Annotated in this window: 55 protein-coding genes (2 of these 55 only partly in view); 31 read left to right on the top strand and 24 right to left on the bottom strand. The window is 64.4% G+C overall.

Annotated features, from left to right (window positions below):
* The 5 genes in view from QQL28_RS19935 to QQL28_RS19915 are tightly spaced (at most 34 nt apart) and all read right to left on the bottom strand, a layout consistent with a single transcriptional unit that may run on beyond the window.
* Window positions 1-309, bottom strand: partial view of a hydrogenase 4 subunit F gene (locus tag QQL28_RS19935; RefSeq protein ID WP_284267973.1) — the start only. 1,131 nt of this gene lie to the left of the window's left edge; 309 of the gene's 1,440 nt are visible here — the first part of the coding sequence; it begins with the start codon at window positions 307-309; its stop codon lies beyond the left edge, outside the window.
* The gene (locus QQL28_RS19930) at window positions 306-968 is read right to left on the bottom strand and encodes a hydrogenase-4 component E (protein ID WP_284267972.1); all 663 of its coding nucleotides are present in this window, start codon (window positions 966-968) and stop codon (window positions 306-308) included. The genes QQL28_RS19935 and QQL28_RS19930 overlap by 4 nt, the downstream gene beginning before the upstream one ends.
* Before the next feature lie 2 nt (window positions 969-970).
* On the bottom strand, window positions 971-1,927 hold the full coding sequence (locus QQL28_RS19925; RefSeq protein WP_284267971.1) for a respiratory chain complex I subunit 1 family protein: 957 nt from the start codon (window positions 1,925-1,927) through the stop codon (window positions 971-973).
* Window positions 1,924-3,924 carry a hydrogenase 4 subunit B gene (gene hyfB, locus QQL28_RS19920; protein ID WP_284267970.1) on the bottom strand — a complete coding sequence of 667 codons (2,001 nt, stop codon included), beginning with the start codon at window positions 3,922-3,924 and terminating at the stop codon, window positions 1,924-1,926. Before hyfB ends, QQL28_RS19925 begins: the two co-directional genes overlap by 4 nt.
* A 34-nt stretch (window positions 3,925-3,958) precedes the next feature.
* Window positions 3,959-4,231, bottom strand: coding sequence for a helix-turn-helix domain-containing protein (locus tag QQL28_RS19915; protein ID WP_284268095.1), 273 nt, complete (start codon window positions 4,229-4,231; stop codon window positions 3,959-3,961).
* Between the two features lie 248 nt (window positions 4,232-4,479).
* Here QQL28_RS19915 and QQL28_RS19910 point away from each other — a divergent pair, with 248 nt between their 5' ends.
* Entirely contained in the window at window positions 4,480-6,585 is a 2,106-nt protein-coding gene (locus QQL28_RS19910; protein ID WP_284267969.1) for a putative bifunctional diguanylate cyclase/phosphodiesterase, read from the top strand.
* Window positions 6,586-6,635: 50 nt separating this feature from the next.
* Here the strand turns inward: QQL28_RS19910 and QQL28_RS19905 are convergent, their stop codons facing one another.
* The gene (locus tag QQL28_RS19905; RefSeq protein WP_284267968.1) at window positions 6,636-7,166 is read right to left on the bottom strand and encodes a MarR family winged helix-turn-helix transcriptional regulator; all 531 of its coding nucleotides are present in this window, start codon (window positions 7,164-7,166) and stop codon (window positions 6,636-6,638) included.
* A 174-nt stretch (window positions 7,167-7,340) separates the two neighbouring features.
* Between QQL28_RS19905 and QQL28_RS19900 the strand changes: the two genes are divergently transcribed.
* From QQL28_RS19900 to QQL28_RS19890, 3 genes are read left to right on the top strand one after another with little or no spacing between them, the layout of a single operon-like run.
* On the top strand, window positions 7,341-8,381 hold the full coding sequence (locus QQL28_RS19900) for a branched-chain amino acid ABC transporter permease (RefSeq protein ID WP_284267967.1): 1,041 nt from the start codon (window positions 7,341-7,343) through the stop codon (window positions 8,379-8,381).
* A gap of 5 nt (window positions 8,382-8,386) precedes the next feature.
* Window positions 8,387-10,156 carry a branched-chain amino acid ABC transporter ATP-binding protein/permease gene (locus QQL28_RS19895; protein ID WP_284267966.1) on the top strand — a complete coding sequence of 590 codons (1,770 nt, stop codon included), beginning with the start codon at window positions 8,387-8,389 and terminating at the stop codon, window positions 10,154-10,156.
* Complete coding sequence (locus tag QQL28_RS19890) at window positions 10,153-10,884, top strand: ABC transporter ATP-binding protein (protein ID WP_284267965.1); 732 nt, start codon at window positions 10,153-10,155, stop codon at window positions 10,882-10,884. Before QQL28_RS19895 ends, QQL28_RS19890 begins: the two co-directional genes overlap by 4 nt.
* Before the next feature lie 181 nt (window positions 10,885-11,065).
* Here QQL28_RS19890 and QQL28_RS19885 read toward each other — a convergent pair whose 3' ends face one another.
* Complete coding sequence (locus QQL28_RS19885; protein ID WP_284267964.1) at window positions 11,066-11,689, bottom strand: pyridoxamine 5'-phosphate oxidase family protein; 624 nt, start codon at window positions 11,687-11,689, stop codon at window positions 11,066-11,068.
* 120 nt (window positions 11,690-11,809) lie between these two features.
* Between QQL28_RS19885 and QQL28_RS19880 the strand changes: the two genes are divergently transcribed.
* On the top strand, window positions 11,810-12,694 hold the full coding sequence (locus QQL28_RS19880) for a LysR family transcriptional regulator (RefSeq protein WP_284267963.1): 885 nt from the start codon (window positions 11,810-11,812) through the stop codon (window positions 12,692-12,694).
* Between the two features lie 6 nt (window positions 12,695-12,700).
* Here the strand turns inward: QQL28_RS19880 and QQL28_RS19875 are convergent, their stop codons facing one another.
* Both QQL28_RS19875 and pobA read right to left on the bottom strand, forming a co-directional pair.
* Window positions 12,701-13,120, bottom strand: coding sequence for a PaaI family thioesterase (locus tag QQL28_RS19875; protein ID WP_284267962.1), 420 nt, complete (start codon window positions 13,118-13,120; stop codon window positions 12,701-12,703).
* A 233-nt stretch (window positions 13,121-13,353) separates the two neighbouring features.
* Complete coding sequence (pobA, locus tag QQL28_RS19870) at window positions 13,354-14,523, bottom strand: 4-hydroxybenzoate 3-monooxygenase (protein ID WP_284267961.1); 1,170 nt, start codon at window positions 14,521-14,523, stop codon at window positions 13,354-13,356.
* Between the two features lie 260 nt (window positions 14,524-14,783).
* Between pobA and QQL28_RS19865 the strand changes: the two genes are divergently transcribed.
* From QQL28_RS19865 to QQL28_RS19825, 9 genes are all read left to right on the top strand, one after another.
* Entirely contained in the window at window positions 14,784-15,800 is a 1,017-nt protein-coding gene (locus tag QQL28_RS19865) for a TRAP transporter substrate-binding protein (RefSeq protein ID WP_284267960.1), read from the top strand.
* A 249-nt stretch (window positions 15,801-16,049) separates the two neighbouring features.
* Entirely contained in the window at window positions 16,050-16,559 is a 510-nt protein-coding gene (locus QQL28_RS19860; RefSeq protein ID WP_284267959.1) for a TRAP transporter small permease, read from the top strand.
* A gap of 2 nt (window positions 16,560-16,561) precedes the next feature.
* A complete protein-coding gene (locus tag QQL28_RS19855) occupies window positions 16,562-17,881 on the top strand; it encodes a TRAP transporter large permease (protein WP_284267958.1) in 1,320 nt (439 codons plus the stop codon).
* Between the two features lie 10 nt (window positions 17,882-17,891).
* Window positions 17,892-18,353 carry a DUF3237 domain-containing protein gene (locus QQL28_RS19850; protein WP_284267957.1) on the top strand — a complete coding sequence of 154 codons (462 nt, stop codon included), beginning with the start codon at window positions 17,892-17,894 and terminating at the stop codon, window positions 18,351-18,353.
* 283 nt (window positions 18,354-18,636) lie between these two features.
* Window positions 18,637-19,446: a crotonase/enoyl-CoA hydratase family protein gene (locus QQL28_RS19845; RefSeq protein ID WP_284267956.1), complete on the top strand. Its 810-nt coding sequence runs from the start codon at window positions 18,637-18,639 to the stop codon at window positions 19,444-19,446.
* A 10-nt stretch (window positions 19,447-19,456) separates the two neighbouring features.
* The gene (locus QQL28_RS19840; protein ID WP_284267955.1) at window positions 19,457-21,340 is read left to right on the top strand and encodes a feruloyl-CoA synthase; all 1,884 of its coding nucleotides are present in this window, start codon (window positions 19,457-19,459) and stop codon (window positions 21,338-21,340) included.
* A gap of 25 nt (window positions 21,341-21,365) precedes the next feature.
* A complete protein-coding gene (locus QQL28_RS19835) occupies window positions 21,366-22,127 on the top strand; it encodes an SDR family NAD(P)-dependent oxidoreductase (protein ID WP_284267954.1) in 762 nt (253 codons plus the stop codon).
* A 25-nt stretch (window positions 22,128-22,152) separates the two neighbouring features.
* Complete coding sequence (locus QQL28_RS19830; protein ID WP_284267953.1) at window positions 22,153-22,572, top strand: acyl-CoA thioesterase; 420 nt, start codon at window positions 22,153-22,155, stop codon at window positions 22,570-22,572.
* A gap of 78 nt (window positions 22,573-22,650) precedes the next feature.
* On the top strand, window positions 22,651-23,802 hold the full coding sequence (locus QQL28_RS19825; protein ID WP_284267951.1) for an ABC transporter substrate-binding protein: 1,152 nt from the start codon (window positions 22,651-22,653) through the stop codon (window positions 23,800-23,802).
* Between the two features lie 363 nt (window positions 23,803-24,165).
* Here the strand turns inward: QQL28_RS19825 and QQL28_RS19820 are convergent, their stop codons facing one another.
* Together QQL28_RS19820 and QQL28_RS19815 are read right to left on the bottom strand one after the other, a co-directional pair.
* Window positions 24,166-24,894 (bottom strand): glutathione S-transferase family protein, encoded by a 729-nt coding sequence (locus tag QQL28_RS19820; protein ID WP_284267949.1) that lies wholly within the window; start codon window positions 24,892-24,894, stop codon window positions 24,166-24,168.
* 36 nt (window positions 24,895-24,930) lie between these two features.
* On the bottom strand, window positions 24,931-25,194 hold the full coding sequence (locus tag QQL28_RS19815) for a hypothetical protein (protein ID WP_284267948.1): 264 nt from the start codon (window positions 25,192-25,194) through the stop codon (window positions 24,931-24,933).
* A 113-nt stretch (window positions 25,195-25,307) separates the two neighbouring features.
* Between QQL28_RS19815 and QQL28_RS19810 the strand changes: the two genes are divergently transcribed.
* Together QQL28_RS19810 and QQL28_RS19805 are read left to right on the top strand one after the other, a co-directional pair.
* Window positions 25,308-26,006, top strand: coding sequence for a helix-turn-helix transcriptional regulator (locus QQL28_RS19810; protein WP_284267946.1), 699 nt, complete (start codon window positions 25,308-25,310; stop codon window positions 26,004-26,006).
* A 5-nt stretch (window positions 26,007-26,011) separates the two neighbouring features.
* A complete protein-coding gene (locus QQL28_RS19805; protein WP_284267945.1) occupies window positions 26,012-26,338 on the top strand; it encodes a YkgJ family cysteine cluster protein in 327 nt (108 codons plus the stop codon).
* Here QQL28_RS19805 and QQL28_RS19800 read toward each other — a convergent pair.
* Together QQL28_RS19800 and QQL28_RS19795 are read right to left on the bottom strand one after the other, a co-directional pair.
* The gene (locus QQL28_RS19800) at window positions 26,335-26,733 is read right to left on the bottom strand and encodes a hypothetical protein (RefSeq protein ID WP_284267943.1); all 399 of its coding nucleotides are present in this window, start codon (window positions 26,731-26,733) and stop codon (window positions 26,335-26,337) included. The genes QQL28_RS19805 and QQL28_RS19800 overlap by 4 nt on opposite strands.
* 128 nt (window positions 26,734-26,861) lie before the next feature.
* Window positions 26,862-27,209, bottom strand: coding sequence for a DUF3307 domain-containing protein (locus tag QQL28_RS19795; protein ID WP_284268094.1), 348 nt, complete (start codon window positions 27,207-27,209; stop codon window positions 26,862-26,864).
* A 398-nt stretch (window positions 27,210-27,607) separates the two neighbouring features.
* Here QQL28_RS19795 and QQL28_RS19790 point away from each other — a divergent pair, with 398 nt between their 5' ends.
* From QQL28_RS19790 to QQL28_RS19775, 4 genes are all read left to right on the top strand, one after another.
* Entirely contained in the window at window positions 27,608-29,113 is a 1,506-nt protein-coding gene (locus QQL28_RS19790; protein WP_284267941.1) for a TAXI family TRAP transporter solute-binding subunit, read from the top strand.
* A gap of 102 nt (window positions 29,114-29,215) precedes the next feature.
* Window positions 29,216-30,325: a cyclic nucleotide-gated ion channel gene (locus QQL28_RS19785; protein ID WP_284267939.1), complete on the top strand. Its 1,110-nt coding sequence runs from the start codon at window positions 29,216-29,218 to the stop codon at window positions 30,323-30,325.
* 12 nt (window positions 30,326-30,337) lie between these two features.
* Window positions 30,338-31,123: an enoyl-CoA hydratase/isomerase family protein gene (locus QQL28_RS19780; protein WP_284267937.1), complete on the top strand. Its 786-nt coding sequence runs from the start codon at window positions 30,338-30,340 to the stop codon at window positions 31,121-31,123.
* Window positions 31,124-31,528: 405 nt separating this feature from the next.
* Window positions 31,529-31,768 (top strand): hypothetical protein, encoded by a 240-nt coding sequence (locus QQL28_RS19775; protein WP_284267935.1) that lies wholly within the window; start codon window positions 31,529-31,531, stop codon window positions 31,766-31,768.
* Window positions 31,769-31,935: 167 nt separating this feature from the next.
* Here QQL28_RS19775 and QQL28_RS19770 read toward each other — a convergent pair whose 3' ends face one another.
* The 6 genes from QQL28_RS19770 to QQL28_RS19745 all read right to left on the bottom strand — a co-directional run bounded on the left by QQL28_RS19770 (window position 31,936) and on the right by QQL28_RS19745 (window position 39,108).
* A complete protein-coding gene (locus QQL28_RS19770) occupies window positions 31,936-32,637 on the bottom strand; it encodes a nitroreductase (protein ID WP_284267933.1) in 702 nt (233 codons plus the stop codon).
* A gap of 149 nt (window positions 32,638-32,786) precedes the next feature.
* Window positions 32,787-34,031, bottom strand: coding sequence for an acyl-CoA dehydrogenase (locus tag QQL28_RS19765; RefSeq protein ID WP_284267931.1), 1,245 nt, complete (start codon window positions 34,029-34,031; stop codon window positions 32,787-32,789).
* 149 nt (window positions 34,032-34,180) lie between these two features.
* Window positions 34,181-35,308, bottom strand: coding sequence for an acyl-CoA dehydrogenase family protein (locus QQL28_RS19760; protein WP_284267929.1), 1,128 nt, complete (start codon window positions 35,306-35,308; stop codon window positions 34,181-34,183).
* 162 nt (window positions 35,309-35,470) lie between these two features.
* Complete coding sequence (locus QQL28_RS19755) at window positions 35,471-37,342, bottom strand: AMP-binding protein (RefSeq protein WP_284267927.1); 1,872 nt, start codon at window positions 37,340-37,342, stop codon at window positions 35,471-35,473.
* 295 nt (window positions 37,343-37,637) lie between these two features.
* On the bottom strand, window positions 37,638-38,396 hold the full coding sequence (locus tag QQL28_RS19750) for an SDR family NAD(P)-dependent oxidoreductase (protein WP_284267925.1): 759 nt from the start codon (window positions 38,394-38,396) through the stop codon (window positions 37,638-37,640).
* A 52-nt stretch (window positions 38,397-38,448) separates the two neighbouring features.
* Window positions 38,449-39,108, bottom strand: a complete 660-nt coding sequence (locus QQL28_RS19745) for a TetR family transcriptional regulator (protein WP_284267923.1) — start codon at window positions 39,106-39,108, stop codon at window positions 38,449-38,451.
* A 152-nt stretch (window positions 39,109-39,260) separates the two neighbouring features.
* Here QQL28_RS19745 and QQL28_RS19740 point away from each other — a divergent pair, with 152 nt between their 5' ends.
* The 6 genes from QQL28_RS19740 to QQL28_RS19715 all read left to right on the top strand — a co-directional run bounded on the left by QQL28_RS19740 (window position 39,261) and on the right by QQL28_RS19715 (window position 46,718).
* On the top strand, window positions 39,261-40,433 hold the full coding sequence (locus QQL28_RS19740; protein WP_284267921.1) for an acetyl-CoA C-acetyltransferase: 1,173 nt from the start codon (window positions 39,261-39,263) through the stop codon (window positions 40,431-40,433).
* A 167-nt stretch (window positions 40,434-40,600) separates the two neighbouring features.
* The gene (locus tag QQL28_RS19735; protein WP_284267919.1) at window positions 40,601-42,145 is read left to right on the top strand and encodes an acyl-CoA synthetase; all 1,545 of its coding nucleotides are present in this window, start codon (window positions 40,601-40,603) and stop codon (window positions 42,143-42,145) included.
* Between the two features lie 186 nt (window positions 42,146-42,331).
* A complete protein-coding gene (locus QQL28_RS19730) occupies window positions 42,332-43,480 on the top strand; it encodes an alpha/beta hydrolase (protein ID WP_284267917.1) in 1,149 nt (382 codons plus the stop codon).
* Between the two features lie 67 nt (window positions 43,481-43,547).
* A complete protein-coding gene (gene mbfA, locus QQL28_RS19725; protein WP_284267915.1) occupies window positions 43,548-44,519 on the top strand; it encodes an iron exporter MbfA in 972 nt (323 codons plus the stop codon).
* Window positions 44,520-44,737: 218 nt separating this feature from the next.
* Window positions 44,738-46,210, top strand: a complete 1,473-nt coding sequence (locus QQL28_RS19720; RefSeq protein WP_284267913.1) for an amidase — start codon at window positions 44,738-44,740, stop codon at window positions 46,208-46,210.
* 154 nt (window positions 46,211-46,364) lie between these two features.
* On the top strand, window positions 46,365-46,718 hold the full coding sequence (locus tag QQL28_RS19715; protein ID WP_284267910.1) for a nuclear transport factor 2 family protein: 354 nt from the start codon (window positions 46,365-46,367) through the stop codon (window positions 46,716-46,718).
* A 154-nt stretch (window positions 46,719-46,872) separates the two neighbouring features.
* Here QQL28_RS19715 and QQL28_RS19710 read toward each other — a convergent pair whose 3' ends face one another.
* Both QQL28_RS19710 and QQL28_RS19705 read right to left on the bottom strand, forming a co-directional pair.
* Window positions 46,873-47,961: a Zn-dependent alcohol dehydrogenase gene (locus QQL28_RS19710; RefSeq protein ID WP_284267908.1), complete on the bottom strand. Its 1,089-nt coding sequence runs from the start codon at window positions 47,959-47,961 to the stop codon at window positions 46,873-46,875.
* 76 nt (window positions 47,962-48,037) lie between these two features.
* Window positions 48,038-49,822, bottom strand: coding sequence for an acyl-CoA dehydrogenase family protein (locus QQL28_RS19705; protein WP_284267906.1), 1,785 nt, complete (start codon window positions 49,820-49,822; stop codon window positions 48,038-48,040).
* A 244-nt stretch (window positions 49,823-50,066) separates the two neighbouring features.
* Between QQL28_RS19705 and QQL28_RS19700 the strand changes: the two genes are divergently transcribed.
* Both QQL28_RS19700 and QQL28_RS19695 read left to right on the top strand, forming a co-directional pair.
* Entirely contained in the window at window positions 50,067-50,768 is a 702-nt protein-coding gene (locus QQL28_RS19700; protein WP_284267905.1) for an SDR family NAD(P)-dependent oxidoreductase, read from the top strand.
* 123 nt (window positions 50,769-50,891) lie between these two features.
* Window positions 50,892-51,722: an enoyl-CoA hydratase gene (locus QQL28_RS19695; protein WP_284267904.1), complete on the top strand. Its 831-nt coding sequence runs from the start codon at window positions 50,892-50,894 to the stop codon at window positions 51,720-51,722.
* Between the two features lie 38 nt (window positions 51,723-51,760).
* On the opposite strand, the gene QQL28_RS19690 is transcribed toward QQL28_RS19695, so the two are convergent.
* Complete coding sequence (locus QQL28_RS19690; RefSeq protein WP_284267903.1) at window positions 51,761-52,651, bottom strand: LysR family transcriptional regulator; 891 nt, start codon at window positions 52,649-52,651, stop codon at window positions 51,761-51,763.
* Between the two features lie 121 nt (window positions 52,652-52,772).
* On the opposite strand from QQL28_RS19690, the gene QQL28_RS19685 reads away from it, so the two are divergent.
* On the top strand, window positions 52,773-53,615 hold the full coding sequence (locus QQL28_RS19685) for an oxidoreductase (RefSeq protein ID WP_284267902.1): 843 nt from the start codon (window positions 52,773-52,775) through the stop codon (window positions 53,613-53,615).
* Window positions 53,616-53,667: 52 nt separating this feature from the next.
* Here the strand turns inward: QQL28_RS19685 and QQL28_RS19680 are convergent, their stop codons facing one another.
* Entirely contained in the window at window positions 53,668-54,291 is a 624-nt protein-coding gene (locus QQL28_RS19680) for a GNAT family N-acetyltransferase (protein ID WP_284267901.1), read from the bottom strand.
* 68 nt (window positions 54,292-54,359) lie between these two features.
* Window positions 54,360-54,563 (bottom strand): DUF1127 domain-containing protein, encoded by a 204-nt coding sequence (locus tag QQL28_RS19675; RefSeq protein WP_284267900.1) that lies wholly within the window; start codon window positions 54,561-54,563, stop codon window positions 54,360-54,362.
* Window positions 54,564-54,674: 111 nt separating this feature from the next.
* Between QQL28_RS19675 and QQL28_RS19670 the strand changes: the two genes are divergently transcribed.
* Complete coding sequence (locus QQL28_RS19670; protein WP_284267899.1) at window positions 54,675-55,568, top strand: transcriptional regulator GcvA; 894 nt, start codon at window positions 54,675-54,677, stop codon at window positions 55,566-55,568.
* A gap of 140 nt (window positions 55,569-55,708) precedes the next feature.
* On the top strand, window positions 55,709-55,978 hold the 5' end (the start) of the coding sequence (locus QQL28_RS19665) for an MFS transporter (protein ID WP_284267898.1). It continues 1,062 nt past the right edge of the window; only the first 270 of its 1,332 coding nucleotides appear in the window; the start codon lies at window positions 55,709-55,711; the stop codon falls past the right edge of the window.

Below are 55,978 nucleotides of genomic sequence, written 5' to 3'. Positions count from 1 at the left end.
ATAGAAGCGCAGGAAGGCCGGCGTCAGCCGTCCGGTCTCGATTTCGTGATGGATGTAGCTCGCGCTGAACACGGATGTCGTGAAGCCGACGAAGGTCGTCAGCACGATGAAGACCTTGTTGAGGTCGTCGAGCAGCAGATATTGCCCTGACGTCGGCTCGATCACGAACAGCGACAGCGAGGTGAGGAAGGTCGCGAGCGCCGCAACGACGTTGAGCTTTGCCGTCAAGAGGTAGCCCGGCAGGATCGCGAGCAGCGCGGCCGAGATGGCCGGGATCAGCAGGATGGCACCGAGCGCGTCGATCGTCATCGCCGCTCTCCCCTGAAGCGGTCGAGCGCCTGGACGTCCACGCTGTCAAAACGCTCGCGGATGCGGAACAGGAAGATGCCGATGACGATGAAGGCGATCAGCACCGAGAAGGCGACACTGATCTCGACCACCAGGGGCATGCCTTTGGCGCCCGTCGCCGCCAGCACGAGGCCGTTCTCCAGCGACATGAAGCCGACCACCTGGCTGACGGCATTGCGCCGCGTCACCATGATCAGGAGCCCGAGCAGCACCACCGACAGCGCGAAGGCGAGGTCTTCGCGCGCGAGTGCGTCGGCACCCGGCGTCACCCGCAGCATAACCACCATCGACAGCGCGACGAGGCCGATGCCGGCCATCATGGTCAGCCCGATGCCGATCACGTTCTCGATCTCGCGGTGAATGCCGAGCCGCCTGATGATCCGGTGCAGCGCCACCGGAATGATGATCGCCTTGAAGATGAGCGCGATCAGCGCGGTGACATAGAGATGCGGCGCTTGCTGCACATAGGCCTGCCAGGCCACCGACAGCGCCAGCACGCCGGCGTGCAGCGCATAGACGTTGAGCAGGGCATAGAGCCGGTCCTGGTAGAGCATCATGAAGCTCGCCAGCACGAGCGAGCCGGCGAGCAGGTGGGCGATGTCGAATTGCAGGCTGCTCATGTTTAGAGGCTCCCCGACACGAAGCGCAGCAGGGTCGCGAGCAGCGCCAGCATCAGCGCCGCCCCCAGGAACTCAGGGATACGAAAGACGCGCATCTTGGCGATCGACGTCTCGAACAGCGCGAGCAGGAAGCCGAGCACAGTCAGCTTGCCGAGAAAGAGCAGCGCGCCAAACGCCAGCGTCGCCACACCAGCATCGGCCGTCGCCGTACCCCAAGGCAGGAACACGCAGGCGATCAGGGAGACGTAGAGCAAAAGCTTGAGCTGCGACGACAGATCGACCAGTGCGAGATGGCGACCGGAATATTCCAGCACCATGGCCTCGTGCACCATGGTGAGCTCGAGATGGGTGGCGGGATTGTCCACGGGGATGCGGCCGTTCTCCGCCAACGCCACGATGGTCAGCGCGACAAACGCCATGCCAAGCGAGACGCGCAGGCCCACAGCCGTCGAGCCCATGAACTCCGCGACGTTCGAGAGCTGGGTCGAGCCCGCGATCATCGCCACAGCAAACACCGTCATCAAGATGGCGGGCTCGGCCAGCGTTGCGATCATCACCTCGCGGCTGGAGCCGATGCCGCCGAAGGCGGTGCCGACGTCCATGCCGGCGAGCGCCTGGAAGAAACGGGCGCTGCCAAGCAGCGCGATGATGGCGATGAGATCGGCGCTCCATGAGAACAACAGGCCGTTGCCGAAGGTCGGCACCAGGCAGGCCGCCACCCAGGTGCCGGCAAACATCAGATAGGGAATGACGCGAAACAGCCAGGAGGCGTTGTCCGCGAGCACGACATCCTTGCGCATCAGGCGGACAAGGTCGCGATAGGGCTGGAGCAGCGGCGGCCCGCGCCGGCGGAGCAGCCGCGCCTTCACCTTGCGCACGAAGCCGGTGAGTAGCGGGGCGAGCAGCAGCACCAGCAGCATCTGGACGCCTTGCGAGAGGATGTCGCGCAGCGCATTCATAGTGCCACGACCAGGAGCAGCACGATCAGCGCCACGAAGACCAAGGTCAGGTAGCGGCGGATGGTGAGGAACTGGAGGACATTGATGTGCTCGGTGGCGAAGGAAATCGCCTTCGCAATCGGTGCGTAGAGCGCCTCCCAGATCAGGTCATGCAGTTCGACGGTGAGCCGCGCGGGCGCGCGCGAGGACGGCGGCGGCATCTCGCCGATCTCGCGTGCCGCAAAAATGACGCTGCCGAACACGCGGCGGATCGGCTGCGAGAAGCTCGAGGCCGAGTACTGGATCGCGGGATTGGGGTCGGGATAGCCGCAATCCCAGGCCGGCGCGCGGCGCAGGCGATCGGAGGCGAGGCGGTGAATGGCGGACGCCGCAGCGGTGCCGCAGAGCGCGACGAACAGGAAGACGAGGAGGCCGTTATAGGAGCTGCGGCTTTCCGCGATCGGCACGATCGTCAGCCATTGCAGCCCGGTCTGGTGCGGCATGACGTTTCCGACCATGGCCTTGCTCACCGGCGCCAGCGCATCGATGAACAGGCCGGGCAGGACGCCGGCGACGAGACAGAGCGCCGCCAGCGCGAACATCGCGGCCAGCGAGAAACGGTCCGTCTCGTGCGCGGCCGCGGCGACGTCGGAGCGGGGCCGTCCGAGGAAGCTGATGCCGTAGAGCTTGACGAAGCAGGCCGCGGCGAAGGCCGCCGCCAGCGCCAGCAAGCCGCCGACCGCGGGGATGGCGAGCTTCAGGCCCCACGACGGCAGTTGCGGCGACAGCAAAATTGCCTGGAAGGTCAGCCATTCCGAGACGAAGCCGTTGAAGGGCGGCAGCGCCGAGATCGCGACACAGCCAACCAGCATTGCGAAGGCCGTGCGGGGCATGCGATGGATCAGCCCGCCGAACTTCTCCATGTCGCGTGCGCCGGTTGCTTCCAGCACCGCGCCGGCCCCGAAGAACAGCAGACTCTTGAACAGCGCGTGATTGAAGACGTGCAGCATCGCCGCGGTGAAGGCCAGCGCCGCCACCCAGTCGAGCCCCTGCGCCTTGAAGGCGAGCGCGAGCCCGAGGCCGGTGAAGATGATGCCGATATTCTCGATGGTCGAGTAGGCCAGCACGCGCTTGATGTCGCGCTGCATCAGCGCATAAAGCACGCCCAACGTCGCGGTGGGGCCGCCGACCAGGAGCACCACCATGCTCCACCACCACTCCGGCTCCGGCAGCAGGTCGAACACAATACGCACAAAGCCGTAGACGGCGACCTTGGTCATCACGCCGCTCATGAGCGCCGAGACGTGGCTGGGTGCGGCGGGATGGGCGAGCGGCAGCCAGGCGTGCAGCGGCACGAGGCCTGCCTTGGAGCCGGCGCCGAGCAGGACGAGGATCACCACCATGCCGGCGAGCGCGGCCGAGGGATGCGAGGCGCGGATCGCGTCGAAATCGTAACCGGCACCATTGGCGAGCAGGCCGAAGGCGAGCAACAGCGCCAGCGTGCCGAAGCTCGCCATCAGGAGATAGACATAGCCGGCGCGAACGTTTTGCGCCTCGCGATGATGCGCCACCACCAGCGCCCAGGAGGTCAGCGACATGAACTCCCACGCCACCAGAAAGCTGAAGGCGTCGTTGGTGAGCACGACGGTGTTCATGCCGGCGAGATAGGCTGGATAGAACGGCAGCACGCGGCCGGGAGATTCTTCATGCGCGCCATAGCCGAGCGCGAACAGGCTCGCGGCTGCGCCACCGAGATTGATCACGACCAGGAAGAAGGCCGACAGCGCATCGAGGCGGAAGTGAGCCCCGAGCCAGGGCAGGCCGATCGGCAGTGTCGCACTCGACACCGGATGCGCGGGATCGAAGAGATGAAGGAGCGCGGCGATGCAAAGCGTCGCAGTGACGGCAAGGCAGGCGCCGTAGAGCACGATCGAACCGCGCGGACGCGTCGACAGCGCGATCCCGACCGGCGCCAGCGACAGCAGCAATGCCACCGACCATAGCGCCACCGAGATCATCAGAACTCCCGGGTTGCGAGTCGCGCGCGCGTCGTCATTTGTTGTCCTCGCCCGCGCTCGGCAAAGATTTCAGCCGCACGCCGCGGCCGCCGCCGGTCGAGGGCACGCCCTCGCCGATCAGCTCGATGCCCGCAACCGCGAGCGCCTCGACCAGCTTCATCAGGGAATCGACGTTGCCGCGAATGACGCCCTCGGAGGCCTCCATGCGCTGGATCGTCGGCAGCGACAGCGAGCAGCGCTGCGCTAATTCACGCTGGTCGATCCCGAGCAGGGCCCGGGCGGCCCGCAGCTGCGCGGCGGTAATCACTGTGAGCGCCTCCATGGCAAGTGCCACGCTTGATAAAGCAAGCGTATAGCCTCTAAAGTGATGTATCAAGCATCAACTATGCTGCACTGCACATCAAGATACGATCACCGGCCTGCTGCAATCTCATCGCATCCCTTAACGCGAAATTCGCTGCAACTTCAGAACCTGCCTGCAAATGCGGCAGATCGGGGAGACCATTCACCAGCCTCTGCTCTAATGCTTTCCGCGCTTGAAGGGGGCGAACAGACATGGAGGATCGCGACAGGCAGGTCGCCGACAACGGCCCGCTCGGCTCGCTCGCCTTGGGCGGGCTGCTCGAGCAGGCCGTCAACAATCTTTGGCTCGGCATCATCCTGTTCGACCGGCGCCGCGAGGTCATCTACTGCAACCAGCGCTACATGGACATGTACGGCCTTGCGCCGGACGAGGTGCGGCCGGGCACGCCGGTGAGCAACTTGATCCAGCATCGGCTCAAGCTGGGATTGAAGATCCGCGGCGAGGCAGATGACTATGTTCGCGCCCGCACGGAGCGCACGATCGTCAGCGAACAGGCCGTGCAGGAATTCGCGGACGGGCGGATCATCGCCTATACCGTCCACCCCCTGCCGGATGGCGGCGGCATGGCCACCCACGAGGACATCACCGAGCGCGAGGAGCTCAGCGCGCGGCTGCGACAGCGCAACATGCAGTTCGACATCGCGATCAACAACATGTCGCACGGGCTGTGCTTCTTCGATGCCGACCGCCGGCTGATCGTGTGCAACAAGGACTTCATCGACATGTACGGACTGCCGCCCGAGCGCGTCGGTCCCGGCACTCCGCTGTCTGATATCGTCGACATGCGCTTTGCGGCCGGCAGCGTGCCCGCGATGTCGCGGGACGAGTACATGAAATGGCGAACCGGCGTCGTTGTTTCGGCCGAGCCCGTCGACAGCATCGTCGAGATGCGAAACGGGCGTACCTTCAAGATCCGCCATCGCCCGATGCCGGATCTCGGCTGGGTGGCGACCCACGAGGACATCACCGAGCAGCGACGGACCGAGCTGAAGATCGCGCATATGGCGCATCACGACGCGCTGACCGATCTCGCCAATCGCGCCCTGCTCAACCAGCGGCTCGAGCAGGCGTTCACCTCGAACCAGATGTTCGCGGTGCATCACATCGACCTCGACAAGTTCAAGTCGGTGAACGACACGCTGGGCCACCATGCCGGCGATGCCCTGCTCAAGGGCGTGAGCGAGCGTCTGCGCCGCCTCGTTCGCCCCGGCGACACGATCGCCAGGATGGGCGGCGACGAATTCGTCGTCCTGCAGACCCCGATCGGCGAGGCAAGCGAAGCCGCCACGCTTGCGCAGCGCATCATCGGGCAGATGAGCGCGCCGTTCGAGATCGACGCCCAGCAGACGATCGCGGGGGCAAGCATCGGCATCGCCATTGCGCCGGCCGACGGAGCAACGCCCGAGCAATTGCTGCGCAATGCCGACCTTGCGCTCTACCGGGCGAAGGGCGACGGCCGGGGCATGTACCGCTTTTTCGAGCCGACCATGGACGAAGAGGTGCAAGGCCGCCGCGCATTGGAGCTCGATCTGCGCAAGGCGCTCGCCAGCGGCGAATTCGAGCTTCACTATCAGCCGCTGGTGAAGAGCCACAGCGGCGAGATCAGCGGCTTCGAGGCGCTGATCCGCTGGCAGCATCCGCAGCGCGGGCTGATCCCTCCCAACAGCTTCATTCCGCTCGCCGAGGAAATCGGCCTGATCGTGCCGATCGGCGAGTGGGTGATCCGGCAGGCCTGCATGACCGCGAGCCGGTGGCCGAAGCACCTCCACGTCGCCGTCAACATATCGGCCGTACAGTTCCGCTACGGCGGTCTCGCCGAGGTGATCGTTGGCGCGCTCGCGGCCGCAGGGCTGGACGCCAGCCGACTCGAAATCGAGATTACCGAGAGCGTCCTCCTGCAGGACAAGGAGGGGACGCTCGCCACGCTGCACCGGCTACGCGAGCTCGGGATCCGGATCGCGATGGACGATTTCGGCACCGGCTATTCGTCGCTGACCTACTTGCAGTGTTTTCCGTTCGACAAGATCAAGATCGACCGCTCCTTCGTGCGCGACGTCGCCACCGATGCCGGATCACTCAACATCGTGCGAGCGATTGCGGCGCTCGCAAGCGGGTTGGGAATGACGGCGACGGCGGAAGGCGTTGAAACGCGCGAGCAGCTCGACCGGATCGCGGCGGAGGGATGCACGGAGATGCAGGGCTATCTGTTCAGCCGCCCGCTGCCCGCAGCCGACATCGAGCGCCGCTTCCTGTCCCCGGAAGCGCCCGCCTTGCCTGACCGGTTCGCTGCGGCGTAATCGCCACCAGGGAAACGGAGTGCAGCGTGCCGTTGGCTAGCTGCGGGCTTTCAAAACTCGTTAGCGATCTTCGAGAGCATCGCGATCAGGGCTTCGCGGTTGGCTCCGCCCAGGAGCTCATTCAGTCGCGCCTCGTGCTTGGTGGCGACGAGCTTCTTGGCGCGGGACAGCACGGCCTTGCCCTTGTCGGTCAGGACCAGAATGTGCGAGCGGCGATCGTTGGTGGAGCGGATCCGCGCGCAAAGGTCGCGGCTCTCGAGGTTATCCAGCATGGCCACGAAATTCGGGCGCAGGATGCCGAGCGTGGAGGCGACCTCGGTCTGATTGCGGCCGGGATTCTTCTCGACCAGCAGCAGCACGGAAAACTGCGCCGGCGTGAGCTGGAGCGAAGCCATGCAGTGCAGGAAATTCTCGAACACCTTGAGCTGGGCACGTTTGAGCACGTAGCCGAGCTGCTCGGAGAGTTCGCCAAGCTGAAGGGCCTCGCCGGCATCATCGGGCGCGTCCTTGCGCGCCCGGGCCGCCTCCGCGCCCTTTGCGGTTGCTTCCGCCGACTTCTCCGCCGCCTTGGAAACGGTCATCGCCTGTTGCTCGCAATCCCGCTAGATTTATGCCCGGTGTTCCCCGGCCCTTGAAGTTATATTCGATAATTGTTATGGACCATATCAAATATCGCCACCAAATTTCAATGGCTGTGAGGGACGATCCACCACGAAAGCGGGATCGGCCCCGATCTTAAGGGGGAGCGTCCGGTCTTGAATACCACCATCCTGCTGTTCCTGATCCAGGACGGCATCACCAACGGCGCGATCTACGCGCTGCTCGGACTGGCGCTGGTGCTGGTGTTCGCCGTCACCCGCGTCATCCTGATTCCGCAAGGCGAATTCGTCACCTATGGCGCGCTGACCTATGCCTCGCTCGCCTCCGGCCAGATGCCGGGCACGGCCAAGCTCGCGCTCGCGATGGGCATCGTCGCCTTCGTGTTCGACCTGTTCGCAGGCCGCAAAGCGCTGCACGGGCGGCTGATCCTCCGCACCTTCCTCGCCAATATCGTGCTGCCGGGAATCGTGCTGGCGGTGACCCTTTACTTCGCCGGCCAGAAGCCGCCGGTCGCGATCTCAATGGCGCTGTCGCTCGTGATCGTCGCGCTGATCGGCGTGTCGCTCTATCGCATCGTGTTCCAGCCCTTAGCGCACACCTCGGTGCTGGTGCTGCTGATCGCCTCCGTCGGCGTCCATCTTGCGCTGCAGGGCCTCGGCCTCCTGTTCTTCGGCGCCGAAGGCCAGCGCGGGCCGGCGGTGCTGTCGACGGCCTTCACGCTCGGCGCGCTGCGCTTCACTGGCCAGAGCATCACGGTCTACGGCATCACCATCGCCTTCATCGTCGGCCTCTGGCTGTTCTTCGGCTTCACGCGCTACGGCAAGGCGCTGCGCGCGACCGCCGTCAACCGGCTGGGGGCGCGGCTCGCCGGCATCCGGACCTCGCTGTCGGGGCAGATCGCCTTCCTGCTGGCGTCCGTGATCGGCGCGCTGTCGGGCATCCTCATCGTCCCGATTACCACCCTCTACTACGACAGCGGCTTCCTGATCGGCCTGAAGGGCTTCGTCGCAGCGATCATCGGCGGCCTCGTCAGCTATCCCCTGACGGCCATCGCCGCGCTCTTTGTCGGCATCGTCGAGGCGTTCTCGTCCTTCTATGCCAGCAATTACAAGGAGGTCATCGTCTTCATGCTCCTGATCCCGGTGCTGCTGCTGCGCTCGCTCGCAGCTCCCGCGGTCGAGGAAGAGAAGGATTGAGTGCGATGACCGATCGGCTTCCCATTCTCGTCTTCGCGCTTCTGATGGCGGCGATCCCGTTCATTCCCGGCATGCCGCCGTTCTGGATCGTGCTGCTGGACAATATCGGCCTCGCCGCGCTGGTCGCGATGGGCCTCGTGCTGCTGACCGGCGTCGGCGGCCTCACCTCGTTCGGACAGGCCGCCTTCGTCGGCTTCGGCGCCTACACCACCGCGGTGCTGTCGACGACCTACGGCCTGTCGCCCTGGCTGACCCTGCCGCTCTCGCTGCTGGTCAGCGGCCTGCTCGCGGTGCTGCTCGGGCTGGTCACGGTGCGCCTGTCGGGCCACTATCTGCCGCTCGGCACGCTCGCCTGGGGGCTCGGGCTGTTCTATCTCTTCAGCAAGCTCGAATTTCTGGGACGTAACGACGGCATCTCCGCCATCCCGCCGCTGTCGATCGGCACGTTCAAGATGCTCTCACCCGGCTCGATCTATTACGCGATCTGGGTTGCGGTGATCGTCTCGGCGCTGCTCACCATGAACCTGCTGGACTCCCGCACCGGCCGCGCCATCCGCGCGCTCAGGCGCGGACACGTCGCCGCCGAAGCCTTTGGCGTGCAGACGCCGCGTGCAAAGCTGCTGGTGTTCATCCATGCCGCAGTGCTCGCCGGTCTCTCCGGCTGGCTCTATGCGCACCTCCAGCGCGCGGTGAACCCGACGCCGTTCGGCGCGCAGGCCGGCATCGAATATCTCTTCATCGCGGTGGTCGGCGGCGCCGGCTATGTCTGGGGCGGCGTGCTCGGCGCGGCGATCGTCGTGGTTCTGAAGGAGGTGCTGCAAAGCTATCTGCCGCTCATCCTGCCGGGCTCCGGACAGGTCGAGACCATCGTGTTCGGCATCATGCTGGTGGCGCTCCTGCAGCTTGCGCCCGGCGGCGTCTGGCCGTGGCTGATGTCGTTCCTGCCCGAGAGGTCCGGCGGCAGGAAGCCGGACACCTCGCTGACCCTGCCGGCGCGCGTCCGCGCTCCGGCCGAGGCAAGCGTGCTGCTCCAGGTCGAGAAGGCGCGAAAGCAGTTCGGCGGCGTGATCGCGGTGAACAACGTCTCCTTCGACGTCCAGGCCCGCGAGATCGTCGCGCTGATCGGCCCGAACGGCGCCGGAAAGAGCACGACGTTCAACCTGATCACCGGCGTGCTGTCGGCCACGTCAGGCTCGATCTCGGTGCTCGGCAAGAAGGTCGACAAGGCGCCGCCGCAGGAGATCGTCAAGCTCGGCATTTCCCGCACCTTCCAGCACGTCAAGCTGGTGCCCGACATGACAGTGCTGGAGAACGTCGCAATCGGCGCGCATCTGCGCGGCCATTCCGGCCCGATTGCCTCGATGCTGCGGCTCGACCGCGCCGACGAGGCGCGGCTGCTGGCGGAAGCCGCGCGCCAGATCGAGCGCGTCGGCCTCGGCGAGCAAATGCATCAGCTTGCCGGCTCGCTCTCGCTGGGACAGCAGCGCATCGTCGAGATCGCACGCGCGCTGTGCGTCGATCCGATGCTGCTGCTGCTCGACGAGCCGGCGGCCGGCCTGCGCCACATGGAGAAGCAGCAGCTCGCAAAGCTGCTCCGCGAGCTCCGCGACGGCGGCATGAGCGTGCTGCTGGTCGAGCACGACATGGGCTTCGTGATGAACCTGGCCGACCGCATCGTGGTGCTCGATTTCGGTACCAAGATCGCCGAAGGCACGCCCGCCACGATCAAGACCAATCCCGAAGTGATCAAGGCCTATCTCGGAGTGGCGGCATGAGCGCGCTGTTGTCAGTCACCGACGCGCATGTCGCCTACGGCAAGGTCGAGGCCGTTCGCTCGGTCTCGCTCGAGGTCGGCCAAAACGAGATCGTGACCATCGTCGGCGCCAACGGCGCCGGCAAGACCACGCTGCTCTCGGCCATCATGGGCATTTTGCCGCTGAAGGGCCGCGTCGCCTTTGCCGGGCAGGACCTCGCACGGCTCGACATCGAGGATCGCGTTGCGATTGGGCTGGGGCTCGTGCCGGAGCACCGCGAATTGTTCGTGACCATGAATGTCGAGGACAATCTCGAGCTCGGGGCCTTCCGCATCGAGAAGAGCAGGGCGAAGAGCTCGATCGAGCGCGTCTACACGTTGTTCCCGCGGCTGAAGGAGCGGCGCAAGCAGCTCGCCGGCACGCTGTCCGGCGGCGAGCAGCAGATGCTCGCGATGGGCCGTGCGCTGATGGGGGAGCCAAAGCTGCTGATGCTGGACGAGCCGAGCCTGGGCTTGGCGCCGATCATCGTCGCCGACATCTTCCGCATCGTCACTGAGCTGCGCGCCAGCGGCGTCTCGGTGCTGCTGGTCGAGCAGAACGCACAGGCCGCGCTGAAGATCGCCGATCATGCCTATGTGATGGAGCTCGGCGAGTTCGTGCTGAGCGGCAAGGCCAGCGACATCGCCGCCAACGAACGCGTCGCCGCCAGTTATCTCGGCTTCCAGCACGAAGGCGCGAGCGTGCTGTAGCGCTTAGACGCCTCCTTAAGCTCAACTGTCATCGTCCGCCTTGTGCGCAATTGCGCACTGGGGCGGACGATCCAGTATTCCAGAGACGCTGTGCTTGAACCGAGACGCCGCGGCGTACTGGATGCCCCGCCTTCGCGGGGCGTGACATCGGAGAATGCAGGGAGAGGGCGGAGACTAGGACCTAACTAGTCGCCCTCTCCCCCTTCAACGCCGCGACCTCCGCTTCCAGCTCCGCAATCCTGGCGTCGCGCGCGGCCAGCGCTGCCGCCACATCCGCCGCATCGAATTTCTGCGGGATATGCTGCGGGCAGTTCGTGTCCCAGGCGGCGATCTTGAACACGATGACCTGCTCGGGGCGCGCCTTGTAGCCTCTTGGCATCAGCGACTGCGTCAACGCCGAATCATCCTCCACCACGCGCGCCTCGCCCCAGATCTTCACCCTGCGACGATGGGCGTAGTTCATCACGAAGATATAGGCTTTTGGATTTTCTGAGAGGTTTCCTTGCGTGAGATACTGCCGGTTGCCGGCATAGTCGGCGAAGGCGAGCGTCTGCTTGTCCAGCACCTTCAAGAAACCTTTCGGGCCGCCGCGGTGCTGGATGTATGGCTGGCCGTCGGCTGAGGCCGTGGCGAGATAGAAGCTGCTGGCATCGGCCAGGAACGCCGCGAGATTTTCGTCGACCTCGGTGCGCCAGCCGCGCTGCTCAGCGTGCGCATAGGCCTCGCGCGAGCCTTTTCGCGTCTGGATCGATTTCACTGCCGGGGTGAAGGCGACGTCGCTGGCGTAGGCGTGGGCGGACGGCATCGGACCATCTCCAAAAGCTGGCGCGTTCTCGCGTCTGTCACGGCCCAAAATGGCCTCCTTCCTATCCAAAACAATCGGCCGGCTTGACACTTCATCATTGCGATATATGCAATAATCCCCATGGACCGGCTTGAGGCCATGCACGTCTTCGTCACCGTCGCCGAGCTGCGCGGCTTTGCGCCGGCGGCGCGCAAGCTGCGGCTGTCGCCATCGGCGGTGACCCGGATGATCGCCTCGCTGGAGGAGCATCTCGGCGCGCGGCTGTTGCAGCGGACCACGCGCTCCGTGACGCTCACCGACGTCGGCACGCGCTATCTGGAGCGCGCGCGGCGGATCCTCGCCGATGTCGAGGAGGCGGACGGCTCGGCGCGCGCGGAACGCAACCGGCCGAGCGGGCGGCTCGTGGTCTCCGCGCCGGTCGGCTTCGGCCGGCTGCATGTCGGCCCCGTGATGTCGGCGTACCTGAAGCGCTATCCGGACGTCACCGGCGAATTACGGCTGTCCGACCATATGATCAACCTCGTCGAGGATGCGGTCGACGTCGCGGTGCGGATCGGACATCTCGCCGATTCCTCGCTGGTGGCGCGGCAGGTCGGCGAGATGCGGCGGATCGTGGTGGCTTCGCCTGATTACCTCAAGCGCCATGGCGAGCCGAGGACGCCGGAGATGTTGCTTCAGCACCGGACCATCCAGTTCGGTCCCGCGACCAGTTGGCGTTTTCTGCGCGACGGCCGCGATATCGAGGTCACGCCGAACCCGCGCTTCATCAGCAACAGCGCCGATGCGGTGCTGCAACATGCCGAGCAGGGCGGCGGGGTGACACGGGTGCTGGCCTATCAGGCCGCCGACGGCCTGAAGCGCGGGCGCCTCAAGATCGTGCTGGCGAAATTCGAGCAGCCGGCCTTGCCGATCCACATCGTCTATCCGACCTCGCGGCTGCTTTCGGCCAAGGTGCGCGCGTTCATCGATCTCGTGGTGGAGACGACGAACTGGCGGTTCGGGTAGTCGCCGCTACTGCTTCTTCGGCACGACGCGGAACGTGCCGTTGGCCCGCGCGATCACGACGTCGTCGGCCTTGATCAGCGACTGCGCAAAGCAGATCGTGCTGCCGGTCTTGATCACCTCGCTCTCGACCGCACACCACTGGCCGATCTCGGCCGCGCCGACGTAATCGACGGCGAGCGAGATCGTCACGAATGACGTCGTCCAGCCCGTGGCCTGCGCGCAGCTATAGCCCATCGCGGCATCGGCAAGCGCTGCAATGAGACCGCCATGAATGAGCCCGCGCGCGTTGGTATGCGGCTTTGCCAGCCGCAATCCGACGATCACGGCCTTGTCGGTGCGCTTTGAATAGAGCGGCTCCCAGGGATCGGTGAGCGGGCTCTTGCGGAAATGCGGCTCGAAGCCGTCCGGGATGGCGGTCGTCATCATGCGCGTCTCGCGTCGTTGGTTAAAGCCATTGAACGCGATGGTCGTGACGGACGCATCACCTACAAAGTTTTAAACGGAATTTGTGCAGGCGTTTGAAATGGGCGCGGCTGTTGCTGCACGATGACTGTCATCACACGCGGCGGCGGGTGATCCAGTATTCCAGAGACCGCGCGTGGATACGGAGAGGCCGCGGCGTACTGGATGCCCCGCTTTCGCGGGGCATGACGCCGTGTTTAAAACGGCAGCCCCACGTAATTCTCCGACAGTGACGTCATCGCGGCCTGCGACTGCGTGACGTAGTCGAGCTCGGCGAGCTGGATGCGGGCGCCGATGGTGCCGGTGTCGGGGAATTTGTGCAGCATCGAGGTCATCCACCAGGAGAAGCGCACGGCCTTCCAGACCCGCGCCAGCGCCTTGGTGGAATAGCCATCGATCCCCGCGCTCGTCTTCTCGTCGTAATATTCGCGGAGCGCGGTTGCGAGGTAGTGCGCATCGCTTGCTGCGAGGTTCAGCCCCTTGGCACCGGTCGGCGGCACGATGTGGGCGGCATCGCCGCACAGGAACATGCGGCCAAAGCGCATCGGCTCGGCGACGAAGCTGCGCAACGGCGCGATGCTCTTCTCAATCGATGGGCCAGTGACGAGGCTGTCGGCCGCCTCCTGATCGATCCGGCGCTTCAACTCGTCCCAGAAACGATCGTCCGGCCACTGGTCGACGTGATCGTCGAGCGAGCACTGAACATAATGCCGGCTGCGCTTGGCCGAGCGCATGGTGCAGAGCGCAAAGCCGCGGGCGTGGTTGGAATAGATCAGCTCATGACTGACCGGCGGCGTATCCGACAGGATGCCGAGCCAGCCGAACGGATAGACCCGCTCGAACTCCTCGATCGCCGAGGGCTTGACGCTGGCGCGGCTAACGCCATGGAAGCCGTCGCAGCCGGCGATGAAGTCGCAGAAGATTTCGTGGGTGACGCCGTCCTTGACGTAGGTTACGCGCGGGTGACTGCCGTCGAAATCGTGCGGCTGCACATCCTTGGCTTCATAGACCGAGGCGAGGCCCGCCGCCTTCCGTGCATTCATCAAATCGAGCGTCACCTCGGTCTGGCCATAGATCATGACCGTCTTGCCGGTCGCAGCCTTCATGTCGATGCGGTGACGGCGACCCGAAAAGGCAAGCTCGATGCCCTCATGCAAGAGGCCCTCGGCATGCGCGCGCGCTCCCGCGCCGACCTCGTCGAGCAGCGCCACGGTTCCTTCTTCGAGAAGACCAGCGCGGATGCGCCCGAGCACGTAGTCCGGGCTCTGCCGCTCGAGAATGACGTTGTCGATGCCGTAGCTGTTGAGCAACTGCCCAAGCAGCAATCCCGCCGGCCCAGCACCGATGATTGCGACTTTTGTCCGCAATACTTGCTCCTTCCGATCCTGTAGGGTGCGGCGCGAGCTTGCTTGTCGCAGTCATCCGCGCGCGATAATTATAACATGTAACGTTTGAGTAAAGGGGAGTGCCATTCGCCGCAGCGCGGCAAATCCGGGCAACGCTTTCCGCGCGACGAATGCAGTCGCGTTGCCACTTCCGGCTTGAACAAGCGCTCCGATTATATAACATGTTAACTAACGAGACCGGGCCGAAGAAGCCTGCGGTCAAGAACAGGGAGAGACGAGCGATGAGGAAAGCCTGTCTGGCGTTGCTGCTGGCAGCAAGCGTGACGCCTGCCTTCGCGCAGGACAAGAATTTCGACCTGAAGATCTCGCACTGGGTGCCGGCCTCGCATCCGCTCCAGAAGTCGCTGGAGGACTGGGCGGCCGCGGTGGAGAAGGATTCCGGCGGCACCATCAAGAGCAAGGTGTTCCCGGCGCAGCAGCTCGGCAAGGCGTTCGACCATTACGACATGGCACGCGACGGCATCGCCGACGTCACCTACGTCAATCCCGGCTATCAGCCCGGCCGCTTCCCGATCATCGGCGCCGGCGAATTGCCGTTCCTCGTCTCGGACGCCAAGGGCGGCTCGATGGGGCTCGATGCCTGGTATCGCAAATATGCCGAGAAGGAGATGAAGGACGTCAAATACTGCCTCGCCTTCGTCCACTCGCCCTCCTCCTTCCACTCCCGCACCAAGAAGATCGTCGTCCCCGAGGATGTGAAGGGCCTGAAAATCCGCCCGGCGCACGCCACGATGGCGAATTTCGTCACCTCGCTCGGCGGCACCAATGTGCAGTCCTCGGCGCCGGAAGTGCGCGACATCATCGAGCGCGGCGTCGCCGACGGCGTCACCTTCCCCTGGGGCTCGCTGCTGCTGTTCGGCATCGACAAGGTGACGAAGTACGACATGGAGGCGCCGCTCTATGTCACGACCTTCGTCTTCGTCATCAACAAGGACAAGTACAACGCGATGTCCGACAAGCAGAAGGCGGCCATCGACAAGAATTGCACGACCGAGATGGCGGGCGTGGTCGGCGAGCACTGGGGCAAGTTCGAGGACGCGGGCATCGAAAAGATCAAGGCGGAGGAAGGTCACGAGGTCTACAAGCTGAACCCGGAGCAGACCGCGTCCTGGAAGAAGGCGGCGGAGCCGCTGGTCAAGACCTGGGGCGAGGGCGTGAAGAAGACCGGCACCGATCCGGACGCAGCGCTCGCCGAGCTGAAGGCCTCGCTGAAGAAGTACAACGCGCTGGCGGAGTAGCCATCGCGGCAGACTCTCATTCCCCCTCTCCCCGTTCTTACGGGGCCGCGACGAGCTTCGCTCGCGCTGAGAGGGTTGGGGTGAGGGGCTGCTTCCGCAAAGATGGTGACGGATGAGCTCGCGGAGAATCCCCCTCACCCGGAATCCGCGCTCACGCGCGAATTCCGACCTCTCCCCGCAAGCGGGGCGAGGTGGAGTGCGTGGCAAGACCGGAATCAAACCAATGACAGCTCACCACGGGACACCCCTATGAAGCGCGCCTGGATGGATCGCTTTATCGACACGATCGAATGGATCGCGGCCGGCTTCGTCGGTCTCGTCGCACTCGACATCTTCGTTTCGGTCCTGCTCCGCAACACGCTGAACTATTCGATCCCCGATTCCTTCGACATCGGCCGCATGCTGCTCGGCATCCTGATCTTCTGGGGCATCGCCGCGACTTCCTATCGGGGCACGCACATCACGGTCGACCTGGTCTGGGCCAACGTGAAGCCACGCTATCAGCGCTGGATCGACGTGTTCGCAACCTTGGTGCTGCTGTTCGTCGTCACCGTGCAGACCTGGACGCTGTTCGACAAGGTGCGCGGCACCTACAATGACAATGTGCAGACCTTTGACCTGCACATGCCGACCTGGCCGTTCTTCGCGGTCGCCTGGATCGGCGACGTCTCCGCGGTGCTGCTGATCGCGATCCGAACCTACCGGCTGATCTTCCACCCTGAAGAAATGCACGATCCCAAGCTGAAGGCGACGGAGTGATCATGAGCACCGATGCCGTCGCCGTACTCGGTTTCGTTTCCCTGTTCGCGCTGATGCTGCTGCGCGTGCCCGTCGGCATGGCCATGGGCCTCGTCGGCGTCTCCGGCTTCTCCTATCTCGTCGGCGGAACGCCGGCACTAAAGCTTGTCGGCCAGACCTCGATGCGAACGGTCACCGACTACACCTTTGGCGTCATCCCGATGTTCTTGCTGATGGGCTCCTTCGTCAGCAATTCCGGCATGAGCCGCGAGCTGTTCCGCGCCGCCAACGGTTTTGTCGGCCATTTGCGCGGCGGTCTCGGGATCGCGACCGTCGGCGCCTGCGGCGGCTTCGCCGCGATCTGCGGCTCCTCGGTGGCGACCGCCGCAACCTTCTCCGCCGTCGCCTATCCCGAGATGCGCCGCTTCGGCTATCCGCAGTCCTTTGCCACCGGCGTGATCGCGGCCGGCGGCACGCTGGGCGCGATGCTGCCGCCCTCCACCGTGCTGGCGGTCTACGGCATCATCACCGAGCAGGACATCGGCAAGCTCTTCATCGCCGGCATCATCCCGGGCCTGCTTGCGATGAGCATGTACATGATCACCATCGGACTGATCGGATACTTCCGTCCCGACTTTTTGCCGAAGGGCAAGAAGCTGCCGTGGAACGAGCGCTTCGCGGGCCTGAAGGATATCTGGGCACCGGTCCTGCTGTTCCTGTTCGTGATCGGCGGCCTCTACGGCCTGCCGTTCCTGCCGCGCTTCACGCCGACCGAAGCCGGCGGCGTCGGCGCCACCGGCGCCTTCATCATCGGCGTGCTCACCGGGCGGCTCGACCGCGAGAAGATTTTGGCCTCGCTCCTGCAAGCGACGCGCACCGCTGCCGCGGTCTTCACTGTGCTGATCGGCGCGCTGATCTTCGGCTATTTCCTGACGGTGACGCAGACCCCGCAGAAGGTGACGGAATTCCTCACCGGCCTCGGCCTCGGCTCTTACGGCGTGCTGGCGCTGATCATGGTGATGTATCTCGTGCTCGGCTGCCTGATGGACGCCATGGCGATGATCATCCTGACCGTGCCGATCATCTTCCCCGTGATCACGCATCTCGGTTTTGATCCAATCTGGTTCGGCGTCATCATCGTGATGACGGTCGAGCTCGGCCTGATTCACCCGCCGGTCGGCATGAACGTCTTCGTCATCAAGAGCGTGGTGAAGGACGTATCCTTCTCCACCATCTTCAAGGGCGTCATCCCGTTCGTGGCGACCGACCTCGTGCGTCTCGTGATCCTGATCGCCTTCCCGCTGCTGGCGACGTGGCTGCCGACGCGGATGATGGCGCATTAGAGGTGGAGTGATGACCACACCCAAGCTCGAGACGAAGTACGTCTTCACCATCACCGCGCGTATCGGTGACGTCATCACCGCCGGCGAGACCGGCACCGGTGTCCGCCGCATCATCCCGATCGTCGGCGGCGAGGTGCAGGGCGCGATCAACGGCAAGGTCTTGCCGTTCGGCGCCGACTTCCAGACCATCCGCCCGAGCGAGCTGATCGACCTGGAGGCCAAATACGCCTTCGAGACCGACGACGGCGCCACCGTCTATGTCGAGAACAAGGGCATCCGCTTCGGCCCGGTGGACCTACTGCAAAAGCTCAAGCGCGGCGAGCCCGTCGATCCCGCGCTGATCTACTTCCGCACCGTGCCGAGATTCGAAACCGGGCACGAGAAGTACCGTTGGCTGATGCAACACATTTTCGTCGCTTCCGCCGCACGGCATGCGGACCGCGTGGTGATTGATGTGCATCAGGTGATGTGAGGCGGGCGGGTCGTAAGCATTCCGCTGGCTCGGCACACCCTGCTCGTCGTCCCGGCGAAGGCCGGGACCCACACCGCGAAATCTATCGATTGCGGGAGATTGGTGTACCGAACGACGAGTCTTCGCCAAACTCTTCCCTGGGGATATGGGTCCCGGCCTTCGCCGGGACGACGCCGAATTTGGAGCACTCATCGCCTGCCTGACCGGTGCCCGGAATTCCCTGGTCCCGTATTGACTCCCTTGAAATTCGTTATACAACATAACTATTCTGAAAAGGACGCAAATGACACAGGGAAACGCCGATACCGCAGCCGCGGGACCTGATGCGCTGCTCAAGATCGAGAGGGCGGACAAGGTCTTGACCGTGGGCCTGAACCGGCCCGCCAAGCGCAATGCGCTCAATGACGGCATCATTCACGAGATCGGCAACTGCTTTGCGACGCTGCCGGACGACATCGGCGCGGTCGTCATCCATGGCATCGGCGACCATTTCTCCTCCGGCCTCGACCTCTCCGAGCTGACCGACCACGACGCGACCGGCGGCCTCCTGCACTCCCAGATGTGGCACCGGGTGTTCGACCGCATCCAGTACAGTCGCGTGCCCGTGATCGCGGCGCTGAAGGGCGCCGTGATTGGCGGCGGGCTGGAGCTGGCCTGCGCCGCGCATATCCGTGTCGCCGAGCCCTCGACCTATTTCGCCCTCCCGGAGGGCCAACGCGGCATCTTCGTCGGCGGCGGCGGCTCGGTGCGGCTACCGCGACTGATCGGCGTGGCGCGAATGATGGACATGATGCTGACCGGCCGCGTCTATCCCGCGACCGAAGGCGCTTCCTACGGCTTTGCGCAATATCTGACCGAAGAAGGCGGCTCGCTGACGAAGGCGCTGGAGCTCGCCGCGCGGATCGCCTCCAACGCGCCGCTGACCAATTTCGCCGTGCTCCAGGCGCTGCCGATGATCGCCGAGGCCAATCCGCAGGCTGGCCTGTTGATGGAATCGCTGATGGCAACGGTCGCCCAGAGCGACAAGGAAGCCAAGCGGCGGATTCGCGAGTTCCTCGAGCACAAGACCGCCAAGGTGAAGCCCAAATCATGAGCGTAATGTCATGAGCGCGCAGCCGTCCTCGTCCACCACTGAGCGCGGCGCGAGCAGCTCCCCGCTGCGGCCGATCTCATTCGGCGATCCCTCCGTCAACATCGAGCGGCGCGATGACGGCACGATTTACCTGCGGCCGAAGCAGCCGCTCGGCGACTATCCGGTGCGCATCACCGATCGCCTGCATCACTGGGCCAAGACGACGCCGGACCGCGTCTTCATGGCCGAGCGCGAAGGCGGCCGCGGCTGGCGCAAGATCACCTATGCCGAGCTGCTCACCGCGAGCCGGCACATCGCCTCCGGCCTGATCCAGCGTGGCCTGTCGACGGAGAAGCCTGTCGTCATCCTCTCCGGCAATTCGATCGACCATGCGCTGCTCGCCTTCGGCGCGTATTATGCCGGCGTCCCGTTCTGCCCGGTCTCGCCGGCCTATTCGCTGGTCTCCAAGGACTACGGCAAGCTCTCTTATCTGATGAAGCTGCTGACGCCCGGCCTCGTCTTTGCCGAGGATGCCGACAAGTTCGCGGACGCGCTTGCGACCAACGTCTCGCTCGGCACCGAGATCGCCGCGTCCTACGGCACGGTGCCGGGGCGCGACGTCACGCTGCTCGCCGACCTCATGGCGACGCCGATCCACCCAGCGCTCGACGAGCTACACGGGAGAATCGGCCCCGACACGATCGCCAAATTCCTGCTGACGTCGGGCTCGACCGGAAATCCCAAGGCGGTCATCAATACCCAGCGCATGATCTGCGCCAATCAGGTGATGCTGCGCGAGACGCTGGCGTTCCTGAAGGACGAGCCACCGGTCATCATCGACTGGCTGCCCTGGAATCACACCTTTGGCGGCAACCACAACATCGGCCTGACGCTCTACAACGGTGGCTCGATGTATCTCGATGCCGGCAAGCCGGTGCCCGGCGGCATCGAGGAGACCGTGCGCAATCTCCAGGAGATTTCGCCGACGGTCTATTTCAACGTGCCGAAGGGTTATGAATCGCTGCTGCCCTATCTGCGCGATGACCAGGGCCTGCGCGCAAAGTTCTTCGACCGCCTGCATGCAATGTTCTTCTCCGGCGCGGCGCTGTCGCCCTTCGTCTGGAACAGCCTCGACGAGCTCGCGGTGAAGGAGAAGGGTTATCGCGTCCCGATGCTGACGGGCCTCGGCGCCACCGAGACCGCGCCGTTCTTCATGTCGGTCAATCCGCGCACCAGCCGCTCCGGCCATGTCGGCCTGCCCGTCTCCGGCAATGACGCCAAGCTCGTGCCGAACAACGGCAAGCTGGAAGTCCGCTGCAAGGGCCCGAATGTCATGCCCGGCTACTGGCGCCAGCCCGACATCACGGCAAAATCCTTCGACGAGGAAGGCTTCTACAAGCTCGGCGATGCACTCAAGCCCGCCGATCCTGATGACTTCAATGCCGGCTTCGACTTCGACGGCCGCGTCAGCGAGGATTTCAAGCTCGCAAGCGGCACCTGGGTCAGCGTCGGCCCGCTGCGCGCGCGCCTCACGGCGGCCTGCGCGCCGCTGGTGCGCGACGTCGTCATCGCTGGCATCAATCGCGACGAGATTTCCGCGCTCGTGGTGCTCGACCTCGATGGCTGCCGCCTGATCAATCCGACGCTGCCGGCTGACGATCTCGTCGTCACCGCGCGCGATCGCCTGGTCCGTGAGGCGTTCCGCGAGCGCCTCATCCAGTTCCTCGGCTCGGCCACCGGTTCCTCGACCCGGATCACCCGCGCGATCCTGCTGGACACGCCGCTCTCGATCGACAAGGGCGAGGTCACCGACAAGGGTTCGATCAACCAGCGCGCCGTGCTGGAACATCGCATCGCGCTGATCGACGAGCTCTATGCTGCAAATTCGTCGGACCGTGTAATATCGGTCGCCTAGAAACAATCCGCCAAAGGAGAACGCCATGTTGTTAAGGGATCAGGCAGCCATCGTCACCGGCGGTGCATCGGGACTGGGCGCGGCCACCGCGCGAAAGCTTGCGGCGCAGGGCGCCAAGGTCGCAGTCTGCGACCTCAATACCAAGCTCGCCGAAACCGTCGCGGCCGAGATCAAGGGCGTGGCCGTGACCTGCGACGTCTCCGACGCCGCCTCGGCTGAAGCAGCGATCGCGGCAGCCGCCAAGGCCCACGGCCCGGCCCGCGTGCTCGTCAACTGCGCCGGCATCGGCGTTGCCAAGCGCGTGGTCGGCCGCGATGGTCCGATGGCGCTCGCCGATTTCGACAAGGTGATCAAGGTCAACCTGATCGGCACCTTCAACATGCTGCGTCTTGCCGCCACCGAGATGTCCAAGCTCGAGCCGCAGGCGAGTGGCGAGCGCGGTGTTATCATCAACACCGCGTCCGTTGCAGCCTATGACGGCCAGATCGGCCAGTCCGCCTATTCGGCATCCAAGGGCGGCATCGTCGGCATGACGCTGCCGATCGCGCGCGAGCTCGCGCAATTCGGCGTCCGCGTGCTGACCATCGCGCCCGGCCTGTTCCTCACCCCGCTGCTCGCAAACCTGCCGCAGGAAGCCCAGGATTCGCTTGCCGCGGCGATCCCCTTCCCGCGCCGGCTCGGCAACGCCGACGAGTTCGCGGCGCTCGCGCTGCACATGGTCGAGAATGCCTATCTCAACGGCGAGGTGGTGCGGCTCGACGGCTCGCTGCGCATGGCGCCGAAGTAAGGCACAACGACAGCAAGGCCAGCGCATGTTCGTTCATCGGCGCGACGTCCAGATCCAGTGGGGTGACTGCGACCCCGCCAACATCGTCTATTACCCGCGCTATTTCTCGATGTTCGACGATTCGACCTCGGTGCTGTTCGAGAAGGCCGGCTTCTCGAAACAGGACCTGGTCCACAAATACGGCCTGGTCGGCATTCCCATGGTCGACACGCGGGCGAAGTTCTACATCCCCTCGACCCATGGCGACTGGATCACCATCGAGACCAGAATCGAGAGCATCAAGCGCTCGAGCTTCGAGGTGAAGCACGACGTCTACAAGGGCGAGGCCTTGGCGATCGAGGCCTTCGAGACCCGCGTTCTCGTCCGCCGCGACCCGGCCAATCCCGACAAGCTGAAATCCGCGCCGTTTCCGTCGGAGATGGTCGCCAAGTTCACCGGGAGCTAAATCGCCGCACCGCCCAAAGACGGGGCTGAATTCGATCACAAAGTCTGCTTTCAAAGACACACCTAAAGGGAGGAATAGATGAAACGCTTTTACCTGAGCGCCGCGATAACAGCGGCAACACTGGCCCTGCCGGCGCTGCCCGCGATGGCCCAGACCAGCGAAATCACCATCGGCATCACAACCACCACGACCGGTCCGGGCGCGGCGCTCGGCATTCCCGAGCGCAACGCGCTGGAGTTCGTGCCGAAGGAAATCGCCGGCGTGCCGCTGAAGGTGATCGTGCTCGACGACGGCGGCGACCCGACCACCGCGACCACCAACGCGCGCCGCTTCGTCACGGAATCCAAGGCCGACATCATCATGGGCTCGGCGCTGACGCCGCCGACGATCGCGGTTTCCAACGTCGCGAACGAAGCCGGCATTCCGCATTTCGGCCTCGCCCCCTTCCCGATCACGCCTGAGCGCATGAAGTGGTCGGTGGCGATGCCGCAGCCGATCCCGATCGTGGGCAAGGTGCTCTACGACCACATGAAGTCCAAGGGCGTGAAGACCATCGGCTATATCGGCTATTCGGATTCGTACGGCGACCTCTGGTTCAATGATTTGAAGGCGCAGACCGGGCCGATGGGCATGACCATCGCCGACGAGGAGCGCTTCGCGCGTCCCGATACGTCGGTGACCGGACAGGTGCTGAAGCTCGTCGCCGCCAATCCCGACGCGATCCTGGTCGGCGCGTCCGGCACCGCAGCCGCGCTGCCGCAGACCGAGCTGCGCGAGCGCGGCTATCAGGGCCTGATCTATCAGACCCATGGCGCGGCGAGCATGGACTTCATCCGCATCGCCGGCAAAGCGGCGGAAGGCGTGCTGATGGCCTCAGGGCCCGTGATGGATCCGGAGGACCAGCCGGACGAGGCGCAGACCAAGAAGCCGGGCCTTGCGCTCAACACCGCCTATGAAGCCAAGTACGGCCCGAACAGCCGCAGCCAGTTCGCCGGCCACTCCTACGATGCCTTCGAGCTTCTCAAGCGCATCGTTCCGACGGCGCTGAAGACCGCCAAGCCCGGCACGCCGGAATTCCGCGAAGCGATCCGCCAGGCCCTGCTGTCGGAGAAGGAATTGGCGGCGAGCCAGGGCGTCTACAACTTCACCGAAAAGGACCGCTACGGCCTCGACGAGCGCTCACGCATCCTGCTCACGGTGACGAACGGCAAGTACAAGCTGGTGAAGTAAGCGCGCCGATCATTCCAACGATCAGAGCCGGCCCGTCGGGCCGGCTCTTTTCTTTTGCTGCTGAGATCAAGTTGTAGCCACGGTGTCGGCGCGCTCCCTCTCCCGCTTGCGGGAGAGGGTTGGGGTGAGGGTGCCTCCGCGTAGGGATTTTTCGAGATTTGCCGAGGAAGTCCCCTAAAGCGCGATGAGATTAGGATGAATCATCATCGCGCTTTAGGTTGTTGTTTGCGGATGATCTTTTCGGAAAACCGTTTCACACTTTTCCGGATCATGCTTTAACCGAGAGAGCCCCCACCCGGCGCTTCGCGCCGACCTCCCCCGCAAGCGGGCGAGGTGCAGCGAGCCCGTGGAAGCAATATACGCTTAAGCCGCCTCTCGCAGTTTCGTCCAGGCGAACTCCGGATAGTATTGGTCCATCATGCGATCGACATACGCCCTGAGGTTCGGAAACTCTTCCGCCCGCTCGCGCAACCTGGATTCGAAGAATGGCGTCAAAATTCCGCCGAGCGCGCCGAAGGCGGTTGCATCGACGCCGCAGGGCTTGTTGCCCATCAGATAAGCCTTGTCGCCGAGCTGCACCGACAGCGCGAACAGCGAACGCACGGCGAGATCGACGTCGTCATCGGGCGCGTGCCGGCCGAGCCCTGACAGCAGATAGTTCTCGGCGACGCGGAATTGCGCGTCCTCGCGAAGCTTCTCGCGATTGTGCTCCGGCGCGCCGTCGAAGAAATGCGCCGGGCCTTTGGCGAAATTGACCGGGTCCACCCAGCGTGCGCCGACCAGCGCCCAGTAGACATGACTCTCGATCATGCGCTCGAAGGCCCAGGCCTGCGCGCGCTCCTGCAACGACAACCCGGCATCGAAGTCGAAACCATAGCGGCGCTCGATATGCGCCCGGATGAAGGTGGAATCGGCGACCGCCTCGCCATCGTCGTCGATGAACGGCAACTGCCCCTTGGGCGAAGCGGGCGGCATCGCCCGCTCCTTCCGATAGGGCAGTCCTGCCATCTTCAACTGCACCTCCGTCTTGGTGACGAAGGGGCTGATTTCCGGCAGGCCGAAGCCGATGCCAAAGCCGTAAAGCGTGATCATGCTATTGCTCCTGATCCCCGAAACAGTTGTTGGAACCTACCGACCGGCTGCTGCCACCATGGTGGCAGCAGCCGTGATATCCTGCGCGAAACGGGCCCCCTGCCAGGCGCGGGCCATGACGTGGCTAACCACGGCGTCCGCAGCCCCGAGCAGCGAGCGTGCCACGAGAGCGACAATCGCGAGACGGAGGTCGACGAAGATGAGATCGAACACACCGAGACGGCCAAGAGTGAAGGTTTGCAGCAAGGCCTGCACCCGCCACAGCGGGCTCGCCTGGCTGAAGGTGGTGGGAAGCATCATGGACAAATCCTCTTCATTCGAAGTGTTGTCCCGGTATAGAACTCCCCTGCTGCCAACATCCTGTCAGCATCCGCGCGCCGTTTTTTAAACGGCGCCAAATCGGAAGACGTGTCATGAGACGTGCCGACCGGCTGTTTCAGATCATCCAGGTCTTAAGGCGCACCCGCAAACCGCTGACCGCGGACGCGATCGCGGCCGAGCTCGAGACCTCCAAGCGCACTGTCTATCGGGACATCGCAACGTTGATCGGCCAGCGCGTGCCGATCCGCGGCGAGGCCGGCATGGGCTACATCCTGGAGAAGGGTTTTGACCTGCCGCCTTTGATGCTGACACCCGACGAGATCGAGGCGGCGGTGCTGGGTGCGCAATGGGTAGCCGGCCACGCCGACACGGCACTGGCGCGCGCCGCCGAGGACCTGATGGCGAAGATCGCCGACACCGTGCCCGAGCGTCTGCGTCCCTTCGTGCTGGAGCCGGCAAGCCGCGCGCGACCGAGCTGGAATCGTGAACCCGACCGCATGGACATGGTGCGCACGCGCACGCAGATCCATGAGGGCAAGAAGATCACGCTGCGCTATCGCGATGAGCAGGGCCGCGACAGCCAGCGCACGATCTGGCCGATCGCGGTCGGCTATCTCGAGGCGGTGCGGCTGCTCGCAGCCTGGTGCGAGCTGCGCAACGATTTCCGCAGCTTCCGCACCGACCGCGTGGTAGATGCGACCTATCTCGACGAGAGATATCCCGAGCGGCGTGACGTGCTGCGCGCCAAGTGGCGGCAGAGCCTCGTGTGGGGTCAGCCGAAGGACAATTGAGCGACATGGACCAGAACTCCACGACCGACCTGTCGCAGCTTTGCCAGGCTTGCGGCGCCTGCTGCGCCTACTCGGTGAACTGGCCGCGCTTCTCGATCGAGAGCGACGAGGAGCTCGCGCTGATCCCGCAAGCCTTCGTCAACGAACGGCAATCGGGCATGCGCTGCGACGGCGATCGTTGTTCGGCGCTGAAAGGGAAGATCGGGGATGCGACCGCCTGCGGCATCTATGCCGTGCGGCCGGAGGTGTGCCGCACCTGCATGCCTGGCGATGCCGAATGCGCGATGGCGCGGCGGAAGTTCGGACTGCCGGTGATCGATGTGACGCTTTAGGCGGGAACGGCTTCAACGAGATCGTCGTCGAGTTCGTCCTCGAGCGGCGCAAGCACCGAGAGCGGTTTGGTCGATAGCGTAATCGGCTTGCGGCTGCCCGACAGCGACGGCGATGCCTTGGCCGTGCTTTCACGCGACAGCGCGTAAAGCGTGGAGCCGACGCGCCCCCCGCTCTCGATCAGTTCGCGCTCCGTGCAGGTCGCCGCGATCGCGACCGCCAGCGAATGCAGATGGCTGCGGCGGTAGCAGAACAAGGCCAGCCTGGCGCGGGCCTCGGGGGCAACACTCTCAACCAGTTTCGGCAGGCCGCTTTCGCTGGCGCGATACATCTCGCCCAGGAGCTCTTCGCGGACCGGGCAGAAATCGCTTTCGTAGGCGTCTCGGCTTGAAAACATTGCGATTCTCCGTCTTATGCCGAAGATGCAGCGCAATTCTCTAACGAAAGGTTAACCACACGGGCCGGAGTGTTCCGGGTGTCTTGCGCCCGGTTTTGCGAATCGGAACGCCGCCGAAGCCGGCGGGCTCAGTTCGCGGCCATGAAAATCGACAGCCCAAATCCGGTGAGGTGGTGCAGCGCCTGGTCGACGCCGATCAGGGTCCAGAACCAAGGGTGCTCCTGGTTGACGCCGAAATTGGCCGAGACGAATCCCTTGGCCCGATCGACCGTGATGTGGATCGCGAAATCAATCACGGCGACGAACCAGAACTTTGGCGCGAATATCAGGATCAGCGGCAGCGCAACCGCAAGGTGCACCAGGCAGTGCACCAGGAGCGGCAGGGCCCAGCCATGCTTCTGGTCCTTGCCGTGCGCCATCCAGGCGGTCTGAAGCACGAAGTCGGCGATGATGTGCTTGAAGGTGAGCAGCAGCATCCAGCCAATGAGCGCTTCGACCGGAACCGCCGATGACATGGGTGGAAACGACAAAGCTGGACGCCCTCATTGAACGTGGAAGAAAAAATGGAGCGTTCAGTGCGACTTCTTCTTGGGCCCGGCCAAATCGCCGAGATCGCGCTTTTATGACATTTCTCGCGGTGGAATGCACCCCGGAAGGAACCGGAAAATCGCAAGGTGTGGCCGAACGACGATAGGAACCGGTCGCCACCGCCCCCTCGCGGTAACGTTACCCGCGGCTCGAAATTTGCATTCTGCCGCCGGGGGGCTATCATCCGGAGGTAGAGGATTATCGTACTTTTTTCAGGCGTTTACGAATTTTCGGACGGTCTTTGCCGGCAAGCCGGCCGCCGCCTGGCAACGGGATAAGGCCAGCCATGAGTGCTGAAGGCCAGATGTCATCGACCGAGCAGTCCCCACCGCCGCGCCCGAAGGTCATCAAGACCAATCAGCAGCAGGTTGTGCTCTATGTCGTGCTGACCTTGATCCTGTCGCTCGCCACCGTCTGGGGCGGCCGGGCCATGCTCCGCAATTCGGAGACCCTGACCTTTGCGGTCGGTGACGCCAACAGCGACGAGGCGCGTTTCGCCAATAAGCTCGCCACCGTGCTCAGGAACGACGCCTCGCGGTTCCGGATCAAGATCGTCAACAATCCTGACAACGCCAAGGCGCTTGTCCAGTTCGACCGCAAGCAGGCCGATCTCGCCATCCTGCGCACCGACGGCAAGGTGCCGTCGCGGGCGCGCGCGCTCGCGATCCTCGAGCACGATCTCGTGCTTCTGCTCGGCCCCGGCAACAAGAAGGTCAAGTCGCTCGCCGAACTGAAGAAGAAGAAGGTCGCGGTGCGCGCCGAGAACGACTCTTCGCTCGCCTTCGTCCGCAGCATCCTCGACGTCCCCGACACGCCGGAGGCCGCCGCGCGCGTGCAGATGGCGCCGCAGGGCGCAACACTGGACAAGCTGCTGGCGCCCGCCAGCGGCTATGCCGCTGTCATCGCCATCGTCCATGCCTCGAAAGCGGTGCGGGACAAAGCCTATGAGCAGGTCGCCAAGCGCGGCGGCTTCACGCTGAACGCCATCGACGAGGCCAAGGCGCTGGCGCGCAAGATTCCCGGCATTTCCGAGGAGACCTTGACGGCGGGCACGCTGTCGGCCTCGCCGGAAATTCCCGACGACGACCTCGACACGATCGGGCTCGAATGGCTGCTGGTCGCACAATCGAAGATGTCGGGGAGCACCGGCGGCGAACTCGCGCGGATCATCTACGAGAACAAGTCGGAGCTCGGGCTCGACAGCGGCTTCGCCACCCGGATCGAGCCGGCATCGACCGACAAGGACGCCTTCGTCATGGCCCAGCAGGGTGCGGCCGACTACATCAACGACGACACCAAGTCGTTCATGGATAAGTACAGCGACATGATGTACCTGGGCGCCGGCGCGCTCAGCGTCATCGGCTCGATCTTCGCGGCGATCTACGCCAAGATCACCAGGATCGCACCGGAGAAGGCCAGCGAGCTCTCCACGGCCATCCTCGATGTCGGCGAGCGCGTCGAGCATGCGCATTCGCTCGACGAGCTCGAGTGCCTGGCGGACGAGCTCGAGGCGATCCTGCGCACAGCCGTGGTGGGACTAAGAGACGGCACGATCAGTACCGACGGGCTCGATACATTCAAGCTCGGCTATGAATTCGTCCGCGACGAGATCGGCATGCGGCGCGAGAATCTGAAGCGGCACGCAGGCGATGCGCAACGAAACGCGGGCGACGCCGAAAGGCGCGCTGGCGACGCCGAGAAGCGCGCTGGCGACGCCGACAAGGCCGCGCGCGAGGCCGCCGCGCATGACGACACCAACGTTGTGGTGGTGAAGACCGCACAGAGCGCGTGAGATCAGCGTCCTGTCGTTGACGGCCCCCGCCGGCGCAGGCACTTTGGCGCGGCAGTCCCAACCGGGACCGGCAATCCAGCCAACACCGGACCGCAATCCCGTATGTCCAAGCCGTTGATATCAGCTCTGGCGAAATTCGTGGCCGCGACGGCCGGCCGGAACATGACCAAAGCGGCCTATGTCGCGGTTGCGGTCGGCGTCGTGACCATGACGCTGTTGACGGTCGATCCGACCCATGAAGCCGCCCATCACGGGGCGAGCGCCTTGCTGTGGGCGTGCCTCGCCTATTTCGTGTTCGAATGGCTGGTCCGGCTGCGCCACATGGCAAGCCAGCAGCGGCTGGAGCTCTACATGCTGTCCTCGAGCGGGCTGGTCGATGCGATCGGCGCGCTGGCGGTGCCCGTCGCGCTGGTGCTGGGCGTCGAATCCAAGACGGCGTGGCTGCTCAGCGTGCTCTGGGTGCTCAAGGTCATACCTGGCATCCCTGGCCTGCGGCAGCTTCGCCGCGTGCTGGTGCTGGAATCGGGGCCGCTGCTCAGCGTGCTCGTGATCTTTCTGATGGTGGTGTTCCTCGCCTCCGTTGCTGAATATTTCCTGGAGCGCGACGTGCAGCCCCAGACCTTCGGCAGCGTGCCGTCGGCACTCTGGTGGGCGGTGGTGACTCTGACGACGACCGGCTATGGCGACGTCGTCCCGGTGACGCCGCTCGGGCGGATTGTGGCCGCGCTGGTGATGATCTCGGGCCTCGGCGTGTTCGGCCTCTGGACCGGTATTCTGGCGACCGGCTTCGCCGCCGAGACGCGGCGCGACAATTTCCTCAAGACCTGGGAGACCGTCAGCAAGGTGCCGTTCTTTGCCGCTCTCGGACCGTCCGCGATCGCCGACGTCACCCATATGCTGCGCACCATGGACCTGCCGGCCCGCACCATGATCATCAGGAAGGGCGCGCAGGGCGACTGCATGTATTTCATCGCCTCCGGCGAGGTCGAGGTCGATCTTCCCGGCAAGAAGGTGGCGCTCGGCGAAGGCGCGTTCTTCGGCGAGATGGCGCTGCTCGGCAACAATGTGCGCGGTGCCAACGTCACGACCGTGAAGGTCTCGCGGCTGCTCGTGCTCGACCTCGTCGATTTCCGTGTGCTGATGGCGCGGCATCCCGATCTCGCCGAAACCATCGATGCCGAAGCCAAACGCCGCGCGCTCGAAAACAAGTGAATGGAGACAGCAATGTCGGATGCGGCCGAGTCTGCCAGCACGCCCCTGCTCGACATCGATGGCGCGCGGGCCACCGTCCGCCTCAACCGGCCGAGGCATCTCAACCGGTTGCAGGCTGAAGATCTCGGCGAGCTCTTGAAGCTGTTCGACCGGATCGAGGCCGACCCAGCGATCCGCGTGCTGGTGCTGACCGGCACCGGGCGCGCCTTCTCCGCCGGCTACGATCTCAATTCGGTGGCCGAGCGCGCGGTGAGCGCCAGGGAGGAGCAGAGCGCCGGGTCGGCGTTCGAGGTGGTGGTCAACCGCCTGGAGGATTTGGGCGTACCCACGATCTGCCGTCTCAACGGCGGCGTCTATGGCGGCTCGACCGACCTTGCGCTCGCCTGCGACTTCCGTATCGGCGCCGACACCGCCGAGATGTTCATGCCGGCTGCACGGCTTGGACTGCACTACTACACCAGCGGCATCAAGCGTTACGTGACCCGGCTCGGCGTCGACAACGCCAAGACGCTGTTCCTGACCGCGCAGAAGATCAGCGCGCCGGAGATGCTGCGCATCGGCTATCTCACCGCCATGGTGGCACCGGAGCTTCTCGACGAGGAAGTCGACAAGCTCGCCAACATCCTCGCCGGCAACGCGCCGATCGCGATGCGCGGCATGAAGCGCGCCATCAACGAATTCGCCCGCGGTGCGCTCGACGAAGAAGCCGCCGACCGCCGCCATCGCGAAAGCATGCGCGGCGACGAGATCAAGGAAGGCATCAAGGCCTTTGCGGAAAAGCGGCCGCCGAGGTTTTGAGCGGATTCGACTTCCGCAGGCTGCAGGACGTCAGGAGAGCGAGAGCGCACCGCAAATTCGCTGTCGTCCCGGCGAACGCCGGGACCCATAACCACAGGGAGTGGTTGGGGTACGAGATCGTGGTCACGAGTCTTCGCCAAACTCAATCCTGCGGCTATGGGTCCCGTGCTCGCGCTTTGCGCGCCCCGGGACGACGAGTAGAGATTGGGGCGCGGCCATCGCACGCTATCGAGGCGTCGCATGATGCAGTCTACGTGGCGCGCAAGGCCTGAGCTCCCGCCGTCTCTCCTCACGAAACAATCTTGAAACACGATTCCTGCGCGCGCGCATGAACGCGTTTCGGAGTCATGCCGACCGAGATGCAGGGACATAACAACGGCTTCGTGCCACACTGGAGAGAAGAGAATGTTTCGCAAGCTTGTCCTTGGTCTCGTCGCCGCCGGTTCGCTCGGCGTTGCCGCCCTCGCGCCCAGCGCCGCGTCGGCCCACGGCTTCCATCATCACTGGGGTCCCGGCTGGGGCTGGGGCCATGGCGGCCTCTATGTCAACACCGGCGTGAGCGGCTGCTACCAGGAGCGCGTGGTGCCCACCCGCCACGGCCCGCGCGTGCGCATCGTGAACGTCTGCGCGTACGGGATCTACTGAGTGACAACGTCCGACCACGAAGCCCCGATCATGACGATCGGGGCTTTCGTCGTTCATAGCTCACCAGGATGAGTAACCCGGATGAGCGAAGCGACATCCGGGGAATCGCTGGTCCCGGATATCGCTTCGCTCATCCGGGCTACAGGGGTTGCATCGGGGAGCGGGGATCACTCGTCCACAAAGGTCACCGTATCAGCCACGCTCGCCCGCGAGGTGCGGTAGCTGTTGACCTTGTGGGCATGGTCGGCATAGCCGAACGAGATGCCGCAGACGACGCGGCGGTCGTCGGGCAGGTTGAAATGCCGGCGGATCAGGCCGGAGTGGCGCGCGAGCGCCGCCTGCGGAATCGTGCCGAGCCCGAGCGCCTGCGCGGCCAGCATGAAGTTCGAGACGTAGGCTCCGCAATCGATCGCTCCGTAAATGCCGAGCGGCTCGTTGGTGTGAATGATCGCGATATGCGGCGCGCCGAAGAAATTGTAGTTCTCCAGCGCCTGTTTTGCGTAGGCGGCCTTGTCGCCGCGAGCGATGCCGAGCGTGTTGTAGAGCTGAAAGCCGCTCTCGCGGCGACGCTCCAGATACACGCCGACATATTCGCGCGGCGGGGTGAAATCGTAGTTGTCACCGAGACCGCCTGAGGAAGCCTCCTGATAGATCGCCTTGCGAAAGCGCTCCTTGGCCTCGCCGCTGGCGATGACGACCTGCCAGGGCTGGCTGTTGCACCAGGACGCGGTGCGCTGCGCGGTCGTCAGCACCTGCGCGATGGTCGCGCGATCGACCTCCTTCGGCAGGAAGGCGCGCACCGAGTAACGCTCGTTGAGGAGCTCTTCGAGCACGCCGATGCGGTCGTTTTGGTTGACTTTAGCGTCCATGGATCAACTCGCGTTGTTCTCTTCGTAGGGTGGGTCAGCCGAAGGCGTAACCCACCTCTCTTGTTTCCGCGTCGGCAGAAGTGGTGGGTTACGCCTAGCCGATTGCGCTTCGCGCAATCCGCGGGGCTAACCCACCCTACAGTCCGAGATCACCGCCCCTTCGTGGGAATCTTGTTATACGGCACGTCCTTGTCGACACGGATATCGCCGGGCAGGCCGAGCACGCGCTCGGCGATGATGTTGCGCAAGATTTCGTCGGTGCCGCCCGCGATGCGCATCGAGGGCGAGGACAACAGCATCTGCTGGAACTGCCCGTGCACAGTCTCCTCGTCGACCCCGGTGAGAACGCCGGCCGCACCTTGCAGATCCATCGCGTAGGCCGCGATGTCCTGGAGCATCATGCCCGATACCAGCTTGCCGATGGAGTTTTCGGGGCCCGGCCGCTCGCCCTTCGACAGCGCCGAGATCGCGCGGTAGCTGGTATATTTCAGCCCGTTCGATTTCACCGCCCAGCTCGCGAGTTTCGAGCGCACGGCGGGGTCGTCGATCGCAAGGCCATCCTCCAGCATCAGGTTCGAGCAGAACTCGAACATCTCGGGCACGCCGGTCGCAAGCCGCGAGCCGATCGACATGCGCTCGTTCATCAGCGTGGTCAGCGACACGTTCCAGCCGTCGCCGACGGCGCCCAGGCGCTGGCTGTCCGGGATCACCACGTCGGTGAAATAGACCTCGTTGAACTCCTGCATGCCGTTGGCCTGCTTGATCGGCCGCACCTCGACGCCCGGGCTCTTCATGCTGAGGAAGAACATGGTGAGCCCCTTGTGCTTGGGCACGTTGGGATCGGTCCGCGCGATCAGGAGCCCGTAGTCGGAATAATGCGCACCCGAGGTCCAGATCTTCTGGCCGTTGACGACCCAGCTATCGCCCTTCTTCTCGGCGCGGGTGCGAAGCCCCGCGACGTCGGAGCCGGCGGACGGCTCGGAGAAGAGCTGGCACCAGATCTCCTCACCCGAGGCGAGCTTCGGCAGGTAGCGACGCTTCGCCTCTTCGCTGCCCCAGGCCATCACGGTCGGGCCGCACATGCCTTCGCCGATCTGGAACGGCTGCGTCAGCTTGCCGTAGACGCCCTCCTCCTGCTGCCAGATCACCCGCTCGATCGGCGTTGCGCCACGCCCGCCATATTCCTTCGGCCAGTGCAGACAGGCCCAACCCGCCTCCGACTTCTTCTTTTGCCAGTCCTTGCCGACCTCGACCATGTCGCGTTTTGCAAGCCGGATGCGACCGAGCGAGGATTTCGACAGCTCCTCCTCGAACTCCTTCGGCGCGTTGGCGTCGACCCATGTGCGGGCCAAGCCACGAAACTCGGCTTCCTGCGGTGTGTCGTCGAAATTCATGGCGCTTCCTTTTTTCCTTCGTAGGGTGGGTTAGCCGAAAGCGTAACCCACCAACTCTCTAGAGTGTTGTTGCGGCCCGATGGTGGGTTACGCCTAGCGGTTTACGCTTCGCGCAATCCGCGGGGCTAACCCACCCTACAAACCTATCGTCACGCCGCGTTCTTCTTGCGCATGCGGTCGATGAGCTGATCTTCCCAATAGGACAGGCTGCCGAGGCCCAGCGCCAGCGCGTTGGCGCGGCGGTAGTACATGTGGCAGTCGAACTCCCAGGTGAAACCCATGCCGCCGTGAACCTGGATGTTGTTCTTGGCGCAATGCTGGAACGCCTGCGTCGCGCTGATGCGCGCGGCCGCCGCGGCTTCCGACAGCTCGGATGCGTTGGTCGAGAGCGCCCAGGCGCCGTAATAGCAGTTGGAGCGCGCCAGCGTCGCCGAGACATACATGTCGGCGAGCATGTGTTTGATCGCCTGGAACGAGCCGATCGGACGGCCGAAGGCGATGCGGTCAAGCGCGTAGTCGCGCCCCATCTCCAGCGCGCGATCGGCGCCGCCGACCTGCTCGAAAGCTGTGAGCACCGCGGCGCGATCGAGCACCTGGGTCAGGATGCTCCAGCCCTCGCCAACAGTTCCCAGCGGCTCGGCCTTGCAATTCCCAAAGGTGAGCTCGACCTGCCCGCGCGTCGGATCGAGATTGCTGAGGCTCCTGGCTTCGACGCCGCCCGCCTTGAGGTCCACGAGGAACAACGAGATATCGCTCTCGCGGCCGCTCGATCCCGTGCGCGCAGCGACGACGGCGAAATCGGCGATTGCGCCATCCGGCACCGGCTTCTTGACGCCGTTGAGCACGCCGCCCGAAGCGGCAAGCTTGATGTTCTTCGGCGATGGATTGCCAGTGCCCTCGAACAGCGCCAGCGTGCCGATGGCCTCACCGGAGGCGATTGCAGGCAGCCATTTCGTCTTCTGCGCGTCGCTGCCGGCGATCAGCAACGCCTCGGCGGCGAGATAGACGGTGGAGGAGAACGGCACTGGCGCATTCGCCCGGCCTACCTCCTCGGCGATCACGCAGAGCTCGAGATGGCCGGCGCCCGCGCCGCCGAACTCCTCGGGAATGGCGACGCCGAGGAAGCCCATCTCGGCGAGGCCCTTCCACAGCTCCTTGTCATAAGGCGCCTTGCCGTCAAGGACCGTGCGCACCGCCTTGGGCGAGCACCTTTCGCCGAGGAATTTGCGCGCCTGGTCGCGGAGCTGCTTTTGATCGTCAGAGAAATCGAAATTCATGGCGGCTTACCTTTTTATCGTCTGTCGCTTGGATTGAGGCCGTCATTCCGGGGCGCGACGAAGTCGCGAGCCCGGAATGAATTTCGCCAGGCGCATGCGGCCCGATGGATTCCGGGCTCGCGCTGCGCGCGCCCCGGAATGACGAGTTGAGAGAGATGCGCATCATCGCAGCACGATCACACTGTCGTCCGGCGTCTCGGCATAAAGCCGCTCCACCAGCGCGGCGCGGCGCTCCAGGCCGGCGCGCTGATTGATGTAGCCCTTGTCTGTCAGCTCGTTGCCGTCGATCGAGGGCGGCTCGACCATCAGCACGGCGCGCGCGATGATGCGGCTGCTCGCGCCTTCGCATTCCCCGTTGTGTGCCTCGAGGCCACGCCTGAAGCAGGCGATCACCTCGGGGTGCTTCACGGCGTCCTCAAAGCTCAGCTCCGGATTGCCGACGAGCTGGCGACAGGCGTGCAGGTTGGGCCAGGCGAGCAGACCGATGCAGGCGCGATCCTGTCCGGCGACGAGCGCGTCATGCACGACCGGCGTCGCGGCAGCGATCGCATCGGTGCGGAGCGAGCCGACATGCACGAAGGTGCCGGTGGTGAGCTTGAAATCCTCCACGACGCGGCCGGCGAAGATGATGCCCTGCACGGGATCCTTGTCGTCGACGAAGACGCCGGCATCGCCGATGCAGTAAAAGCCTTCCTCGTCGAACATCTTCTTCGTCAGCTCCGCCTGACCGAAATAGCCGGGCGTGACGTTGATGCCGCGGAGCCGCAGTTCGTATTTCGAGCCGCACGGCACCATCTTCAATTCGACGCCGGGGAATGGCAGGCCGATCAGCCCGACGCGTTCGGTGTCCCAATAGGTGCCGGTCGAGGTCGGCGCAGTCTCGGTCGAGCCCCAGCCGGTGTAGAACACGATGCGCTCGCCGGTGGTCTTCACGGCGAGGGCCTGCATGCGGTCGTAGAGATCATCCGGCAACCGCGCGCCGCCATAGGCCATGATCGAGAGGTTCTTGAAGAAGGAGCGGCAGAGCGCATCGTCCTTCTCCATCGCCGCAGCAAGCGCCGCATAGCCGGCCGGCACGTTGGCGTAATAGGTCGGCGAGATCTCGCGCAGATTGCGCAGCGTCTCCTCGAACTGCCCCGGCATCGGCCGTCCGTCGTCGATATAGAGCGTGCCGCCATCGACCAGGAGCGGATGAAACGCAGCATTGCCGCCCATGGTATGATTCCAGGGCATCCAGTCGAGCATGGTCGCGATCGGTCCATCAGGCGAGCGCGGCCGCACCTGGATCATCATCGCCGCGTTCGCGCACATCATCGCCTGCGTATTGATGACGGCCTTGGGCATGCCGGTCGAACCGGAGGTGAACAGAAGCTTGCCGACTGTCTGCGGCGTGATCTGCGCGATCGAGGCATCGACATCAACGGTGACAGGCGTTGCCGCGAGCTCGGCGAAACTGATGCTCTTGATGCCCTCGCAGGGGCGCAGCACGTGAACGACGGCGACGCCGGTGAGATCGAGCGCCTTCAGGGCCTTCTCAAAGGTCGGACCATCCTGCACCATCACGACGGCCGGCTTGATCAGGTCGAACAGATATTTCAGCTTGACGTGATCGTGGCTCATCAGGGAGTAGGCCGGCGACACCGGTGCAGCCGGCGAGCGCGCCTGCATCGCAGCCTGCGTCATCAGCGCGTGCTCGATCGAATTGCCGGAGAGGATCGCGACGGGACGACTGTCGAGGCCGAGATCGAGCAGGCCTTGCGTCAGCGCATCCACTGTACGCTTGGCTTCGCCGTAGGACACCTTGCGCCACGCGCGATCCGCGCCGCCGCGCTGCGCAAGCCAGATGCGGTCGGGCGCTTCCCTCGCCCATTTCGCCAGCGACGCCGGAATGTGCGTCTCGTAAGGCTGCAGCGGAATGCGCGATTTCAGCACCACCGTGCCGTCCTCGCGCCGCTCGACGTCGATGTCGCGCGGCAACCACTCGATCTTACGAAACACGGGCTTCGTCATCACCGCCGCCGCACTCCCACTCATTTTGCGTCTCCCGGAATTATCGTCCTTTGCGGATCATTCTCGTTCAGCGCTCGATATAGACAGGCTTTCGCTTGTCGAGGAAGGCCTGGTCGACGCCTTCGTCATGCTCGATCTGCAGCGGTTAGGACATGGACAACTCCCCAACGTCGTCCTGGACAAGCGAGCGAGCGAGCGCCGATCCAGGATCCATAACCACAGGCCCTTGTTGTCAACCACCAGCGTTGGCCAAGCGTGCGCCACAGCTCGCGTTGGTGGTAACGGGTCCTGGCTTTCGCCAGGACGACGGTGGAAGCCTTTACCTTGGCGCCATGCGGATGGCGCCGTCGAGACGGATGGTCTCGCCGTTGAGCATCGCATTCTCGACGATGTGCACGGCGAGCGAACCGTATTCGGCGGCATCGCCGAGACGCGAGGGATGCGGCACCTGCGAACCAAGGCTCTTCAGCGCCTCGTCGCTCAATCCCATCAGCAGCGGCGTGAAGAACAGGCCGGGCGCGATGGTGTTGACGCGGATCTTCTGGCTTGCGAGATCGCGCGCTGCCGGCAGCGTCAGGCCGACGACGCCGCCCTTCGAGGCCGAATAGGCGATCTGGCCGATCTGGCCTTCATAGGCCGCAACGGATGCGGTGTTGATGATGACGCCGCGCTCCTCGCCGATCGGCTCGGCCGTGATCAGGCGCTCGGCGAACAGGCGCAGGCAGTTGAAGGTGCCGATCAGGTTGACGTTGATGATCCGCGCAAACTTCGCCAGCGGATAGATGCCGTCCCTCCCGACAATGCGCTGCGAGCCACCGATGCCGGCGCAATTCATCAGCACGCGCGCGACGCCATGCGCGCTTTCCGCCTTGGCGATGGCGGCCTTGATGCCGTCCTCGTCGGTGACGTCGGCATGCAGCGCGACGCCCTTCACTTCCGCCGCGACCTTCTCGGCGTTCTCCTTGCTCTGGTCGATCACGCCGATCCTGGCGCCCTTGGCCGCCATGGCGCGGGCGGTCGCGGCGCCTAGGCCCGAACCACCGCCGGTGATGAGAACGGCAACATCTTTCAACTGCATCGTAAGTCTCTCCTTGGGCGTCTCTTCTCTGGACTTGAACATCTTGGGCCGGTCATCCGGCTGCGGCAGCTTCCTCGGCTTGCGTGAGGATGCCGCCGCAGATCAGCGTTTCCATGTGCTTGATGTATTGCCGGCAGACTTCGTCGGTGACCGGGCCGACGCCGGTCGCGCGAGACATCGCGTGCCGGCCGAAGAACAGGTGATCGCAGGCGCCGATCAGGCTGGTGTAGAACAGCACGGGATCGGTGACGCGGAACTCGCCGCTGCTTTCGCCCTCGGCGAGCAGGCGACGGTGAAAGTCGAGCAGGGGCGCGACGAAGAACTTTGAGACCTCGTCGGCGGATTCCGCCGTGCTCTCGTGCAGGAGATAGTGGATCAGCCGGTTCATGTACGGGAACCGGTGATAGGCGCGGATGATGCCGCCGATATGTAGCTTCAGCTTCGCGGTCGGCGTGATCGGCTGGACCAGGAGATATTCGAGATTGGTAAGCTCGGTCCCGGCATCGCGCGCCAGCAGCGCCAGCAACAGGCCGTCCTTGTTGCCGAAGTGATATTTGACCAGCGCGGCGTTGGCGCCGGACTTCTGGGCGATGTCGCTGAGCGAAATCTCGATCGAGGAGCGTTCGATCATCAGCTCGCTCGCGGCCACGAGCAATTTCTCTGCCGTGGAATTCTTTCCGCTCGGAACCCTGTTCGGTACGCTGGTAGTCACGGAGATTCCTGTCTCGCCGCACGAAGGGCCGCAGATAAGCGCAAGCAGCGCCTCCCCACAAGAGTTAATTGATCGATTGACTAAATCATCGTCGGCCCCTTTAATCCGCCCCCGACAACCAACCATTCAGAAGAATTCAGGGAGAAACCGACATGGCCGAGGCTTACATCGTCGCCGCTGCGCGCACCGCCGGCGGGCGCAAGGGGGGCCGCCTCGCCGGCTGGCATCCAGCCGATCTCGCCGCAAAGGTGCTGAACGAGCTGGTCGACCGCAGCAAGGCCGACCCTGCCCTGGTCGAGGACGTCATCATGGGCTGCGTGATGCAGGTCGGCGAGCAGTCCAACAACGTCGCGCGCAACGCGATCATGGCCTCGAAGCTGCCGGAGAGCGTGCCGGGCACCTCGATCGACCGGCAGTGCGGCTCCTCGCAGCAGGCGCTGCATTTCGCTGCCCAAGCCGTGATGTCGGGCGCGATGGACGTGGTGATCGCCGCCGGCGTGGAATCGATGACGCGCGTGCCGATGGGCCTGTCCTCGCAGCTCGCGGCCAAGAACGGCTTTGGCCATTACAAGAGCCCGGGCATCGAGCAGCGCTATCCCAACATCGTGTTCAGCCAGTTCACCGGCGCGGAGATGATGGCCGAGAAGTACGGCCTCTCCAAGGATGAGCTCGACGAGTATTCCTATAACAGCCATCAGCGCGCGATTGCGGCGACGCAAGCCGGCCATTTCAAGGACGAGATCGTACCGCTCGAGATCACCCGCGCCGACGGCTCAAAGGACACCCATCACATCGACGAAGGCATCCGCTTCGACGCCAGCCTCGACGGCATCAAGAGCGTCAAGCTGATTGCCGATAACGGCAGGCTGACGGCTGCGAGCGCCAGCCAGATCTGCGACGGCGCCTCCGGCGTGATGGTGGTGAACGAGCGTGGCCTCAAGTCGCTCGGCGTCAAGCCGCTGGCGCGCGTGCATCACATGACCATGATGGGCGGCGATCCCGTCATCATGCTGGACGCGCCACTGCACGCCACCAAGCGCGCGCTGGACAAGGCCGGCATGGCAATCGACGACATCGACCTGTTCGAGGTCAACGAAGCCTTTGCCTCGGTGCCGACCGCGTGGCTGAAGACCACCGGCGCCAATCCCGCCCGCCTCAACGTCAATGGCGGCGCAATCGCGCTGGGCCATCCCCTCGGCGGCTCCGGCACCAAGCTGATGACAACGCTGCTGCATGCGCTGAAGCAGCGTGGCAAGCGCTACGGCCTCCAGACCATGTGCGAAGGCGGCGGCATGGCGAACGTGACGATCGTGGAGCGGCTGTAGAGCGCCTCCACACAAAAGGTGTCGTCCCGGCGAAGGCCGGGACCCATAACCACAGGAGTGCGTGGTTAGGGGAGCTGGGGCGGCATTCTGATCTAACAATTAAGAACGGTGGTTATGGATCCCGGCCTTCGCCGGGATGACACCTTTTGTGTTGAGAGGTCTCCTCTATGACCCACCCCTCCGTCTACGCCCGCACCACGCCCGACAAGATCGCCTATCGGATGGCCGGGACCGGCAAGGCGATCACCTATCGCGAGCTCGACGAGCTCTCGAACCAGGGCGCTAACCTGTTCCGCTCGCTGGGGCTGAAGGCCGGTGACCACATCGCGTTGCTCATGGAGAACCGCCTCGCCTTCATGGAGATCTGCTGGGCGGCACAACGCAGCGGGCTCTATTACACCGCGATCAGTCGTTATCTGAAGCAGGACGAGATCGACTACATCATCGGCGATTGCGGCGCCAAGGTCGTCATCACGACGCCGAAGTGCGCCGACCAGATCAAGGGATTGATCAAGGGCGCCCCGGGCGAGCCGATCTTCTACATGATGGATGAGCCGTTGCCCGGCTTCCGTTCCTACGACAAGGAAGCGGCGGCACAGCCGACGACGCCGATCGCGGGCGAGGTCGCCGGCTATGACATGCTGTATTCGTCGGGCACGACGGGCCGCCCGAAAGGCGTCAAGAAGGCCTTCGAGGGCAAGCCCATCGACGAGCCGAATGCGTTCCTGCGCGTGCTCTGCGCCGACATGTGCGGCATGAATGCCGAGACCACTTATCTATCGCCGGCCCCGCTCTATCACGCAGCTCCCTTGCGCTTCAACATGATGGCGATCGTGCTCGGCGGCACCTCGATCATCATGGAGCATTTCGACGCCGAAGAATTCTTGAAGCTTATCGAGAAACACAAGGTGACGCAGTCGCAGCTCGTGCCGACCATGTTCGTGCGCATGTTGAAGCTGCCGGACGAGACCCGCGCGAAGTACAACGTCTCGACGCTGAAGGGCGCGATCCACGCCGCCGCTCCCTGCCCGGTCGACGTGAAAGCAAAAATGATCGAATGGTGGGGACCGATCCTGATCGAATACTACGCGGGCTCGGAAGGCAACGGCGTCACCGTCTGCAACTCCACGCAATGGCTGGAGCATCGTGGCAGCGTCGGCCGCGCTGTCGTCGGCAAGATCAAGATTTTGGACGAGAACGACGAGGAGCAGCCCGTTGGCGAGATCGGCACGGTCTATTTCTCCGACGCGCCGGCCTTCGCCTATCACAACGATCCCGAGAAAACGAAGAAGGCCTACAATGCCAAGGGCTGGTCGACGCTCGGTGACGTCGGCTATCTCGACAAGGACAGCTTCCTCTATCTCACCGACCGCAAGTCCTACATGATCATCTCGGGCGGCGTGAACATTTATCCTCAGGAGACCGAGGACGTGCTGGTCGGCCACCCCGAAGTCGCCGACGTCGCCGTATTCGGCGTGCCGAACGAGGAGATGGGCGAAGAGGTGAAGGCGGTCGTGCAGCCGCACGATATGAGTCGCGCCGGCAAGGAACTCGAAGCCGACCTGATCGCCTACTGCAAGAGTCGCCTCTCCGCCCTCAAATGCCCGCGCTCGATCGATTTCGAAACCGAGCTGCCGCGCACGCCAACCGGCAAGCTGGTGAAGCGCCACTTGCGCGACCGCTACTGGCCGAAGACGGCGGTGAAGATTTAAGTGAGCTCTCGTGTCCCGGACGCGGCGCAGCGCGCAAGCGGTGCGGCGCAGAGCCGGGACCCATGGCGGTTTCCGGTATAGTGTCGAAAAGCTGGGCCCCGGCTCAGCAGCGCGTCATTGCATGCCGCGCTGCGTCCGGGGCACGAGAACACTTGCTGCATCCGCCGCCACGACGAGGCAATCGCCATGACATCCCTCCCCGACATCCCCCTGCCCGCCGGCATCCGCTCCCGCTATGTCGACGGAATCAACGGCCTGCGCATGCATGTGCTCGAAGCCGGCTTCGAGACGCGGGGGCGACCCTGCGTGCTGCTGCTGCACGGCTTTCCGGAGCTCGCCTTCTCCTGGCGCAAGGTGATGCCGGCGCTCGCCGCTGCCGGTTATCACGTGATCGCGCCGGACCAGCGCGGCTATGGCCGCACCACCGGATGGCAGGTGGATTACGACGGCGATCTCGCGCCCTTCCGGCTTTTCAACCTGGTCCGCGACGCGCTCGGGCTGGTGTCGGCGTTCGGCTACCGGCACGTCGACGTGATCGGCCATGATTTCGGCAGTCCGGTTGCGTCCTGGTGCGCGCTGGTGCGGCCCGACGTGTTCCGCTCGATGGTGATGATGAGTGCGCCGTTCGGCGGACCGCCACCCCTGCCGTTCGGCACCACCGACAAGCCCGCGGCGGCGCCGAACGATGACCCCGTGCATCGCGAGCTCGCCGCGCTGGCGCGTCCGCGCAAGCACTATCAGTGGTACTATTCGACACGCGAAGCCAATGCCGACTTGCATCGCGCGCCACAGGGCGTGCACGATTTCTTGCGCGCTTACTATCATCACAAGAGCGCGGACTGGACCGACAACAAGCCGTATCCGCTGAAATCCTGGTCTGCTGGCGAGCTCGCAAAGCTGCCGACTTATTACGTGATGGATCTCGACGAGACCATGCCGCAGACGGTCGCGAAGGAGATGCCGTCACCAGCCGAGATCGCCGGCAACCAGTGGCTGCCGGACCAGGAGCTGGCCTATTACAGCGCCGAATACGGTCGCACCGGATTCCAGGGCGGCCTGCAATGGTATCGCTGCGGCACGTCGGGTGCTTTCAATAACGAATTGCAACTGTTCGCGGGCCGCACCATCGACGTGCCTTCCTGCTTCATCTCGGGCAAGCAGGATTGGGGTACATATCAGCGCCCTGGCGTGTTCGAGGCGATGCAGGCGCGCGCCTGCACGAACATGCTCGGCTGCCATCTCGTCGATGGCGCCGGTCATTGGGTGCAGCAGGAGCAGCCCGTCGAGGTGAGCCGGCTGCTGATCGAGTTCCTCGCCAAGGCTCACGCCGTGTGAATTGACCCCGCAATCACGGCGCTTTATATAGTTTAGAACTATTCTAAAGTATTGATGCGGGGCCGTCGTGAAGAATTTTGCCGATCTGACCGAGCGAGAGGTGCTCGCGGTCGCGATTTCCTCGGAGGAGGAAGACAGCCGCATCTACATGACTTTCGCCGAGGATCTGAAGGAGCGCTATCCGGACTCGGCCAAGATCTTCGAGCAGATGGCCGAGGAGGAACGCGGCCACCGCCATCGCCTGCTCCAGCTCTATGAAGAGCGCTTCGGCCAACATCTGCCGCCGATTCGCCGCGAGGACGTCCGGGGCTTCCTGCGCCGCCGCCCGATCTGGCTGACCAAGAACCTGCCGCTCGACACGATCCGGAAAGAGGTCGAGACCATGGAGCTCGAGGCCGAGCGGTTTTACGCGCGTGCCGCCGAGCAGGCCGAGGATGTCGGCGTGCGCCGCCTGCTCGGCGATCTCGCCGAGGAGGAGAAGCATCACGAGAACACCGCCGCCAAGCTGACGGACGAGATACTCAAGCCCGACGTGCGCGCGGAGGAAGACCGCACGCGTCGCCGCATGTTCGTGCTGCAATATGTGCAGCCCGGCCTCGCCGGTCTGATGGACGGCTCGGTCTCGACGCTGGCGCCGCTGTTCGCGGCGGCCTTCGCCACGCACCAGAACTGGCAGACGTTTCTGGTCGGCCTCGCAGCCTCGATCGGCGCCGGCATCAGCATGGGCTTTGCGGAAGCGCTCTCCGACGACGGCTCACTCACTGGCCGCGGCTCGCCCTGGCTGCGCGGCGTCACCTGCGGGCTGATGACGACGCTCGGCGGGCTCGGTCACACCATGCCTTATCTGGTGCCCGATAGCTGGCCAAATGCGTTTTGGATCGCGACAGCGATCGCCTGCGTCGTCGTGTTCTTCGAATTATGGGCGATCGCCTTCATCCGTGCGCGCTACATGGATACGCCGTTCCTCCAGGCTGTGTTCCAGATCGTGCTCGGCGGCGCCATCGTGCTTGGGGTCGGGATATTGATCGGGGCGGCGTAGCGCCGGTCTAAAGCACGCTCTCAGTCATCGCCCGAGCGGGCGATCCAGTATTCCAGAAACAGCGACGTGTGCGGAGAAGCCGCGGCGTGCTGGATCGCCCGGTCAAGCCGGGCGATGACGACCATCCGTTGGGCGCCCACCGCAATCACTGTCAAACGGCGGTTGCGGCATTGGGCCAATCTGCGCATCATTCAGAACAACGAGCGCAGGAGAATGCCGTGGCCAAGTCGAAATGGAGCTTTGCGAGCGCAGTCGATTTGTCGGCTGCGCTGAACGCCAAGAAGGTCTCGTCGGTAGAGCTCACGCAGGATGCGATCGGCCGGATCGAACGCCATGACGGCAAGATCAATGCCGTCTGCGTACGCGATTTCGATCGGGCGCTCGCTGCTGCACGCGAGGCCGATGCCGCGCTCGGACGCGGCGAGAAGAGGCCGCTGCTCGGCCTGCCGATGACGGTGAAGGAATCCTTCAACGTCGCAGGCCTTCCCACCACCTGGGGCTATGTGCCGCAAAAGAACTTCAAGCCGGCGGAAGACGCGCTCGCCGTGACACGCGCGAAGACGGCAGGTGCCGTGGTCCTCGGCAAGACCAACGTGCCGGTGGGCCTGGGTGACTGGCAGAGCTACAACGAGATCTACGGCACCACCAACAATCCATTCGATCTCGGCCGGACGCCCGGCGGGTCGTCGGGCGGCTCCTCGGCGGCGCTGGCGGCGGGATACGGCCCGCTCTCGATGGGCAACGACATCGGCGGCTCGCTGCGCGTGCCCGGGTTTCATTGCGGCATCTACGCGCACAAGCCGACCTTCGGAGTCTGCGCCTCGCGCGGCCACACACCGCCGCCGTTCCCGGCCCTGCCGTCGGAGGCTGACATGGCCGTGATCGGGCCGATGGCGCGGAGTGCTGCAGACCTGTCGCTGCTGCTCGACGTCATGGCGGGCCCGGACCCGCTGGAGGCCGGCGTCGGTTACAGGCTCGATCTGCCGGCCGCGCGCCATCAGACGCCGAAGGGTTTTCGGGTTCTGGTGATCGACAGCCATCCGCTGCTGCCGGCGAACGAGGAGATTCGCGGCGCGATCGAAAAACTTGCCGGCGATCTTGCGAAGGCCGGCATGGTCGTCACACGCGAGAGCCCGCTGCTTCCGAATTTTGCGGAAACATCCCGGCTCTACATGCGCATGCTGCTGGCGTTTCTTGGCGCGTTCTTCCCGCCCGAAGCCCTGGCCGACGCGCAACAAGCGGTGAGCCAGATCCCATCCGAGAACAAGAGCCTCGTGGCCGAGCGCCTGCGCGGCATGATTTCGACCCATCGTGCCTGGGTTCTCGACGACGGCGCGCGAACCCGGCTGCGCGCACAATGGCGCGCGCTGTTCGCCGCGTTCGACGCGGTGATTTGCCCGATCATGCCGACGCCGGCCTATCCGCATGACCATTCGCCCGACATGGCGAAGCGGCGCATCAACATCGACGGCAAGGACTATCCCTATTCGGACCAGCTTGCCTGGCCCGGCATTGCGACTCTGCCCGGCCTGCCCGCAACCGCGATCCCGCTCGGGCTCTCGAAGGACGGCCTGCCGCTCGGTGTCCAGATCGTCGGCCCGTTCCTGGAAGACCGCACCCCGTTGAAGCTCGCCGAGCTGATCGAGCGGGAGTTCGGCGGGTTCGTGCCGCCGGCAATGTTTGATGATTAGCGTTGCAACGTCGTCATTGCGAGCGTAGCCAAGCAATCCAGAATATTTTCGCGGTGACAGTCTGGATTGCTTCGTCGCTCCGCTCCTCGCAATGACGAGCAAATATCGGCTCCGGCCCTGCTGGCCGCCTCGGATGACTGTAGGGAGAGAGGCCATGAACAAGGATATGGAAGAGCTCACGGCGCTCAACCGCGACTATGTCGCGTCCGTGCAAAACTGCGACGTCAAGCGCTTCGACGAGATTCTCGCGCCCGAATTCTACTGCTCCAATCCCGACAAGACGCTGGTCGACCGCGCCGGCTTCCTGAAGCAGACGGCGCAGCCGATCGCGATCCGGAACTTGAGGGAATACGACGTCGTGATCCGCATCATGGGCGACTTCGCCATCATCCACGCCGCGACCAGCTACACGACGGCGGACGGCCAGCAGGGCACCGGCCGCTATACCGATTGCTGGGCCAGGCAGAACGGCAAATGGCTCGCCGTGTCGGCCCACGTGTCGCGGTGAGGAAAGCACATATCGACGCCCCCTCCGCAGTCATGCCCCGCGAAAGCGGGGCATCCAGTATTCCAGAGACGCTTGACGTCCCTCGCTCTGCCGCGGCGTACTGGATCGCCCGCCTTCGCGGGCGATGACGCTTGAGCTGTGGGCGGCACCGGAGCTACCTGTCAAACATGATCACGCTGCGCAGCGTCTTGCCGGCTTTCATGTTGGCGAAGCCTTCGTTGATCTCGGACAGCTTGAGCTTGGCCGAGATCCAGTCCTCCAGGTGCAGCCGGCCGCGCAAATAGAACTCGACCAGACGCGGCATGTCGACGCGGAAATGGTTCGAACCCATCGACGAGCCCTGGATCTTGCGCTCGCGCAGGAAATCGAAACCGTGCAGCTCGATCTTCTGTCCGAACGGGATCATGCCGACGATCGTCGCCGTACCGCCGGAGGCCAGCATGCCGAACGCCTGCTCGGCGGTCTCCTTGCGGCCGAGCACCTCGAAGGAATGATGCACGCCGCCATTGGTGAGGTCGCGCACCTGCTTCACCACGTCGCCATCGGCGGGATTGATGATGTCGGTCGCGCCGAGCTTGGTTGCGAGCTGGAGCTTTGCCGGGTTGGTATCGATCGCGATGATGCGGCCGGCGCCGGCGATCTCGGCACCGTTGATCGCGGCCATGCCGACGCCGCCGCAGCCGATCACCGCCACGGTCTCGCCAGCCTGGACTTTCGCGGTATTCACGACAGCACCATAGCCGGTGATCACGCCGCAGCCGATCAGCGCGGCAAGCTCGAGCGGCATGTCCTTGCGGATTTTGACGATGGCGTTCTCGTGCACCAGCATCTGCTCGGCAAACGAGGACAGGTTGAGGAACTGGTGCAGCTTCTCCGGTTTCGACCACTGCATCCGGTCGGAGACACCCGGCAGCATCTTCACCGTCGTGTCGGTGCAGAGCACGGTGCGCCCTGTGGAGCAATTGTCGCACGTACCGCAAAACACGGAGAGGCAGGTGACGACGTGATCGCCCGGCTTCACATAGGTCACGTCTGAGCCGACCTGCTCGACGACACCAGCCGATTCATGGCCGAGCACCGCGGGCAGCGGATGCGGATAGAGGCCTTCCATGAAGTGCAGGTCGGAATGGCAGAGACCGGCGACCGCGGTGCGGATCAGGACCTCGCGCGGGCCTGGCTTCGGCAGGCTGATATCCTCGATGACGAGCGGCTTGTTGACTTCATAGAGGACAGCGGCCTTCATTTTTTGTTTCCTCGTTATTGTCGTTTCGTTGGTGCGGTGTCGTCACCTCTCCCTATGGGAGAGGTGACGCGCAAGCCTACGCCGCCAGGACCAGTTCGCCAACCTCGGGCATCGCAGCCGCGCGATCGCCGAGCAGCAACGACACGATTGCTTGCTGGGTTTGATTTTCCGTGAGCCGGAACGGATCGCTTGGCGATACCCGATGATCGATCACGAGCCGCGACAACAGCAGCCGTCGCGCATCGCCGCGCATCTCGTGGATGCGGTGCGATTCCCATGTGAGCGCCACGGCGCTTGCGACGTGATAGAGCAGGCTCGTCGCACGCCGCGCATCGGCTTCGTTGTCGCCGCTATCGGCGACCTCGCGCGCGAAGCCGACCGCGCGATCGGTGAGCCCGCGCAGGCGATCGCGCCAGGCCTGCGGCACGGATGCGCTGTCGTCGAGCCGGGCGTGCAGGTCGGCGGCGAGCGCAGATTCCGCGCCATGGCGGCCGACGGCGCGTGTCAGCGCGTCGATGGCGACGATGTTGCCGGTGCCCTCCCAGATCGAGCCGAGATGCGCATCGCGCAACAAGCGCGCGGTCGCAAACTCCTCGATATAACCGATGCCGCCGCGCATCTCGAGCGCATCGCCGCAGACCTTTCGTGCATCACGTGTCGCGCGGAATTTCAGCGTCGGCGTCAGGATGCGCAAGAGCGCCGCGGCATCCTGGCTGCCGGCTTCCGCGCGGTCGAGCGCGTCGGCGGTCAAAAAGCTCATCGACAGCGCCTGCTCGACCGGCAGCATGATCTTCATCATCTGCCGCCGTCCGAGCGGCAAATCGATGATGCGCTTGCCGAACACCACGCGGTTGGTCGCGACCGTCATCGCGTCGTGGTAAGCGCGGCGCATCAGCGCTGTCGACTTCACGCCGTTCGAGAGCCGCGAGGAGTTGACCATCTCTGCCATCTGCACGAAGCCGCGATCGAGCTTGCCGACCGCATAGGCGACTGCTCCTTCGAGCTTGATCTCGCCCGAAGCCATCGAACGGGTGCCGAGCTTGTCCTTCAGCCGCACGATCCGATAGTGGTTTTGCGAGCCATCATCAAGGAAGCGCGGCATCAGGAACAGGCCGACGCCACGCGTGCCGGGGCCGGCGCCTTCAGGACGCGCGAGCAGCATCACGACCTTGGCGTCGGCATTCGAGCAGAACCATTTTTCGCCATAGAGCCGCCAATGGTCGCCGTCCTGCACGGCGCGCGTGGTCAGCGTGCCGACGTCCGAGCCGCCCTCCTTTTCGGTCATGAACTGGCCGCCCTGGGTCAGCCTGGTCATATCGGTCTGGGTCAGCCCGTCCAGATATTTTGCCTTCAGCGCCTCGCTGCCAAAATTGGCCAGGAGCTTGGCGCAGCCGTCGGTGACGTTGATCGGGCAGCCCATCCCGAATTCGGTCTGGTTGAACAGGAAGGTGAAGGCGTGTTTTGCCACGACGGGATACTTGTCCGGCCAGCCCATGATGCCCTTGCGGATCGACAGTGCGTGAATGCCGAACTCGCCGAACGCAGCCTTCTCCAGCTCGCGATAGGCCGGATGATATTCGATCCACTGCACGTCGCGGCCGAACTTGTCGCGCTGGTGCAGCACCGGCGTATGCCGGTCGGCGAGCCGCGCGCATTCGTCGAGAGTGCCGCCGGCAAGCTCGCCGAGACGTTCGAGATGCGGCTCGATGTGACGGAACAACGGATCGGGCAAATGGATGCGCAACAGATCCGTCAACGCCGGATCGGCGCGGTAGAAATTCATGCCTGTGGTGTCGGGCGCAAGCAGACCCGGCTGCTCGCCAGCGACGCTTCCCTTCTGCGACGTGCCCGGCTTATGCATGATCGACCTCTTTCGTTTCCGTCCGGCGGCATTTCCCGCCGCTTTGATGCTTGCCGCTTTGGATGATGTCGATCATGCTCCAGGCGAGGATGCGGATAAAGCCGCAAATCGTCGGGGAGGCATGAGCGTGGCGATGGCCCGGACCGCTCTGCGGAATTGTGATCGGCCGCTTTGGCGGACGCGGCTGGTCGTTCAAGCGAAGCATGCATAGATCCGCTGTTCCAGCTTCCCAAAGGATCGCAACATGGAACATCCGAAATACAATATCGCGCTCATCGTCGGTGCCGGCGAAGGCCTGAGCGCCTCGCTGGCACGGCTGTTGTCCGCCCAGGGCCTGCGCGTGGCGCTCGCCGCGCGAAAGATCGAAAAGCTCGGCGCGCTCTGCGGCGAGACGGGCGCGAAGGCCTATGCCTGCGACGCAACCAAGCCGGAGGAGGTTGAGCGTCTGTTCGGCCTCGTCGAGCGCGAGATCGGTACGCCAGACGTCGTGGTCTACAATGCCAGCGGCCGCACGCGCGGACCCTTTGTCGAGCTCGTCGCAGCCGATGTCGCGCAGTCGATCACGGTCAGCGCCTTTGGCGGTTTCCTGGTGGCGCAGGAGGCGGCGAAACGCATGCTGCCCAACAAGCACGGCGCGATCCTGTTCACGGGCGCATCGGCGAGCGTGAAGGGCTATGCGCAATCGGCGCCATTTGCGATGGGCAAGTTCGCGCTGCGCGGGCTTGCGCAGAGCATGGCGCGCGAGCTCGCGCCGCAGGGCATTCACGTTGCCCATTTCGTCATTGACGGCGGCATCCGCAGCGCAGCGCGCGCGGAAGCACCGGACGGACCGGATTCGATGCTCGATCCCGATGCGATCGCCGCAAGCTATTGGAACGTCCTGCAACAGCCGCGCAGCGCCTGGGCCTGGGAAATGGAGCTGCGGCCCTGGGTGGAGAAGTTTTGAACCGATAACGTCACAACAACCGTCATTGCAAGGAGCGAAGCGACGAAGCAATCCAGTCTGCATCCGCGGAAACATTCCTGGATTGCTTCGCTTCGCTCGCAATGATGGGAGAGAGGGAGCACAATGACCACCGAAACCATCATCGACACCGGCACCGACGAACTCCTCTGCGTCATTCGCGACCGCGTCGCGGTGATCACGCTGAACCGGCCCGAGGCGCGCAATTCGCTATCGGACGTGCTGACGCCGGCGCTGCGCACCATGATCCGGACCTGCGGCGAGGACCCCAATGTTGGCACGTTGCTGTTCACCGGCACCGGCGATGCCTTCTGCGCCGGCGGCAACGTCAAGGGCATGGGCGCGCATCGCGACAAGGCCAAGCTCGAAATGTCCTTTGACGACCGGGTCGCCGATTTGCAGGAGCGGCAGCGGCTCCTCACCGGCGCGCTGGTCTCGGTGCGCAAGCCGACGATCGCGGCGCTGCCGGGCCCTGCGGTCGGCGCGGGGCTCGCGATCGCCATGGCCTGCGACATCCGCATCGCCGCGCAATCGGCCTTCGTCGCCACCGGCTATGCCCGCATCGCGCTCAGCGGCGATTACGGCATCGCCTGGCTACTCACGCGTCTCGTCGGCACTGCGCGGGCGCGCGAATTGATGCTCACGGGCGACAAGGTCGATGCTGCGCGCTGCGAGGCGATCGGCCTCGTCAATCGCGTGGTGCCGGACGACAAATTGCAGGAGGAGGCCTTCGCGCTGGCCAAGTCGCTCGCCGAGGGCCCGCGGCTGGCATTGCGCTACATGAAGGACAATCTCGACGAAGCCCTGCTGTTCGATTTCGAGACCGCCCGCGACCATGAGGCCGGACGGCTGATCCGGCTGACCACGACGGCCGATCACAAGGAGGCGGTGCAGGCATTCATCGAGAAGCGCAAGCCGGTGTTTACCGGCAAATAGCATTGGTCGTAGCCCGAGTGGAGTGAAGCGAAATCCGGCTACGCGGCTGGCGTCCGTGCAAAATCGACAAAGGCCCGCAAGGCCGCCGGCAATTGGCGGCGGCTTGGGTAATACAGGAAGAAGCCGGGATAGGCCGGGCACCAATCGGCGAGAACGCGAACCAGCTTGCGCTTTGCCAGCAGAGCTTCGACCTGCTGCTCGAAGACGTAGGCAAGGCCGACACCATCGAGCGCGGCATCGACCATCAGGTCCTGGTCGTTCATGGTCAGCGGCCCCGTGACGTCGATGGCGAGCTCGATGCCGCCGCGCTCGAATTCCCAGTGATAGAGCGCGCCCGAGGTGAAGCGGTAGCGGATGCAGGGCAGGCCCTTCAGGTCGTGGGGCGTGGTGGGCGGCTTGTGCGTCCTAAAGAAGGCGGGCGAGCCGATCACGGCAAAACGATGCCGCGGGCCGATCGGTACGGCGATCATGTCGGCGGCGATGGTCTCGCCGAAGCGTACGCCGGCGTCGAAGCCGGCCGCGACCATGTCGATCAGGGAATCGTTGAGGACGATCTCGACGCTGACATCAGGGAATTCCTTCAGGAAGCGCGTCACGATCGGCAGCAGCACCAGCTGTGCGGACTGGCGCGCGGCGGTGAAGCGCAGCGTGCCGGCGGGCTTGCCGCGGAAATTGTTGAGATCCTCGAGCGCATCGTCGATGTCGCGGAAGGCCGGCGTGATGCGGGCGAACAGAAGCTCGCCCGCTTCGGTGAGCGCCACGCTGCGGGTGGTGCGGTTGACGAGCCGCAGGCCCAGCCGTTCCTCGATCGTGCGCAGGCCATGGGACAGTGCCGAGGGCGTGACGCCGAGCTCGGTCGCGGCCGCGCGAAAACTGCGGTGGCGGGCGATGGCGAGGAAGGTCGCAAGGTCGGACGGGTCGATCCGCATTGATGAATTTTTATCAAGAGCCTACGGAGTATATAGCGGATTATCTCAGCTATGGCGAGCCGCTACACCTTTGCCCATCGGCTTCGGCACATCGCCGGGCCCATATGGAAAGGGCAACATCATGCGTGTCTGGTTCATCACAGGAGCTTCCCGGGGCTTCGGCGCGTTGATCGCCGAGGCGGCACTCAAGGCCGGCGATGCCGTGGTCGCGACAGCGCGCGATCCCTCAACCGTTACCGCGCGGCTGGGTCGGCACGAGCGGCTGCTCGCGACCCGCCTCGATGTCACCAGCGAGGCCGAGGCCCATGAGGCGGCAGGCCAGGCGGTGATGAAGTTCGGGCGCATCGACATCCTCGTCAACAATGCCGGCTACGGCCTGTTGGGCGCGATCGAGGAGGCAAGCGGCGCTGAGACGCAAAAACTGTTCGCCACGAACGTGTTCGGCCTGCTCGGCGTCACCCGCGCCGTGCTGCCGCACATGCGCCGCCAGCGCGCCGGCCACATCATCAACATCTCGTCGGTCGGCGGCTACACCGGCTATCCCGGCTGGGGCGTCTATGGTGCGACCAAATTTGCGGTCGAAGGCGTCAGCGAAGCGCTAGCGGCTGAAGTGGCGCCGCTCGGCATCAAGGTGACGGTGGTCGAGCCGGGCTTCTTCCGCACCGACTTCCTCGACGAGACCTCGCTGTCGCGCACTGCGCAGCAGATCGACGACTATCATGAGAGCGTCGGCAAGACCCGCGCCCACGCCGCTGACGCCAACCACGGCCAGCGCGGCGACCCGCGCAAGCTGGCCCAGGCCTTCATCAGACTGGTCAATGCGGAGACGCCGCCGCTGCGGCTGCCGCTCGGCAGCGACACGGTAGAGCGGATCGAAGCGAAGAACGCGTTCGTCGCGAAGGAGCTTGCGGAATGGCGTGCGGTCGCGACCTCGACCGACTTCACCAATGACGATGCTGCGTGAGCACAAAAAAATGGCCCGGTTCTGACTCGCCAGAACCGGGCTTCGAGTACGGTCAGGCCGTGGCTGAGGGACTTTCGGCCTGACGGGAAAGGGCAGCGAGACGCCAGCTTGCGCAGGGAATATCCTTTGGCTCGACCGCGATCTCCTTGTCGAACCGCACCAGCTTCCAATCATCCGGATGATTGATGAAGGCGAAGCCGGATTTGCGGGCGAGCGAGATCATTACGTCGTTGGAACGCAGCGTGTCGCCGAAGATATGCTCGGCGCCAAAGGCGGCCGCGCGACATTCGAGATTTCTGAGCAGCGCCGTGCCGATGCCATGGCCCTGCCAGCGGTCGTCGACCGACAAACCGAATTCGAAAGTCGAGGTCTCGGCGTGGAAGGCATAGCGCGCTTCGCCGACGATGGTCTCGAAACCATCGACCATCATGGTCGCGATCACGCTGAAGCGCTCACGCTCGCCGACATGGGTGAAGTCGTGCAGCAGCGCTTTCGGCAGCTCGCTCAGCGCGCCGAAGAAGCGGTTGTAGCGGGAGCGGGACGACAGCGAGCGGAAATAGTGCTGGAGCTCGTCGGTGTCGCGCGGCTCGACGAAGCGCACGGTCAACACGCCCCCGTGACGGGTGCGCAGCGTGTCCGAGTATTGCTTGAGATCATCCAGACGCAGCGTGCTCATGGCAACCTCCCGCGGGATAAGGGACTGCCGGCGCCCCTCTCCTGAGGCGGGGCCGGCCGGGCGGCCAATCAGGCCCGCCAGAAGGGTTTTTCAGCCTCGAAGGCAATGTCGCTCCAGGAGAGGCCGACGTCCTGAAGATCGCGGGTGGTCCATTGGGAGAGCTCTTTGCGGGTGCGGTAGCGCTCGTACCAGACGTGCAAGGTGTCGCCGATCTGGTACAGCAGGCCTGACGCATGATGATTTGTCATCGAATGGGTGGTCAAAGTAGACATCTTCAGCTCCTGGAGCTAACTTGTGACTGCAATATCTGCCTCAAGGCGCCTTTCGACAAACGACAATTTGTACCCTTTCGCATGAAATAAGCTCATGCATCATGCTGCCAAATGACTGCCAGATTGCCCTCCCTGAACGGTTTGCGGGCCTTTGAGGCCGCCGCGCGCCACCTCAGCTTCACGCTGGCCGCGACCGAGCTGAACGTGACGCAGACCGCGATCAGCCATCAGATCCGCAGGCTCGAGGAGGAGCTCGGCATCCGCCTGTTCGTCCGCCAGAACCGCGCGCTGTCGCTGACGCCGGAGGCGCGCGACTATCTTCCCGGCGTCCGCGCCGCCTTCAACGACCTCAGGCTTGCCACCGACCGGCTGCTCCGCAAGGACGACGACAAGGTGCTGACCGTCTCGACCATCGCCTCGCTGGCCGCCAAATGGCTGCTGCCGCGGCTGACCAATTTCCAGGAGCAGCATCCCGGCATCGACGTCCGCCTCACCACATCGACGAGTCTCGTCGATTTCCAGCGCGACAATGTCGACGCCGCGATCCGTTACGGTCGCGGCCAATGGCCGGGCGTGCGCGCCGAGTGGCTGATGCGGGACGAGCTGTTCCCGGTATGCAGCCCCTCGCTGCTCAGGGGCGACAAGCCGCTGCGCACGCCTCAGGACCTGAAAGACCATGTGCTGCTGCACACCAACGACGGCGACGACTGGCGCCTGTGGCTGACGGCGGCGGGGCTTTCGACCAGCATTTCCAAGCAGCCCGGCATCACCTTCGACATGACGCTCATGACGGTGCAGGCGGCGATCGACGGCATGGGGGTGGCGATGGGGCGGACCACCTACGTCCAGGACGACATCGCCAAGGGCCGCCTCGTGGTCCCCTTCCGGATCGCGCTTCCGGCAGATGCAGGCTTCTACTTGGTCGCGCCGGACGGCCGCCGCCAAGCGCCGAAACTGCTCGCATTCCGCGACTGGCTGATCGCCGCAGCGCAGAATAAAGCCTGAAAAATCATCAGCTTCGGCGGCGAAATCGGTTGACTCCCGCAACCTCGCGCGAGAGGGGTAAGACAGATTGTCGCAGCACGATCCGTCGCCCGCCGTGAAAATGAGTTCCGGTCCGGCCACATCCTCAGGGAGTAAGCGTCATGGCTGGACCCGCCACTTCAACCAATCCGCCCGAGATCAAATCACGCATCGGCGCCATCCTGCGCGCGACCTCGGGCAATTTCCTCGAGCAGTTCGACTTCTTCCTGTTCGGCTTCTATGCCGCCGCGATCGGCAAGGCGTTCTTCCCCGCGGCCAATGAGACGGCCTCGTTGCTCAATACCTTTGGCGTGTTCTGGCTCGGCGCGTTGATGCGCCCCGTCGGCGCGATCGTGCTTGGCGCCTATATCGACCGCATCGGCCGCCGCCAG

Origin of the sequence: Bradyrhizobium iriomotense, from assembly GCF_030160715.1 — a bacterium.
Taxonomy (GTDB): Bacteria; Pseudomonadota; Alphaproteobacteria; order Rhizobiales; family Xanthobacteraceae; genus Bradyrhizobium; species Bradyrhizobium iriomotense.
Note: the sequence above shows the minus strand (reverse complement) of the source record. Positions and strands in the feature narration are given on the sequence as shown.

Excerpts from the sequence above, each read along its gene's own strand:
- QQL28_RS19910 (WP_284267969.1), top strand. The coding sequence starts at position 4,480 with ATGGAGGATCGCGACAGGCAGGTCGCCGACAACGGCCCGCTCGGCTCG.
- QQL28_RS19845 (WP_284267956.1), top strand. The coding sequence starts at position 18,637 with ATGACACAGGGAAACGCCGATACCGCAGCCGCGGGACCTGATGCGCTG.
- QQL28_RS19775 (WP_284267935.1), top strand. The coding sequence starts at position 31,529 with ATGTTTCGCAAGCTTGTCCTTGGTCTCGTCGCCGCCGGTTCGCTCGGC.
- QQL28_RS19885 (WP_284267964.1), bottom strand. The coding sequence starts at position 11,689 with ATGCCGTCCGCCCACGCCTACGCCAGCGACGTCGCCTTCACCCCGGCA.
- hyfB (WP_284267970.1), bottom strand. The coding sequence starts at position 3,924 with ATGATCTCGGTGGCGCTATGGTCGGTGGCATTGCTGCTGTCGCTGGCG.
- QQL28_RS19705 (WP_284267906.1), bottom strand. The coding sequence starts at position 49,822 with ATGCATAAGCCGGGCACGTCGCAGAAGGGAAGCGTCGCTGGCGAGCAG.
- QQL28_RS19925 (WP_284267971.1), bottom strand. The coding sequence starts at position 1,927 with ATGAATGCGCTGCGCGACATCCTCTCGCAAGGCGTCCAGATGCTGCTG.
- QQL28_RS19715 (WP_284267910.1), top strand. The coding sequence starts at position 46,365 with ATGAACAAGGATATGGAAGAGCTCACGGCGCTCAACCGCGACTATGTC.
- QQL28_RS19680 (WP_284267901.1), bottom strand. The coding sequence starts at position 54,291 with ATGAGCACGCTGCGTCTGGATGATCTCAAGCAATACTCGGACACGCTG.
- QQL28_RS19700 (WP_284267905.1), top strand. The coding sequence starts at position 50,067 with ATGGAACATCCGAAATACAATATCGCGCTCATCGTCGGTGCCGGCGAA.
- QQL28_RS19835 (WP_284267954.1), top strand. The coding sequence starts at position 21,366 with ATGTTGTTAAGGGATCAGGCAGCCATCGTCACCGGCGGTGCATCGGGA.
- QQL28_RS19930 (WP_284267972.1), bottom strand. The coding sequence starts at position 968 with ATGAGCAGCCTGCAATTCGACATCGCCCACCTGCTCGCCGGCTCGCTC.
- QQL28_RS19805 (WP_284267945.1), top strand. The coding sequence starts at position 26,012 with ATGGACCAGAACTCCACGACCGACCTGTCGCAGCTTTGCCAGGCTTGC.
- QQL28_RS19760 (WP_284267929.1), bottom strand. The coding sequence starts at position 35,308 with ATGAATTTCGATTTCTCTGACGATCAAAAGCAGCTCCGCGACCAGGCG.
- QQL28_RS19730 (WP_284267917.1), top strand. The coding sequence starts at position 42,332 with ATGACATCCCTCCCCGACATCCCCCTGCCCGCCGGCATCCGCTCCCGC.
- QQL28_RS19800 (WP_284267943.1), bottom strand. The coding sequence starts at position 26,733 with ATGTTTTCAAGCCGAGACGCCTACGAAAGCGATTTCTGCCCGGTCCGC.
- QQL28_RS19685 (WP_284267902.1), top strand. The coding sequence starts at position 52,773 with ATGCGTGTCTGGTTCATCACAGGAGCTTCCCGGGGCTTCGGCGCGTTG.
- QQL28_RS19690 (WP_284267903.1), bottom strand. The coding sequence starts at position 52,651 with ATGCGGATCGACCCGTCCGACCTTGCGACCTTCCTCGCCATCGCCCGC.
- QQL28_RS19825 (WP_284267951.1), top strand. The coding sequence starts at position 22,651 with ATGAAACGCTTTTACCTGAGCGCCGCGATAACAGCGGCAACACTGGCC.
- QQL28_RS19840 (WP_284267955.1), top strand. The coding sequence starts at position 19,457 with ATGAGCGCGCAGCCGTCCTCGTCCACCACTGAGCGCGGCGCGAGCAGC.
- QQL28_RS19855 (WP_284267958.1), top strand. The coding sequence starts at position 16,562 with ATGAGCACCGATGCCGTCGCCGTACTCGGTTTCGTTTCCCTGTTCGCG.
- QQL28_RS19750 (WP_284267925.1), bottom strand. The coding sequence starts at position 38,396 with ATGCAGTTGAAAGATGTTGCCGTTCTCATCACCGGCGGTGGTTCGGGC.
- QQL28_RS19765 (WP_284267931.1), bottom strand. The coding sequence starts at position 34,031 with ATGAATTTCGACGACACACCGCAGGAAGCCGAGTTTCGTGGCTTGGCC.
- QQL28_RS19815 (WP_284267948.1), bottom strand. The coding sequence starts at position 25,194 with ATGATGCTTCCCACCACCTTCAGCCAGGCGAGCCCGCTGTGGCGGGTG.
- QQL28_RS19770 (WP_284267933.1), bottom strand. The coding sequence starts at position 32,637 with ATGGACGCTAAAGTCAACCAAAACGACCGCATCGGCGTGCTCGAAGAG.
- QQL28_RS19905 (WP_284267968.1), bottom strand. The coding sequence starts at position 7,166 with ATGACCGTTTCCAAGGCGGCGGAGAAGTCGGCGGAAGCAACCGCAAAG.
- QQL28_RS19675 (WP_284267900.1), bottom strand. The coding sequence starts at position 54,563 with ATGTCTACTTTGACCACCCATTCGATGACAAATCATCATGCGTCAGGC.
- QQL28_RS19735 (WP_284267919.1), top strand. The coding sequence starts at position 40,601 with ATGACCCACCCCTCCGTCTACGCCCGCACCACGCCCGACAAGATCGCC.
- QQL28_RS19895 (WP_284267966.1), top strand. The coding sequence starts at position 8,387 with ATGACCGATCGGCTTCCCATTCTCGTCTTCGCGCTTCTGATGGCGGCG.
- QQL28_RS19875 (WP_284267962.1), bottom strand. The coding sequence starts at position 13,120 with ATGATGACGACCGCCATCCCGGACGGCTTCGAGCCGCATTTCCGCAAG.
- QQL28_RS19755 (WP_284267927.1), bottom strand. The coding sequence starts at position 37,342 with ATGAGTGGGAGTGCGGCGGCGGTGATGACGAAGCCCGTGTTTCGTAAG.
- QQL28_RS19785 (WP_284267939.1), top strand. The coding sequence starts at position 29,216 with ATGTCCAAGCCGTTGATATCAGCTCTGGCGAAATTCGTGGCCGCGACG.
- QQL28_RS19865 (WP_284267960.1), top strand. The coding sequence starts at position 14,784 with ATGAGGAAAGCCTGTCTGGCGTTGCTGCTGGCAGCAAGCGTGACGCCT.
- QQL28_RS19820 (WP_284267949.1), bottom strand. The coding sequence starts at position 24,894 with ATGATCACGCTTTACGGCTTTGGCATCGGCTTCGGCCTGCCGGAAATC.
- QQL28_RS19810 (WP_284267946.1), top strand. The coding sequence starts at position 25,308 with ATGAGACGTGCCGACCGGCTGTTTCAGATCATCCAGGTCTTAAGGCGC.
- QQL28_RS19860 (WP_284267959.1), top strand. The coding sequence starts at position 16,050 with ATGAAGCGCGCCTGGATGGATCGCTTTATCGACACGATCGAATGGATC.
- QQL28_RS19670 (WP_284267899.1), top strand. The coding sequence starts at position 54,675 with ATGACTGCCAGATTGCCCTCCCTGAACGGTTTGCGGGCCTTTGAGGCC.
- QQL28_RS19710 (WP_284267908.1), bottom strand. The coding sequence starts at position 47,961 with ATGAAGGCCGCTGTCCTCTATGAAGTCAACAAGCCGCTCGTCATCGAG.
- QQL28_RS19790 (WP_284267941.1), top strand. The coding sequence starts at position 27,608 with ATGAGTGCTGAAGGCCAGATGTCATCGACCGAGCAGTCCCCACCGCCG.
- QQL28_RS19850 (WP_284267957.1), top strand. The coding sequence starts at position 17,892 with ATGACCACACCCAAGCTCGAGACGAAGTACGTCTTCACCATCACCGCG.
- QQL28_RS19695 (WP_284267904.1), top strand. The coding sequence starts at position 50,892 with ATGACCACCGAAACCATCATCGACACCGGCACCGACGAACTCCTCTGC.
- QQL28_RS19830 (WP_284267953.1), top strand. The coding sequence starts at position 22,153 with ATGTTCGTTCATCGGCGCGACGTCCAGATCCAGTGGGGTGACTGCGAC.
- QQL28_RS19740 (WP_284267921.1), top strand. The coding sequence starts at position 39,261 with ATGGCCGAGGCTTACATCGTCGCCGCTGCGCGCACCGCCGGCGGGCGC.
- QQL28_RS19795 (WP_284268094.1), bottom strand. The coding sequence starts at position 27,209 with ATGCTGCTGCTCACCTTCAAGCACATCATCGCCGACTTCGTGCTTCAG.
- QQL28_RS19890 (WP_284267965.1), top strand. The coding sequence starts at position 10,153 with ATGAGCGCGCTGTTGTCAGTCACCGACGCGCATGTCGCCTACGGCAAG.
- QQL28_RS19880 (WP_284267963.1), top strand. The coding sequence starts at position 11,810 with ATGGACCGGCTTGAGGCCATGCACGTCTTCGTCACCGTCGCCGAGCTG.
- QQL28_RS19780 (WP_284267937.1), top strand. The coding sequence starts at position 30,338 with ATGTCGGATGCGGCCGAGTCTGCCAGCACGCCCCTGCTCGACATCGAT.